We start from the raw sequence: 57,467 nt of genomic DNA, 5'->3' as shown, positions 1-57,467 counted from the left end.
TGGTCCACAAGCCAGCCGCCCAGATCAATCCTGATGCAGTCAACCAGCGCTTCGAACTGCTGCGTATGCTGCAGAGCCAGCACGATGCTCGAGAAGATCGGCAGGGGATGCGCCAGGCTGATCCCGTCGGCAAGCAGAGCCCGAAGCAGGCGGGTCATCGCCGCCAGCGAAAGCGGGTCGGGGTGAATTGCATCAATCAGGCCCGGCGACCGCTCCTTGACAGCGTCGAGCAACTCACGGACCTCCTCGGTGCCGAGCAGCGTTTCGGGACGGCGCAGCAGCAATTGATTGAGATGGGTTGCAATAACGGTTGCAGGATCCACGGTCAGGAAACCTTCGGCAATGGCAAGGTCGCGCTCGCCTGCATCTATCCACAAGGCAGGGCAGTCAAAGCTGGGGTCGCGGGTCGCCTCCCCCTCGAGGAGATGGCCATCGCGTACGTCGCCCACGTCTATTGCCAGGACACGGTCTGCCCGTATTGTCCCGCGTCCCTGTTCTACTCCGCCAAGCAGCACACGGTAGGCCGCAGCATCAAGCTCGGCAGAGTCCCGAACGCGAAACTGCGAGACAATGAAGCCAAATGCCTGCGACAGCTGCTTGCGCACGCCGGTGATGCGCGCGACCAGCGCCGCGCCTCGGTTGGCGTCGACGAGATGCACCAGGCCATAGCCAAGCTCGATAGTAACCAGCGTCTGGTCACTGACGTCCTGGATGGCGATCGCGTGCGGGGATGGTGCTTGTGCCGGTTCGGACACTTCGGCAGGGCGCAGGGCACGTTTGCGCAGCGCAAGCGTCACCCACAACGCAAGGGCAGCAGCAGGCAGGAATATGCTTTGCGGCATGGCGGGGATCATGCCGAGTGCGCCAAGCACCACGGCCACGGGCATCCAGCTGCGTGGATCGGCGAACTGACCCCCAATGTGCCCGGCCAGATCGCTTTTGTCGGCGACCCGCGTGACGATGACGGCAGCGGCTATGGAAAGCAGCAAAGCAGGCACCTGCGCCACCAGCGCATCGCCCACGGCCAGTGTGATGTATGTCTGCGCCGCCTCACCTGCACTCAGTCCATGGCTGATCATGCCAAGGCAGAACCCTGCAATGATGTTTACGCCAAGGATCAGCAGGGCGGCGATTGCGTCGCCTTTCACGAACTTGGAAGCGCCATCCATCGCGCCATAAAAATCAGCTTCGGTAGCGACCTCGGCCCGTTTTGCCTTGGCTTCTTCTGCTGTCATCAGTCCGGCAGCGATGTCGCTGTCGATGGCCATCTGCTTGCCCGGCAGAGCGTCGAGCGTAAACCGGGCGCTGACCTCGGAGACACGCCCTGCACCCTTGGTAATCACCACCATGTTGATGATAAGCAGGATAACGAAAACAAACAGCCCGACAGCAAAGTTGCCGGCGACAAGAAACTGCCCGAAGCTTTCGATGACCTGCCCGGCCGCTCCGCTGCCCTCATGGCCTTTCACCAGCACGATCCGCGTTGACGCCACATTGAGCGCAAGACGCAGAAGCGTTGCAAACAGGAGGACAGATGGAAACGAGGAAAAATCAAGCGGCCGACGCGCGTTCATCGCTGCCATCAATATCGCCACCGACAAGGCTATGTTGAGCACGAAGAACAGATCAAGCATCACCACCGGAATTGGCAGCACCATCAGGACAATCAGCGCCAGAATGCCGACCGGCAACGCCAGCGCGGCCGGTGACAGGCCAGCCAGGGGCGACACCGCGCTTTTGTCAGGCGTTGGCTGAGGCACGTTCATATGCCGAATGCCTGCAATTTAGCGTATGCGGTACGCACATGGCGCGGTCCGCCCTGCCCTGCGCCGCCGAGCGCAAACTGGCGGTGAAGCGTTTCGGCCATGGTGAGCGGTCTTGCAGGAGCAGCGCCGGTCGGCTGCGCTGCCGGCGAAAGACCATGGTTCTGTATGGAATAGCCCAAGGCCTGCGTGCCCGGCCCATAGCCGGCATGCTCCGCTGCCGCTGCGGCAAAGCGCAATGGCGCAGTCTGCAACGATCCTGCCGGTATTTGATCGCTTTCCATTGCCGTGCTCATCTTGTCGCGCAGCAGGGCCATGACTTCACCCAAGGATCGGCCATTGCCAGCTGGATGGAAGAAAATCCCCCGGTTGGCAGCAGCCGGCGCTGGCAGCAGCGACACTGCGGACTGGGTCGGATCCTGCGACATGGCAGTGAGAAAGCGGGTCGCCCCACCAGCCCCGAGAAAATGCGCCAGATAAAGTTCTGCCGCGTCCGGCTCCCTGCCCAGAACGGGCGAAAGCGCAGCTCGATTGTCGTTGGCCAATGCCCCTGCCAGCAAAGCGGAGGCTTGCGGATCGTGCCGCAACGCCATGATCTCGTTCCGCAGGACAGGATCGGATATGACATGACGTCCGTCGCGGTGCTCCACAGCCGCCGCTGCATGACCAAGGCCGAGCGCAGCGCCATGGCGGTCCAGTGTTGCAAGCCACGTGGTGTCGATGAATTGATACAGCCCTGCCGCGCTTGAACTGCGCGCCCGTGCGGCAGGATCAAGGCTTGATTCCAGCTTCGCCTGTGCCAGCAGGTAGTTGAAGTCTACCCCGGTGCGTTGCGCGGCATTGGCGATGGCCACCCGACTGCGATCAAGCGAGGACAGCCCGCGTGAGCTGATGTGCGATGGCTGCGCCGGCGTGGGTCGCGCCTGTCCATCAGGGGAAAGCGAATTGCTCAAGTGAAGATCCCGTTTTGCTACGGGAGGCATGAAGCAAGGACCGTGCCAAATCGCTTTTTCGTACGACGGCTTCCGGTCAGTCCGCTTCCTTTACATGGAAAATCTACGGGTAATCATTGCAAGTCACCCGGCGAGGGCTGGCAGTCGGGCATAATCGGTACGCGGCCGATATAATCCGGCAGCACCTGTCATGACTTCCAACCGTGCCGCGACATTGGCGGCAAGAATATTGCGTATCCGCCGATTGACCTCGTTGATCTGACGGGCGGATTGAACCAGGCCAACGCACTCCGCGTCCAGCTGATTGCTGGCGGCACCCAGCTCGTCAAGCCTAGTGCACAGATCCTGCTTCGATTGGGTCGCAGCGACCAGACCTTCAAGATCAAGAGCGGCAAGCGCTTGCCGCTCGTCGTGGAGAACGGCAATCATCTGCCGCAACCGATCGCAGAGCGAGGCGTTGCCTGTCAAATGCTCAGCTCCTGGTGTCACTCTGCATTGCCCAGCATCAGACGGGCGGCGATCATCGCATCGGCAATTTTGGCAGGAACAAGCGGGTAGGTGCCTTCGCGCAACGCGTCGCGGATCTGCTGAACCCGCTCCGCGTTGACTGGTGCTTGGGCAGACAGAAGTCCGGCAGTCGTTTCCACCCTGAGTCCGGGGTCGGCACGGGTCACAGCAGCGGTTGATTTGCTGTCCGGAACGCTGATCGCAGTGCCATCACGCCGGTCGATGGCACGGATCGGGGTAGCACCGGCTATGCCTGTTATATCCACACGTCCCATCACATTACTCCTCGCAGAACATTTACCTTTGTATTTCAGGACGACTGGCAGCGAAAATTGTTAAGCTTGAAAATCAGCCTGCCGGAATGATGGCTAGGCCCGGTTGCTCCACCATAGCCCGCACCGGCTCTTTTGCGCCCGTGGCACGCACACGGATCCAGTCACCCTTGGCGCCGGCGTCCATGGCCTCCCCCGTTTGGGTAACGGTAAAGCCGCGGCCATGGACGGCAACAGTAACCCTGTCTCCACGACCAATCAGCTTGGTGGTGGCGGCACTTGCCGCCTCGTCTGGCGTGATTGCGACAAAAATGCGCCAGCCTTGACTGTCGCCGCATTCCACCTTGACGGTATCGCGTGACGAGCCATGCCAGGCAAGGACAAGCTGTGTGCTGCACGGCTTCAACCTCAGCCGCCGGTCGACCTGCTGCCGCGCCCCTCCGGCATGCCCGATGCCTGCGCCGGTAAACTGCGCTACGGCAGCATCGACTTCGACAAGATCGGCATAGGGTCGGGTTTGCGCCTGAGCGATGCTGCTGCCCGCTGAAGCCAGCACAAGCGAACAGAAGATGGCGTATGTTGCAATGCTGTAGGTCATTTGCGCTCCGCTTGCCGATGGCCTGCCCATGTGCAGCCCGGTTCTGGAGCGTGAGCGATGCATGAACTGTGCCATTCAATCGCTGTTTGCAGTTCGCCCCTCTTGCGGGCGTTCGAAACTGGTGACGGCAACAATGCCGGACGGCGAGCCGGGTTCGAGCGATATCTTCATGTCGATGCCGTATTGCTCGGCTTCCTCTGCCAAAACAGCTGCGCGGCTGATAGCTGCTGCCAGTCCCGCACGAGGATACCGCACTACAAGGGTCAGCATCTCGCGATTGTCCGGATTGCGATCCTGCAACCAGCGGGTAAGCGCCCCCGAAGCGCCGTCATCGCGCCAGATCGCGGTCGCATTGCTCTGTGCGTGCGAGAAGGTTTGCTCCACCTTTGCAAGACCCCTCTCAGCGTTGTCTGCATCGATGGCGAGGGCGGCACTGGTCAGGATGAAGAGGATGAGCGCCAGATCCGCCAGAATGACCTGCCAAGCCAGCGGCTTGCCCGCCCGCACTGAAGTAAGGCGATGTGAGCGCTGGAGCGCAACCAGTCCGGCTGACCCTGCCGGGTTCATTTTTGTCGCTGTCATGCAACCACCTTGTCCACGGGCCGGCGTGTTGCCGCTTCTGGTGGCACAGTCTGCACAGGCGGGCACTCATCAGCCAGTTGTTCTGCCACCCAGGCAATCAGCCGCTCCCTTTTTTCCTCCTCCATCCAGCTTCGCCGTTCCAGCAGCCCCGCAATCGGCATGATGACAAGATGTGCTAGCAGCAAACCGTACAGCGTGGTTACCACCGCCATTGCCACCGAGCTCATCAACGCAGCGGGGGCAACCCCGTCCCCGGCAAGCTGCGACAGCGACAGGAGCGTTCCGGCAAGCCCGAAGATCGGCGCAAGATCGCCAGCCTGCTCCAGAAAATGTACTGCCTTTGCACTGCGCGCATCGCGCAGATCCTTGTGTCGGGCATGCACGTCGGCCAGCGCAGACACGGAGCGCCTGCGGATCAGCGCGCCCATTGCGTCACCCATTTCTGCATCGTCGAAGATTCCGGACGACGCACGATAGATGCCGTAACGGCGCAGATCGGATACGGCATGCGCAATCTGCGCGCGCGTTCCATCATAGCACAGGCCGGGCCGGCAAAGCGCCCACAGCGCACTCGCTACCGCGCGGATCTCACCTCGTCCGCTGCGCAGCATTGTTGCGAGAAATGTCCCTCCCGCCACGACCAGCGCGGCCGCCGGGTTGATCAACGCTGCTACATCCATTCGCCCGGCGCCTCCCTCTTGCCGCTTCAGAACGGCAGGTGGCAGTCATTTTTCAGCAGCGGCAGAATTTTGCCGCCAGCGGCGCGCATTTGCCGGACACCGTGACAGGACTCTCTATCGTGATGCCTCTGCCGAACTGGCACGGCTCTTGCTTACTGATCGTTGACGCGGATCGGCCCGCAATCATCACGGAAGATTTTTCTATGTCAGAAACCCTGTTCGGCATCCACGGCGCAGCGCTGGAATTGCGATCCCAGCGGCTCGGCATGCTGACTGCCAATATCGCCAATGCAGCTACGCCCGGTTACAAGGCGCGTGACGTCGACTTTGCCGCTGCACTTGCTGCACGTTCAAGCGGCGCCGATGCGAGCAGCGCGGTCGCAGGTGCCACCCGGTTCCGCATTCCGGTCATGCCCTCGCTCGACGGCAATACGGTGGAACTTGCCAATGAACAGATGGCGTTTGCACAAAACGCCGTCGCCTATTCGGCCACGCTGTCGTTTGTCGAAGGACGCGTCAACAGCATCACCCGCGCGCTGAAAGGTGAATGATCATGGCGCAAGACAGTCTTTCGCTGTTCGCCGTAGCGCAACGCGGCATGTCGGCCCAGCTCGTGCGCATGAACGCGGCTGCATCCAACCTTGCAAATGCCGGAGCGGTCGCAGGAACAGAAGCGGAAGCCTATCGCCCCTTGCGGCCCGTCTTTTCCGAACAGCTGGATCGAGCAAGCGGCCTTTCCACGGTGCGGGTCGATGGGGTGTACCGCTCCGATGCTGCGCCCGTCCGGCGTCATGATCCTGCTCACCCGCTCGCAGATGAGAACGGCGATGTGTGGGATAGCAGCGTCGATGAAACGGCCGAGATGGTCGAGATCATGGAAAGCAGCCGGCAATACCAGAACCTTGTCGAGGCAATGAACACCGCCAAGCAATTGATGCTCGAAACCATGAGGATGAAATGACTGTAACTTCTGCAACTCAGACCATTGCGGCCCGCAATGACCGGACCGCGCAAACAGCGTCAAATGCTGCATCTTCGACATTGGGCCAGAAGGATTTCCTGCGCCTGATGATGACGCAGCTGCAACAGCAGGATCCACTTGAACCCATGGATAACAAGGACATGCTTGCGCAGATGGCACAGTTTTCCAGCCTCGCCGGAGTCGCGGAAACGAACGACCGGCTCGCCGACATAACAGCTCGTCTCGATGCCCTCGCTGCCAGTCAGGCCGGATCGAAAACCATCTTGAACCACGGAGATTAAGCCATGTCCTTTTACACCTCGCTCAGTGGGCTGAAAAACGCCCAGACCGATCTTGGCACCATTGCGCACAATATCGCGAATGCAGAGACCAACGGCTTCAAGAAAAGCGATACGCAATTTGCCGATCTGGTGGCAGGCGGCAGTATGACCGACCCACGTCTCGTAAAAGGGATCGGCGCGACCGTCACATCCATCACACAGAACTTTGGCCTCGGCGCCATAGAGCAGACCAGCATCGCAACCGACCTTGCCATCAACGGCGATGGCTTCTTTGCCATGCGGAATGCGGAAAGCGGAAACACCAGCTACACACGCAACGGCAATCTCATGCTCGATGGCGCTGGTTTCCTGAACGATGGCTCCAACAATCGGCTGCAGATGTTTGCCACTGATGCTGCGGGTGTCATTACCAGCCCAGGCACCACCATCGACGCGCTGATCCCGCCACTTAACGGCGCAGGAGAGGAAATGGCCGGAGTTGCCATTGGCAAGGATGGACGCATCTCGGCGACCTACGCTGACGGATCGATCGAAATTGTCGGCCGCGTTGCTTTGGCAAGCTTTGTCGCGCCAACTGGTCTGCGCCAGCTTGGCTCGCAAAAATGGGAATCAACCGGCATTTCGGGCGCCGCCACGCTCGGTGCGCCGGGAGTGGGCCGGTATGGCGGGCTCTTGTCCGGTGCACTTGAACGCTCGAACGTCGATCTTGCCGAAGAGATGGTCAGCCTGATCACGGCGCAACGCAATTTTCAGGCCAACGCCAAGGCAATCGACACCGCTACCCAGCTTTCGCAAACCATCATCAATCTGAGATCCTGACGTGGATCGGATGATCTATACCGCGCTGACTGGAATGGATGCGGCAATGGTGCGGCAACGCACCATCGCTTCCAATCTCGCCAATGCGCAAACGCCCGGCTTTCGAGCCGAAACCTTTGCCGTGCAAACCCTCACGCTGAAAGGTCCCGCGCTGGAGACACGCGCCCAGTCACAGGGATCTGTACGCGGGGCGGACATGGCCGGCGGCAAGATCGTCAGTACCGGGCAGCCGCTCGACATCGCCCTTTCCGGCGAAGCGCTTCTCGCGCTGCAGGCCACCGACGGAAGCGAGGTTTATTCGCGCCGCGGTGACCTCACAGTCGGAGCCGGCGGCGTACTGGAAAATGGAGACAGACTGCCCGTCATGGGAATGGCCGGTCCCATCACGGTGCCGCCCAACCGCAGCATTACCATTGCCAGTGATGGTGCGATCATGTCCAGCGACCCGGCGGAGCCCCAGGCTCCGGCGCAGGAAATTGGCCGCATCAAACTGGCCAGTGCAGCCGGTAGCCGTATCGAAAAAGATCTCGACGGTTTTCTGCGCGTCGTTGGCGGTGGCGTCCTGCCTGCCGATCCGACAGCGCAGCTGACCACCGGAATGCTCGAACAATCGAACGTCGACAGCGCACAGGTGCTGGTGGACATGATCGAAGCACAACGCAGTTTCGATCGCCGTGCGAAACTGTTCACCACAGCGGGGGAACTGGATCAGGCCAGCGCCCGCCTCATGTCGCTGCGCTGATCGCAACCAATTACGTCGAAGGAGTTCATCATGCCTGTTTCTGCACTGCATGTCGCCCGCACCGGGCTTGAAGCACAAGACGCCCGCATGCGCGTCATTGCCAACAATCTTGCCAACATCGGCACCACCGGGTTCAAACGCGACCGGGCCAATTTCGCCACGCTTGCCTATCAGGACGCGCGGGTCGCAGGTCAGCGATCGACCAATGAAACGGCCTACGCAATCGGTCTAAATCTTGGCACCGGTGTGGCCGTTCAGGGTACGAGCCGGATCGAGACGCAGGGAACGCTTAACACTACGGGAAACGTCTTCGATCTGGCGCTGGACGGAAACGGCTATTTCGAGGTCGAAATGCCCGACGGCACCACCGCCTATACCCGTGCGGGCAATTTCACATTGTCGGCTGAAGGCCAGCTGGTCACCGCGCAGGGCTTTGCCGTTCAGCCCGCAATCCAGGTACCCGAAGGCGCGCAATCAATCACTGTTGCACCCGATGGTTCGGTATCTGCGGTGCTGGCCGGTGAAGCAGATCCGGTGGAGATCGGACAATTGACGGTCACAAGCTTTACCAACCCCGCCGGACTGCAAGCCATGGGTGACAACTTCCTGCGCGCGACAGGCGCCAGCGGTGACGCCGAACAAGGTGTTGCCGGCGAAAATGGGCGCGGCAACATCCGGCAGGGCATGCTGGAGGCGTCGAACGTGAATGTCGTGGAGGAGCTGGTTGAAATGATTGAGGCACAGCGGGCCTATGAAATCAATTCCAAGATGGTGAGCGCAGTGGACGAGATGCTCCGCAACGCGAACCAGACACTGTGATGGCCGGCGCGCGGCACCTTTGGCTGGCGGCAGCGGCGATGACGGTAGCGTCTTGCACAGCCACCGGTCCGCAGCCGGGCTTTCGCCCTGCCCTTCCTCCACCACCGCCGGCCTATGCTCCGCAGGATGGAGCGATCTTCCAGCCCGCCAACGGCTACGCTGGCCTGTATTCAGGCCTGCGCGCTCGACAAGTGGGCGATGTGTTGACCGTGATCCTTGTCGAAACCATCGACACCAGCAAAAGCGCAACTGCCCGCACAGACAGGCAGGGCAGTGTGTCAATCTCACCGCCAACTTCAGGTCCGCTAGACTTCCTTAACCCCGAAGCCCTTAAAGCAGCAGCAGAAGGGTCGTTCAGAGGTAGAGGCAATGCAGGTCAGCAATCCACCCTCACCGGGGCAATCGCAGTGACAATCGCGGAAGTAAGACCAAACGGCACGGCGCTGGTTACAGGAGAGCGGCAGATGGTCCTGAGCCAAGGGAGCGAATGGGTACAGTTTTCCGGCATCATACGGCTGGCTGACATCGATTTCGACAATCGCATACTCTCCACATCGGTTGCGGACGCACACATCGTCTACGCCGGCGAGGGAGCGATACAGCAGGCAAGCCGGCCCGGGTGGCTTTCGCGTTTCTTCGGTCTCGTCAGCCCATTTTGAAAGAAGATGCTCATGTTGCGCACCTTGTGCCTTGCCATTCTTGCCTGTGTGACTCTGATGCCTGCTCCCGCCATGGCCGAACGGTTGCGCGATCTGGGAGCATTTCAGGGGGTGCGTGCCAACCAGCTGACCGGCTACGGCGTTGTCGTCGGTCTGCCCGGAACAGGGGACAATAACCTTGAGTATCTGACCCAGGCGATGAGAGGAGTATCGGGACGTCTTGGCCTGCCCCTGCCGCCCGGCGTGGAGCCAGGGTTGAAAAACGCAGCGGCCGTCATCATCACCGCCGAACTGCCAGCCTTCGCCAAGCCTGGACAGCGTATCGACATCACCGTTTCGACGATCGGCAAGGCAAAGAGCCTGCGCGGCGGTGCTCTGGTGTTGTCTCCCCTTTATGGAGCGGACGGGCAGATCTATGCAATGGCGCAAGGCAGTCTTGCCGTCGGTGGCCTCGACGTATCGGGAAATGACGGCTCCAAGCTGACGGTAAACGTGCCAACTGTTGGTCGGATTGCCGACGGCGCGACGGTGGAACGCAATGTTGCTACCGGTTTCGCCAGTGAAGGGACCTTGCGGTTTAATCTTCACAACGCCGATTTTCTTACCGCTCGCCGTTTGCGCGATGCGATAAACCGCCGCTTCACAGGCTCCGCTTCGATCATCGACGGCGTGACCCTTGCGATTGCGATGCCTTATGGCGCTGATGCCCGGTCGATGATGATGGCTGAACTTGAAATGATCGAAGTGCAACCGGCCCAGACCGCCGCACGGGTGATCGTGAACAGCCGCACGGGCACGGTGGTCATCAACCAGGCCGTTCGGCTCTCGCCAGCAGCCATCAGTCACGGACGTCTGGTCGTCCGGATCGAGGAAGACCCGCTGATCGTGCAGCCGGCCCCGTTTGCCAACGGGCAGACTGCCCTCGAGCCGTCGAGCACATTATCGGCGGAGGAATATGGCGACCGGATTAATCTCATGGCTGGCGGTGCCTCGCTTTCAGAGGTTGTTGATGCGCTCAACACCCTGGGCGTGGGCGCTTCGGACCTCGTCGTCATCCTCGACGCCTTGAAGCAAGCAGGGGCCTTGCAAGCTGAAATGGTGATCCTGTGATCAGCCCGATCTTCCCTCTCGCCTCTCAGGTGGCGCCCGCCGAGATGGAGCAGACGCAATTGCGCAAGGCCGCACAGGCTTTCGAGGCGATCTTCGTACGCCAGATGCTCGCCTCCGCCCGCGCGGGCAGGCACGATGATGGAGGTTTGTTCGGTGGCCCTGGCCTGGAGCAGTTCGAAGCCATGCGCGATGAACATGTTGCCGATCTCGCATCGCAGACCGGCGCGTTCGGCCTTGCCCAGGCAATAGAAGCGCAACTGGCTGCACGAACGGAGACACGCTGATGCCCACAAATCTCATCCTGGTCGGCAAGAGCGGAGCCAGCGCAGCGCGATCCTCGCTTGAGATGACAGCGCAGAACATTGCCAATGCGGACAACCAATCCTACGTGCGGCGCACCACCGCTCTGGCCGAAGTGGTGTCCACCGGGGGCATCAACCTAAACAGCAGCACCGCCCTTGGCGGCGTTCGCATCGACCGGATCGTACGGGCCGATTCTCACTACCTCCAGGCAGAAGTCAGGCGGACCGCCGCTGCTCTCACGCGCTCCGACGCGGAGATAGGGGGCCTGCTCGCCGTTCAGGATGCGATCGAACAGGCAGGCATCTACCCCGCCATGGCGAGATTTGAAGCGAGCCTCGCGCAGCTTGCGTCCGATCCGCTCAGCCCATCGCTGAGAACGGCGGTTGTGGAACAGGCACGCACACTTGCACAAAGTTTTGGTCCAGCAGTGCAGTCCATGGACGGCACCCGGCAATATCTGCAAACCAGTGCATCCGAACGGGTCAGCACCTTCAACAACCTCGCCGGCGAAATGGCCCGCACCAATCTTGCCTTGTCCCGCACGACCACCGGCACGACCATGCAAGCGGCCCTGTTCGACCAACGCGACGCATTGCTGTCGCAGATGTCCGAAATTGCAGGCATCGTGGTTGCACATGACCCATTGGGCCGCGCCACGGTGCGGATCGGCGACAGCGCCGGTCCGGTAATCGTTACAGGGCGCGAGACAGAACCGCTCAGCATGGCAATCGCGCCAGATGGGACCTTGTCTTTCCTTGTTGCAGGGGGCGCTACATCCATCCAATCAGGCGCGCTGGCAGGAGAGGAGCGCGCGCTTGCCCGCATGGTGGACCTGCGCAGCAAGCTGGACGATGCGGCTGCCTCGCTCGTGTTCGTGACCAACGATGCGCAAGCTAACGGCTTGACGCCGGCGGGGATCCCCGGTCCGGCGCTGTTCTCGGGCACTGGCGCCCGGGATATTGCGCTGGCACTGACCGATGGTGCGCAGCTTGCCACCGCTCCTGCCGGAAGTGGCAGCAACAGCCGCAGCATCGTCAACCTTGAAGCGCTGCGAAGTGCCCTTGCCAGCACAACCCCGCCAGGCAGTGGTCCGGCCAGCCTGATGGACGGACTGCTGCTGGACCTGTCCAGCAATATAGCAGGGCGGACGATTACGCGTGAGGCGCTGCGTACCCTTGCAGATGGAGCACAAAGCGCCCTCACCGCGCAGACTGGTGTCGATCTTGATACCGAAGCTGCCAATCTGGTCCGGTTCGAACAGGCTTTTCAAGCGTCTGGCCGGGTCATTCAGGTGGCGGTCGACATATTCGACACCCTGCTGGAGATACGATAATCATGATCAGCACCGGAATTGGTACAGCGGCGTTCTACACGCGCTCCCTTCGGGAAATGACCGATCTGCGTCGCAGCACGGAGGCTTTGCAAACTCAGCTTGTGACAGGAGAGCGCCTCGCACGTTCTTCCGACGATCCAGTGGCGGCATCACGATTGCGTACCCTGGATCGCGCTGATCGTCTGGCGCAGATCGACGCAGCCAATGCTCGACGAGCATCCAGCGATCTGTCGCTTGCTGCTTCGGCATTGCAGAACCTGGCCGATGATTTTACTCGCGCCCGTGAGCTTGCCACCTGGGCAGCAAACGATCCACTGGCGCCGGAGCAGCGCGAAATTATCGGCAGGGAACTGCTTTCCATGGTCAGCAGTATGGTTGCCACTGCAAACGCCACGGACAGCAGCGGCAATGCGTTGTTCGGCGGCACTGCTACAGGGCCGGCCTACATTCTGGATGGTGCCGGTAACGCAAGCTATGCTGGCACACCGCAAAATGAAACTCTGGCGCTTGGTGACGGACAATCCGTTGCTCGCGGCATTACTGGCCCACAGTTCGCCGAGTTTGAACACGCCGGCGTAGCCACTGACATCTTTGTTCACGTAAAGATACTTGGTGACGCATTGCAGGGCGGCGCGGGCGGTGACATTGCCCGTGCAGCACTGGCCGGATTTGACGAAGGCATGGAATCGCTGACCCGTGCGCAGACGCTGACAGGAACGCGGCTTGCCTGGATCGAAACCGTGGAGGCCCGACAGGTGATCACGAGCGAAAGCCGCGCTTCCGAAGCTGCTGAAACCGGCGGGGTCGATCCCGCCGCCGCAGTCGTCAGGCTAAAGGCGCTGCTGGTTGTTCTTGAAGCCAGCCAGATCGGGTTCGCCCGCGTAGGTGAAACCAGTCTGTTCAACATCATCCGCTAATTGTTCCCTGGCTGTCTCCAAAAGTTACGCGTTCCTAAGCCCAAACGGGATTATTCAACATGCTTCCAGCTCTTGGCATTGTCATCCTCATGGTCATGGTTTTTGGCGGCTTTGCGCTGACAGGCGGCGCGTTGGGGCCTGTCATGCATGCCGTACCACATGAGATGCTGATCATCGGCGGGGCTGCCATTGGCGCGCTGGTGGCCGGTAATTCCATGCATGAACTCAAGGCATTGGGAAGCGGTCTCGTAAAGGTGTTCAAAGGCCCGAGTTACAGCAAGAAAGATCATGTCGATGTCATTGCGCTCACCGGCCGACTGATGCGCATGTTGAAGATGGAAGGTCCTGTTGCCTTAGAAGCGCATGTGGAAAACCCCGAACAATCGGCGATCTTTGTCGAATACCCCCGCCTCCTTGGTGACAAGGCACTGAAGAACCTGATCTGCGATACGCTGATGCTTAATGTCGTGTCGTCCGGTACGCTGGAGACGCATGCTGTCGAAGAAGTCATGGATAACGCCATTCGCACGCATTTCCATGACATGAACGAACCTGCGCATGCGCTGCAGAACCTGGCGGATGCACTCCCCGCGCTGGGTATCGTCGCCGCCGTCCTTGGCGTCGTGAAAACGATGGGGTCAATTGATCAGCCGCCCGAAATCCTTGGCGGAATGATCGGCTCTGCGCTGGTGGGGACATTTCTCGGCGTGTTGTTGGCCTATGGAATCGTGGGGCCGCTTGCCGGACGGTTGAAGCAGATCAACGCATATGACCAGCAGATCTTCCATTCGGTCAAGCAGGTCATGATCGCCAGTCTCCATGGCTGGCCACATGCCTTGGCAGTCGAGTCCGCCCGCTCCGGTCTGCCCGGATCCATGCGCCCTGCTCTGACGGACTTGCTCGACACGCTGAAGGCAGGCTGAAATGGCCAGCGTTGCCCTGTTGCCGCTCCCGCCCGAAAAACCGGAGCAGGAACCCCAGCCAGTTCGCCCCATCATCGTCAAGAAAGTCATCGTACAGGCCGCCGGCCATCATGGCGGAGCCTGGAAGGTTGCCTACGCCGATTTCGTCACGGCAATGATGGCGTTCTTCCTGTTGCTGTGGCTGTTGGGTGCCACCACGGAAAGGCAGAAGCGGGGACTTTCCGAATACTTTACTCCAACACTCGTAAAGATGCGCGAGCAGACCGCCGGATCCAACGGCCTGCTTGGCGGCAGCTCGATAACGGATGCCAACAGCTACCCCCACGCTGCGGGCCAGACCGGCTCGCGATCGCTGACCATACCACGTGATGCGACCGGTGGACCCGATGCGGCAACGGCTGCACGTCAAGAAGAAGTCACGGCCATGCGCCGCAGGATCGAAGAACGTCTGCAGGCCAACAAGCGCCTGCGGCCGCTGGTGCGGCAAGTGCGTGTCATGGAAACACCACAGGGCATCCGTATTGATCTGGTGGACGACGCCGATTTTTCCATGTTTGCGCTGGGAACCACGGTACTGACGCCGTCAGCGCGTGAACTGATGAAGGTAATCGCTACCACCATCGTGGATGATCCCGCCAAGCTCATCGTACGAGGCCATACCGACAGCTTGCCATGGAAGCCCGGATTGAGGATCAACAACTGGTCGCTGTCATCGGGCCGTGCGGAAGCAACCCGCCAGGAACTGCTGCGCGATGGCATTGCCGAACGCCGTTTTGTCCGCATCGAGGGTGTAGCCGATCGCGAATTGCTGATCCGCGACAATCCTGCCGATCCGCGCAACCGCCGCATTTCAATCCTGCTGTTGAAGTAACCCGGCTTCTCGCGGATCGGTTCTCGCAGTTCTGCTGCAATCTCGCTGCGAAAAGCCTGAAGCGCCCCTGTGTGCATCGGGTGAGCCATTGCCAGGGATCCCTCGTACTTCCCGGGCAATGGCGGCACAACGGGTCCAACGCTTTCCCAACCAACCAATCTGCGTTGCGGCTAGAACCGCCGGCGGTGATGCTGCGGGTCTACGATCGCCGCAAGTGAGGAACGACCGCGCCGGCTCTTTGCCGGTTTTGCATCCGCCGGTAAACTTCGTCCTCGAAATGCCGCAGACGCGAGAACTCAGCTGGCTTCATCCGGGTAACGAATAAGTGCAGTGTTGTACTGCTCTGACCCAGCAGAATAGCCGCCGGCTTTTTGAAGCTTTGCTGTTGCGGCACTGCCCCGATTACCGGGCTACTTGCCAGCGTTGATCGGGACCAAAGGTCATCTTGCCAACACGGCTTCAGCCCTCTTTCTCTTCAGAGTGCCGAACTTCATCCGTCGAACATGCACATGAGCAGGCTTATCAAGAGCCGCAGAAGCCGTCTTTTTCATGGAAAAACCCGGCGAACCGATGGGGCGGTTCGCCGGGCGCCCGAGCCGGTTTTCACCGGCCCGGTGGGAGAGGTCACGCGATTAACGCAGCAGCGACATCACGTTCTGCTGGCTCTGATTGGCCTGCGCCAGCATCGCCGTCGACGCCTGGCTCAGGATCTGCGCCTTGGCGAGTGCAGTCGTCTCCGCCGAATAATCGGTGTCCATGATCCGCGATTTTGCATCCGAAAGATTGGTCGAATTGCTGGTCAGGGCATTCACGGCCGATTCAAGCCGGTTCTGCGAGGCACCAAGCGTGGCACGGTTCGTCGACAGATTGGTAAGTTCGGTATCGATGGCCGTGATCGTCCCGCGCGCCGTAGCGGCATCCGTGGACACGTCGTAGGACGCAGCCGCACCACCGCTGGCTGCCAGACCGGTCAGGTCAGCCATGGTCATATCAACAGTGTCAGTTGCGTTTGCACCGGCCTGAACCGTGATTGTTGCTGTAGATGCGTCAAACAGCGCGGTGCCATTGAACTTGGTGTTGGTGATGACGCTGTCGATCTGTGCGGTCAACTGGTCGACTTCAGTCTGCATCGCTGCACGATCCGTGGCGGAGTAGGTGCCGGAGCCGCCCTGCACTGCCAGTTCGCGAACCCGCTGCAGCATGTTATTTACTTCGTCGAGCGCGCCTTCCGCAGTCTGCGCCAATGCAATACCGTCATTGGCGTTGCGGATGCCCTGGTTCATGCCACGCACCTGCGCCGTCATCGACGTGGCAATGGCCAGGCCTGCCGCATCGTCCTTGGCGCTGTTGACGCGCTTGCCGGTCGACAGGCGTTCCATTGCGGTGCTGAGCATCTTGTCGGCGGCATTGGAGGCGTTCGAAGCCTTGAGCGCGCTGATGTTGGAATTGATAACGGCCATGTTGATTTGCTCCCTTGTGTTACAAATACAGCGGGCAAACATTGCCGGTGCTGTCAGGGGAAAGATCGGCCCGATGTTCCGGCATTTAAGGACAAAATTTCGGTGGGGTGGCCGTTGAGCAGCATTTCACCTAGGTAATTACACGTAGGGTTAAATTTCTCCTTCCTTGTCCGTCAGGGCGCAAAAGCGCTGGTGAGACAAGGTTAACGGGGAATCACAAAATGCTGGTCGCGCGTCTTTGCAAACAAGCAGAAAAAATTCACGCGCCGCTGATCCGGCGGGTCGCCACTGTCGTAGAAGCAACGCCGGGCAGCGGCACTGTTGCCCTGTGTGACGTGAATGAAGAGCTGCCTTCCCGCCGCAGCAATGACCGGCTGGTTGTGTTTGCCCGTGCTGAAACGCCGTCGGTGCGCGTGACTGGCTGCCGGGGTGCTACCATCCATTATGATCACGCCGAAAGCGAGGCGGCGTTTGCTGCAGGCGTCGCCTGCGCTGCGGCGCCGGGTGCTTTTGTAAGCGCCGACCCTGGCAGCCTTGCCTTGCTGGCCTTGGCAGAACGGGTTGCCAAGGCGGGCATACCGGTGCTGATCGACGGGCCGACCGGCACCGGCAAGGAAGTGCTGTCACGGTTCATTCATGATCACAGCGAACGCAGCAATGGCCCGTTTGTCGCGGTCAACTGCGCCGCCATGCCAGAGGCCATGCTCGAAGCGCTGCTGTTCGGTCACCAGAAAGGCGCGTTCACTGGCGCTGCCAATGCAGCAGAGGGGCTGTTTCGCGCCGCCGACAAGGGCACGCTGCTCCTTGATGAAATTGCCGAGATGCCGCTTGCTTTACAGGCCAAGCTTTTGCGTGCCCTGCAGGAGGGAGAAATACTGCCGCTTGGTGCAACGCGCCCGGTCCGTGTTGATGTGCGTATCATCGCATGTGCCAACCGTGACCTGCCGACCGAAATCGCCGAGGGCCGTTTCAGAGAGGATCTGTTCTATCGTCTGAACGTCTTTCCGCTCAGCCTGCCTGCCTTGCGCGAGAGAGTGACGGACGTCGCTCCGCTGGCGTTTGCCATGGTGATGCGTCATGCCAGTTCCACCAGCAACGTTCCTTGGATCGATGCCGAAGCACTCCGCAAATTGCAGTCACACAACTGGCCGGGCAATGTCCGCGAGTTGGAAAACGTGATGCGGCGCGCCATGCTGCTCGCTGGCGATGCACCTGTCATTTTGCCGGAACACATCTGCTTTGACATGTCTGCACGGCCAATGGCCCGCCCCCTGCAAGCTGAAGCGCCCGAAGACATTTCACACCCGAGCATTGGCGGAGCAAAGCTGTCCAGCATCAAACGGTCGTCCGAAGCACGCGCCATCAGCGATGCGCTCGATGCGAACGATGGCAGTCGGATGGCGACCGCACGCCAGCTTGGCATATCGGAACGTACCTTGCGTTACCGCCTGGCAAGCATGCGTGATGCAGGCCTTAGCGTCGCAGGAGCAGGCAGATGAGCCCGATAGGTGCAAGCACAGGCGCGGGGCTTCAGCAGGTGATCGCCCTTCGGCAGCAGATCATCGACCGTTCGGACGCCCTGAAATCGCTGCGCGACCTGTCTGCGACAGTGCCAAGCGGCAACGTCAACCCGGCAGGCACGACAACCGGCTTTGCCAGCAGCCTCAAGGATGCAGTCAATGCGGTGAACGCATCGCAAAACCGCTCTTCCGCAATCACCGCGGCCTATGAGCGTGGCGAGGTAACGGATCTGGCGCAAGTGATGCTTGCTCGGCAGGAGTCCGGCATCGCCTTTGAAGCGACGATGCAGGTCAGAAACAAGCTGTTGTCCGCCTACCAGGACATCATGCGGATGGGTGTCTGATCCGTGGCTGAAAATGCGCTGGCGCTCGTGCCGCCCGGCTCTGGAAACACAAGTGCTTCCGGTTCCCGACTGTCCTTCCTGGGTCCGCTTACGGATCCGATGGCGGGGTCGGCCCGGGACCGCTGGTCGGCGTTTTTCTCGCAACCCGCTGTCAGGCGCAGCATGCCCGCCATCGCTGGTCTGGGCGCGGTCACTTTGGCTGCAGTGCTGTACATGGCGATGTCGACCGGACCGCAACGCGTGCTGTATGGCAACCTTGCCGATACAGAACGCGCCGCCGTGGTCGCAGCGCTGGAAACGGGCGGCATTGATTACAAGATCGACAACGCCACAGGCTCAATGTCCGTGGCCGAGGACGATCTTTACCGGGCGCGAATGCTGGTGGCGAGCGATGGCGCGCTTTCCTTGCCCGAAACCGGCGCCCAGATGCTCGACGCCATTCCTATCGGATCCAGCCGGACGCTGGAGGGAGAACGGCTGCGCAACATTCGCGAACGCGAACTGATGCTGACCATCGGCGAAATCGATGGGGTGGAAGCAGTACGCGTCCATCTGGCGCAGCCTGAACGCTCCGTTTTCGTGCGCGAGGACATTGCCCCTGGCGCGTCGGTGATGGTGCGAATGGCGCGCGGCCGCAGCCTCTCCGACGATCAGGTCACCGCAATCGTCAATCTTGTTGCCGGATCGGTCCCGGGGATGCAGCCCGGTGCTGTGCGGGTAGTCGATCAGCACGGGCGTTTGTTGTCCGCGAGCATCGGATCAGGTGATTCCCGCCTGGAGGTGCAGCGTCAATTTGAAGAAAAATTGCGGGCGCAGATCGCACAATTGCTGATTCCGATGCTGGGCGATGGCAATTTCACCAGCGAGGTGCAGGTGGAACTCGACATGGCCGAGGTCACTTCGGCGCGTGAAAGCTACGACAAGGAAGGCGCGCTGCGCAGCGAGAGCGAGACGCAGTCGCAGCAGGCAGGCGCGGGCGCCGCCGCAGGTGTGCCCGGCGTGCTCAGCAACACACCGCCTCCACCGACCGGCCTCGAGGCGGGAGCCCCGCAAGGCACGCAACCCGCCGCAAACGATCAGACCAGCGGCGAAAGCAGTGCTCGGCGCAATTACGAACTGGGTCGCGAAGTCGCCGTTTCCAGCACAGGTCCAGGCGGAGTAAAGCGTGTTTCGGTTGCCGTTGCACTGAGCAAGGATGCGCTTGCCAAGATCGCGCCGGCAAATGGCAAACAGATCGAGGCGCTGGTATCTTCTGCCGTAGGCGCTCAGCCTGCGCGGGGCGACGAGGTGACGGTAATTGTCGGCTCCTTCGATGCCGCTGCCATGGAGGAGCCTCCGTTTTACGAGACGCCCTGGTTTGCAACCATCCTGCGCAATGCAGTGGCACTGATCGCCGTAGTTCTGGCGCTGATCTTCGGCGTACGTCCGTTGATCGGCGCCCTCAGGCACAAGGATGATAAGATCGCAAACGCTTCGCCCCACAAAAACGCTGCGGACGCTGCCGCACCAGCTGGAACCATCGAGGCTGACGCAGGCGCTCTGGTCAGCCCGTCGTCAGGAGCTATGCTGCCGATTCCCGCCACTGACAGTGAAAATGCAATCGTCCTTCGTGAACAGGTTGCTCTTGCTCAACAACTCGCCGCGCAGCAACCTGACAGGGCAGTGGCCGCCCTGCGCCGGATGCTGGCAGCGCCGCAACCGTCTGCTGGAGACACTGCATGATCGCCTCCATGCCGGCACACGACGACGCTGACCAGGCGGCGATCATCATCATGCTGCTCAACGACCAGGATGCAGCGTCAATCCTGTCACGCCTTCAGCCAGAAGAACTTGAACGGCTCGGAAACCGGATGTGCGCCTTGGGCGATGTCGATGTGACCAGCATGTCGTCTGCAATTCACGGCTTTATCCGGCATGCCGAAAACCCGGACCTTCCGAGTACCGAGCGGCACGCGCATCTGACCAGAGTCATGACACGGGCGGTGGGCGAGGTAAAAGCGCAAAACATGATGCAGCGGATCGCTCCGCAGGCACAAAGCCGCACCATCGAAATTGCCCGCTGGCTTGCGCCACAAACGCTGGCTCCCTTGCTGGTTGATGAACATCCGCAGGCTATAGCCGTCTTGTTGCTGATGCTTGATCCTGAACCGGCGGCGCAGATGCTGGCGAACCTGCCGGCCGACAAACAGGCAGGCGTAGTGGAGCGGATTGCGCGCTTGGGTCCTGTATCAGGACACGCGGTGGCAATGCTGTCGGAGCTTCTTGAAAGACGGCTTGCGGAACGCTTCGGACAGGCCGCACTGACGATGGGCGGGATTCGTGAAGCAGCAGAGATCATCAACAAGGCCGCGCGTTCGGTGGAGCAGGTGGTAATGCCTGCCATCTCCAGGAAAGATCGTCTTCTTGCCGATGCGATCGAGGCCGAAATGTTTAAGTTCGAGCAGATCCTCGCCCTCGATGCCCAGGCCATGGGCCGGCTCTTGCGCGAGGTTGAAAACGAAGTCTTGGTCGACGCTTTGAAAGGTATCGGCGAGGACGAACACGGCGCCTTCTTCGCCGCCATGTCGACCCGCGCGGCAGATGGCGTCAGAGACGAAATGGAATTGCGTGGACGAATAAAGAAGGCTGATGTCGAAGCTGCGCAGCAGCGCATGATCCAGCATGCCCGCACTTTGGCTGAACAAGGCGAGATTGTCTTTGGATCTGGTGACGGCGATTATGTCTGACGGCGTTTTCCTGCCAGGGTATATGGTCGATATTCCGCAATTCGATCGGATGGTCGCAGATAGCAGCTTTGCGCCCGACCATCGTTATCATCATGACCGGCGTCAGAATGAGCCTGCCTGTAAACCTCAGGCAGAGCCATGTGCCTTGGATGATGCAGTTGCGAAAGCCTATGCAGCCGGAGTTGAGCGTGGTCGCAGCGACGCCATCGCAGAGGCCAAGTCAGTCCGGCATCATCACGCCAGCCTTGCATTGTCGTTCGAGCGCCTGGACGAAACCATGATTGGCGATCTGAGTCAGCGGCTACGCGAAACAGTGGCCATCCTGTGCAGTTCCGTCATGGGAAAAATCGCCACAGACGGTAACGAGATCATGCAACGTTGCGACGCCGCTGCGCGCCTGCTTGCCACAGCAGGCCAACCGACAGTTCTGCGCCTGCATCCCGAGGACATAGCCAGCCTGTCTCCCGACTTTACCGCCGAACACACCATTCTTGGCGATCCCACCATGGAACGTGGCAATCTGCTGGCTGAGAATGCAGATGGGGGGCTGTCGTGCGGGCCACAGGAGTGGGACCGCCGGCTTCGTGCAGCGATCGGCCTGTAACGCCATGTTGACGCGCATGCTCGCGGAACTTGAATCGCTGCAACAGGTGAACATTGCAAGCGGCGCGACGCGGTTCGGTCTGGTACGCGCCTGCGACGGCGGCATGGTCGAAGTGTCCGGCCTGCCCATACCCGTGGGTACCGTTTGCCGCATCGCCACACCACAAAGCGACACATCGCAGACTAGTTCTAGCGTTGCTGCCGAAACGGTCGGCTTTCGCGATGGTCACAGCTTGATGATGTTGCTGGGCGACTCCGTGCTGTTGCAACCCGGGGCACGGGTGCAGGCAGAAGGGGTGCCCGGGATGGTGCCGGTAGGCGAAGCATTCCTTGGCCGTGCCGTCGATGGCACCGGGCAGCCTATCGATGGCGGCCCTGCCATCAGGGCGCAGGCGTTCTGGCCCTTGGGCGGTAAGCGCGAAGGCGCGCTTGACCGTGCTTCGGTAGTCGAACCTTTCGATTGCGGCGTACGGTCCATCAACGCTCTTGCCACTCTGGGTGTTGGACAGCGCATGGGCATCGTGGCAGGCTCCGGTGTGGGAAAGTCGGTCCTGCTCGACATGATTGTCAATCACGCACAATCCGACATCATCATCGTCGCATTGATTGGAGAACGCGCGCGCGAAGTTTCCGATTTTGTCAGGCGGCACATGCAACAGGATCGGCGGGCACGCACCGCAATCATCGCGGTTCCTGCCGATCATGCATCAAACCTGCGGCTGCGCGGGGCGCAGGCGGCGATGGCGTTAGCAGAATACTTCCGCAGTAGGGGTCAGCAGGTCACGCTCATCATGGACAGCTTGACCCGGGTTGCCCATGCTGCACGCGAAATCGGCCTGCTGCTCGGAGAGCCTGGCGCGGCGCGCGGCTATCCGCCATCTGCTCTTGCGGCGATCACGCGGCTCGTGGAACGAGCTGGCAATGCGCGGCAGTCAGGCGGAGCAATCACCGGTCTGTTCACCGTCCTTGCCGACGGTGACAATCACGATGATCCGGTCGTAGACACTGCACGGGCCATTCTGGATGGGCATATCGTACTGTCGCGCGATCTGGCGCAGCGTGGGCAATATCCCGCTATCGACGTTCCCGCTTCGCTCAGCAGAGTGATGAGTGATGTCGCATCGCCTGAACATCTGGCGCACGCACGCGACTTTCGGGCAATGGTGGCGGACTACGAGGCAAATCGTGATCTGGTGCTGATGGGCGCATATCGCGAAGGCGTGGACCTCAGGATCGACCGTGCTTTGGCCATGCAAGACCCGATGCGATCATTCCTGATGCAAGATCATGATGCCGCCTGTTCGCTTGCCGGCAGTATTGCTGCCCTCGATCACCTTCTTGAAGCCTCGCCTGCTCCTGCCAGTGCCCGCTGAAGACAACCGACTGGCACGTTTGCGCCGTCTGGAACGTCTGCGTACCGCCGAACGGATCAATGCCGGCCGCATGGCAGCGGAGGCGCAATCAACCTACGCGCGTCTCCATGCCCTCGCCCGCCGCAGTGCTGACCTTGCAAGCGACTACACCGCGCCATCGAACGCCGTCGAGGGAGCAGCGCTGCAGCGGCTGCGACTGTTCCGCGCAGGACTGGATCAGCTCTCGCAGAAGGCTGCGGGCGAAAGCGCCATGGCACGTCAGCACGCGGACCGCCGCAATGACGAACTGGTCCAGGCGACCCGGCGGTTGGACAAGGCAGCAGAGCAAACCGGAGCAGCAGTCCGTGCAGCAGCATACGAAAAAAATGAGCAGGATGTGCCGTTATCGGCTGATTTGGCACGATCCTTGAATAGCAGGAGAAGAACACGGGGCAGCTGACACTCATCCTGCCGCGTCACTGAAAAGGACAGCAGCTTGATCACCAACCACCAGACTGCCGGAACCAGGACCAGCGGCACGACGGAAGTCAGAATGCTTGCGCCAGTGAACGCACGATCCGCACAGACTCCGGTGCATGCAAGTGATGCAGGCGCACGCGCAGAGTTCAAGGCATTGGTGTCCGCCGCAGTTGCCTCCATCGTGCAAACTCCTGCCGGCAAAGATAGCGTGCAGGCGGATGCTGTGGAGGATGGCGAGGCGGCAGAAACGGGCGGCAATTTGTTGCCGGAAGACAGGCAAACGGCGGCCACTCCTGCTGTTGCAGATCCGGCTGTGACAATGACGCCGGTGTTATCGTTTTCGTCATTTGGGCACGAAGCAGCTCCACAATCAGGCGCAGCCGGTGTCGACAGCGACGCAGCCTTGCCGCCTGCATTGATCCCGCCGCAATCCTTGGCAGATGGCACCAATCAGGCTCGGATCGGCATGCAGCAACCGCTGATCACGAGCGTTCAGCCTGGTGAGCCAAGCGCGTTACACGGCAAGAATCCAGATGGTGCAGCAGCTACGCAGGTTGGCTTTCCAGCTCCCTTTGTCACAGCCCCATCGGAGGGTGGAGCGCTGCCGAAAACTGATGCGGCGACTGGCACGCCGGCACTGCAACCGGATCTCAGAATGGCAGCACAAGCGACAGGCACGCTGGTCAGCGGCGATTTCAACGACGGAGCGGACAGTCCGCCGGTGCTGCGTGATACCGCGTCGGCTGCTGGTCTCTTGAAGGAGCCGTCTTATGTTGCACTCGCGGCCCGGGCGTTAGATGACAAAGCACAGTTAAAGCCCGCTGTCCTGGATGCAGCAGGCGAAGTCTTGATGCGAGACACGCGCTCGGACGCTTCTGCGCCTCTGCCGATATCCGGCCGGCCCGCCACAAATCTTGATGGCCCGCAGGAGTTTGGGGCATTGCTTGACAGGCTGACTCAGGCACGCGCCTCCGGACAACCGGGTACCGTGCGTCTGAATGTTCAGCACCAGGACTTTGGCCCGGTTTCGATCCGGCTGGAGGCAGGTTCAACTGCACAGGCATTGAACGTGACGCTTGCCAGCGCTGATGTGAACTTTGTCCCCGCCGTCCATGCAGCCATTGCAGAGCGCAGCCTTGCAGAACGCTTAGGCGCCGAACTCGCCCGGCAAGACAATGCCGCCAACCAGAGCAGCAGCAATCAGAACAGCGGACCTGGCGCAGGGCGGCAGCAGTTTGACGGGCTTTCGCATGGCGAAAACGGTCAGGGTCATCCGCCAGCGGGTAAGCAAACTGCACCTCATGGTGATCAGGACGGGCTACCCAAGCGCTCTGAAAATCTGGCGAGCGAAGAAAGTCTGAGCGTCGATACTCAACCCCTAACGCGCGACAGCCCGGCAGGCGCTGCAAAGCGCGGCATCTATATTTGATCAGTTCAAGCAACAGGAGACACACGCATGGCTGACCAGCCGACAAAGGACACAGCAGCAAAGGGCGGCAGGAAAAAGCTGCTGATCGGCGGCATCGCGCTGCTGGCGATTGGCGCCGGGTCGGCGTTTGGCGCTGTCAGGATGGGCTACGTTGGCAGCAAGGAAGGCGCCGAGATATCCGGCCCGCTGCTTGTCCGCAAAGGCGCTGTCGACCCTTACCCCGTCCCCACAAAACAGGAGGTTGAGTGGGTCGAGGGCGAAGGCGGCAGCAAATATCGCACCAGCTACTACAGTTTCGAAGAACCATTCACGGCCAATCTGAGAGATTCTGCGGCGCTCATCCAGGTGAGCCTTGCTGCATCGACCCAACGCGATGGCAGGGTTCTGATGTGGCTGGACAAGCATGAACTCGCCGCCCGGTCCGCAATCATTGCAGAGCTTGCGAACACCACCGAGGAGGATGCCTATTCGGTAGAGGGCAAGGGCCGCCTGCAGGAACGCCTCACCGCTGCCATTAATCAGGTGCTGGTGCGCACCGAAGGGTTTGGCGGGGTGGAAAATGTATATTTCCGCGGGTTCTTGATCCAGTGAAAAGCGATCATGCCTTTGTAGCCGAACGAGCGCTGGCGCGGCATTGTGCAGCGCTGGTGGGCAGCCAGCACAGCATGGAGGACGATCTGGTCGCCTGTGCCGAAGCGGGCACGATGATGGCGCGCCACCTGCGGCAACCCTTATGTGAACTGCTTGGTCGTGATCATCTGCGGCTTACATGTTCTGCAGCTGAAATCATCGCGGTGGCTGACCTTACCGATGGAATTGAACCTCTGGCGGCCAATTGCCTCGTGGGGCTGTTCGACGGTGGACCGGTGGTGCTCACCTCCATCGGAGGCAAGGCAGCGCTGGCACTGACCGATCGTACCTTTGGCGGCAACGGAGAAGCGCCGGATCCACTGCCCGATCAGTTCCCGCTCTCGGCCGATCTCACGCTCAATCGACTGGAAAAAGCGCTTTGCCTGGCCATGCGCCATGCACTTGGCGAGGGCCACGACCCGGTGGTTCGCCGCCGCGCGGAAGCAATCCGCAGGCTCAAACCATTTTCTGGCGTTACCGAATGCGCGCGCCTCGTTGTTTCTGTTGAAGAGGATGGACAGGATGCCTGGCATATCGTTGTCGCTATCGGCGTTCCCGACCTGCCAGTGCTGTTCGGCAATACGCTCCGTGCGCCGGCGCCCTCTGCCAAAAGTGCGCGAACGCCGTCGCTGAAGCCGTTTGCCAATGTGCCACTGCCGGTGGTCGCTGTGCTTGCTGAGGTGAAACTGCCGCTGGCACGCGTATCGCGGCTCGCGGTCGGCGACGTCATCCCGCTTTGCGTATCGCGCGCGGTGCCGCTGACAGTGAATGGCACGCAAATTGCTTGTGGCACGATCGGCACCCTGGATGATCGGGTCGCCGTGCAGATCACGCGCATCCCCTGATCACCCGGCTCTTGTCCGACTTTTTTGCCAAGGATTACATCATGACGAAGATTGCCGAAAACCGCCGCGGCCTTGACCTTTTGCGCAATGTCGATGTCTGCCTCTCGGTAGAGCTTGGACGTACATCCATGAAGCTCAAGGAGGTGCTTGCACTGGGCGAGGACAGCATTGTCCCGCTCGACCGGCTCACAGACGAGCTGCTCGATGTATATGTTAACGGACGCGCAGTCGCCAAGGGCGAAATCATCAATGAAGGCAAGCGGTTTTCCCTCCGCATAGTGGAACTGGCTGACGAAGATGACCATGAGCCGCGCGGACCCCATGAAGGTCAGGAAGAGCGCGCGCAGGATGCCGCCTGATGGGATGGTATCTCCTCAAGCTGCTGATCCTGCTGCCATTGCTGGGTGTGCTTATCTGGGGCAGCGTCTGGCTGACCCGGCGGGTTCAAGGACGGCTCAACACCGGCAATCGCCAGAAGACCGCCCGGCTGGTGGAAACCACCATGCTGGCTCCCGGCGTGCGGCTGGCGGTGATTGAATTTCGCGGACGCGAGATCCTCGTCGGCAGTACGCGCCATGGCCTTACGCGCCTTGCCGAAGCGGACGCACCGCAGACACGTGCATCGCTTGAACAGGTGGATCGCCATGCATAGTGCGCTAAAAACCTACGGCCGCTTGCTGGCAGTAATTTTGTTGCTGGCGGTGCCGCAAACCGCCTCTGCGCAGGATGCGATCACCGGCGCGCTCGATCGGGCCCTTGGTGCAGGCAGCGCGGCAGGCGAGGAAGCACCGCTGTCGCTATCGCTGCAACTGCTGCTCATCATGGGCCTGCTGACGATCCTGCCGGCGCTGGTTCTCATGATGACGAGCTTCACCAGGATCATCATCGTTCTCTCGATCCTGCGTCAGGCTTTGGGGTTGCAGCAATCGCCTCCCAACCAGGTGCTGATCGGACTTTCACTGTTCCTGTCGCTCTTCATCATGGCGCCCACCTTGTCAGCCGTGAATACCGCCGCGATCGAACCTTACGCTGCCGGAACGATCGAGGCTCAGCAGGCGATCGGTGCTGCGGGTGACCAATTCCACGCCTTCATGATCCGGCAGACGCGCAAAGCGGATCTAGGCATGTTTGCCGACATGGCCAATGCCGGCAAGTTTGCCAGCCCCGCTGACGTGCCGTTTTCCGTTCTGCTGCCCGCGTTCGTGACCAGCGAACTGAAAACCGCATTTCAGATCGGCTTCATGCTGTTCCTGCCCTTCCTGGTCATCGACCTTGTCGTGGCCAGTGTCCTGATGAGCCTTGGCATGATGATGCTTTCACCCACGATCGTGTCGCTCCCGTTCAAGCTGCTGCTGTTCGTGCTGGTCGATGGCTGGGCCTTGCTGATGGGTTCACTCGCGCTGAGCTTCACCTGACTGCATCAAGAAGGCATTTCGACAATGGATGAAAGCTCTGCCCTGCTGGCGCTTACCGACCGCATGCTTTGGGTAACGGCCCTGATCGCGGCGCCGATCCTGCTGGCTGCACTTGGCGTTGGCTTGATCATCGGCGTAATCCAGGCGGCAACCTCTGTGAATGAGCAGACGCTGACCTTTGTCCCGAAACTGGCGATGATTGCACTTGTGCTGGTCTTGCTGGGCGCATCGATGATGGGTTTGGTCGGCGATTTTGCCAAGGACATCTTCACTCAAATTGCCAATATCTCGCGGCTGTAGCGCAATGGCCCTTCCCAACTTCGGCTTTGGCATCATGGAGGCCGAACTGTGGCGCCTGATTTTCGTCATGGTGCGGATAGGCGCGGCTTTGCTTGCCGCGCCCCTGTTCGGCGCAGGCAGCGTGCCAGTGCAGGTGCGCATCGCGATGGCAGGAGCCATCAGTGTTTTCGTGCTGGTACATACGCCCATCGCCCTGCCTCAGGATCTGCTGTCATTTCCCACTTTGCTTTCCCTGCTGAGCGAGGCGGTAATGGGCTTTGCCTTTGGCTTCATCCTGCAGCTTACCTTTGCTGCACCAGTTTTGGCCGCAGAGCAGATCTCCGGCGCCATGGGCATGGCCATTGCGACTGCAGTAGACCCCAACACAGGCGGGCAATCGGGTGCGCTAGGTCAGTATTTCACCGTAGTTATCACGCTCGTGTTCCTCTCGCTGGGCGGGCATCTCCTGTGGCTGCGGCTGCTGATCGAGAGCTACCGGGTATTTCCGCCCGGCGCGCAATGGTTTGGTGCCGACCGGGCGTATCTGGTCGCCGGTTTTGCCGGGCAGATGCTGATCACGGCGGTAACGATTGCCTTGCCTGTCACGCTGGTCCTGCTGCTGGTGCAGATGGCGACCGGCGTTCTGTCCCGTTCGGCACCATCGCTCAACCTGTTCTCACTCGGGTTGCCCGCAGGAGTGCTGGCCGGAATTGCCGCGCTTATTTCCGCCATGCCTTTGCTCACCGATCAGTTCATCGTGCTGTCGCTGAACGGGATTGCGCAAACAGAAGCGATGCTGATGCCATGAGGCTGCTCACACTGTCCCTTGCCTTCGGCCCTGCACTGAAGTCATGCAGCCATGAGTGATGACGCCGGTGAGAAAAGTTTTGCCCCCACGGAAAAGCGCAAACGCGACGCCACACGCAAGGGCGACGTGCTGCGCTCCAAGGAACTGGGCACAGCCGCTGCGGTAATGATGGGAGCCATCTGGCTGCGCTACGCAGGGTCCTGGCTGATGGAGGGACTGGAAGCAACCGCACGCGCAGGGTTCTCCTTTGGCAGGCAGGACATCGAAAACTTCTCCCCGGGCACCATGCTGCTCGAGGTACTTATCGCTGTCCTGCCTCCGGTGCTTGCCTTGGGAGCAGTCATCATGGTGGTAACCGTCATCTCGCAGCTTGCCATCGGCGATGGACGGTTCCTTGCGACCAATATGGCGCCCAAGGCATCGCGCATCAATCCACTGTCCGGGCTGAAGCGGATGTTCGGCCCGACCGGTTGGATCGAACTTGGCAAAAGCGTGCTCAAGCTGGGGCTGCTGGGCGCAATCGTGTGGTTCTGGGCGCAAGATAATCTGTCCTCGGTGCTTGCGCTCGGCCGGGGAGATCTGTCGGCACAGCTGACCGTGGCGTGGAACAGCATCACGTCACTTCTCATCCTGCTGTCGGTCGGCCTTGCCGTCATTGCCTGCATCGATTTCCCGATTCAATGGATCCGCCGCACCGGACGCCTCAAAATGACTGAGCAGCAGGTTCGCGACGAAACCAAGGAAAGCGAAGGATCGCCTGAAAAACGTGCAGCGATCCGCAACCGGCAGCGGCAACTGGCAAGAGGCGGCGTGGCCAAGGCGATGCAGGAGGCACAATTTGTCCTCACCAACCCGACGCATTTTGCCGTCGCGCTGGCGTACGATCCGGAACGGGCAGGCGCGCCGATCGTGCTGGCCCGGGGACGGGGCGACAAGGCACTAGCCATGCGGGACATCGCCGCAGAGGCGCGGGTGCCGGTGCTGGAATATCCGGTGCTGGCACGATCACTTTATTTCACTACCCGGGAAAACCAGGTTATCCGTGAAGAGCTTTATGTCGCGGTCGCGGCAATCCTTGCGTTTGTCTATTCCCTCACGCGTGGCGAGCCGATCCGGCGCCCGATTGTGCAAGTGCCGCAATCCGTGCTGTACGACGCCGAAGGCCGCCTTACCCCGGCCGGCCGGGGTCGCAGCGGCTGACGACGACACGCTGAACGATGTTGTCGGGCAAAATGCTTCCCCCGGCCCTTAACCGCAGCGGCTGCTGGCCGTGCTTGTTATCATGAACGATGCTACCTCATCCATAGTCGGGCTGCTGGGCGGCGGCAGCGGGGTCGACATGACCAAGCTTGCCGGCGATCTTGCCGCCAACAGGTTTGCTGCCCGCATTGCGCAACTGGAACGCAAGGCAGAGGCGCTGGAGCTGAAGGTGTCGGCCGCAGCCACCCTTAAAAGCCAGCTTTTCCAGCTTTCCAGTGCGCTTGGTGACCGTATCCGCAGCGGCGACCTTGCTCCGCAGGCGACGGTGGGCAATGGTGCAGTGGCATCGGCGAGCGTCGCTGCCGGTGGCACTGCAAGCGGCACCTATTCGCTTGAAGTGCGAAAGCTTGCCACCGCGCAGACCCTGGCCACGGCCCCGTATTCATCAGCACTGGAACTGGTCGGCGAAGGCACGCTGACCATCCGCTTTGGCAGCACGGCCGGCGGCAGCTTCAATTCCGACAGCAGCCAATCACCCATCGGCATCGATGTTGGACCCGATGACACTCTGGAGGATGTCGCGCGCTCAATCAACGCGACGCGCAGCGGCGTCACTGCCTATGTCGCAAATACCGCCGAGGGAACCCAGCTCGTCATCAAAGGCACAGATGGCGAAATGAACGGTTTTCGCGTCGAGGCTTCCGGCTCCCCTGTCGCGCCTGCACCCGGCAACATCAATTATCTGGCCTGGGACCCGGCAACCGATGGCGGCGAACTGATGCAGTCTGCGACAGACGCGCAGTTCCTGTTCGACGGGCTGGAGATGACCAGCTCTGGCAATGTCATACGCGATCTGCCGGGCGGGCTGACGCTTACGCTGGCAGCGACCAACATCGGTGCGCCGACCAGAATTGGTTTTGGTCAGAAAGACGCGCAGATCGGCAAGGTCATGCAGGACCTGATCGCAGTGCTCAACGATGTCGCCGGTCAATTGCAGCAGACTGCAAATCCGTTGGGCGGAGAGTTGGGCAATGATGCAGGAGCCCGCGCGCTCAAGCGGCAATTGACAGGACTTGCCAGTCAGATCGTGATGCCTGGTGCAGCGCCCGGCGACCCGCGCACGCTTGGTGATCTGGGCCTATCGATAAACCGCGATGGAACCTTCCGGCTCGACCAGGCCCGGCTCGACAAGACGTTGAACGACCACCCGCAGGCTACCGCCGCGATGTTTACGACAGGGCTCTACGGGGTTTTCGCCACCGTAGACAGCCTTTCCCGCTCGGCCGGTGCAACGACCAACCCCGGCTCGATCGGCGGTTCCATTACACGCTACACCAGCCAGCGAGCCAGGATCGACGAACAGCTGTCGAACATTGCCGAGGAACAGGGTCGGCTGCGTGAACAGATGGTAAAGAATTTCAGCTGGGCCGATCGGCGCGTTTCCCAGTCGCAGTCTACGCTGTCATTCCTCCAGAGCCAGATCGACAGCTGGAACGCAGGCCGTGACTGACATGCTGATGCGGCTGAGCCCGGCCCAGGCCTACCGCCGCGTGGAGCTGGACGCCTTCATCATGGGCGCCGCCGCAGCCGACCTCACCGCCATCTGCTTTGACGAGGCGATCGGCGCAATCCGCCGCGCGATATTCGCGCATGATCGCGCCAGTCCCGATCTGCGTGACCGCTCGCTGCTCACCGCCATCAATTCAATCGACGCCCTGCGCCTTGGCGTCGATCGCAACCATGCGCTCGCCCATGCCCTGCTTACCATTTACCATGGAGCCGGCATGCTGGTACGTTCATCCATGCGGCAGTTCGATGCTGGCAATCTGCAGCAGGCTGCCACTGATCTGTCGGAGATCCGCAGCATTGTGGCCAGCCCACGACCGGCGGACAATACCTCCAGTTCTGCCACGGCCCTCGCCTAAGCTGCAGACCCGCTCCCGCACAATCGGGCAAATGCGGGTCCATCGATCAGCAGCCCTGTCCATTCCATGTCACCGCTTGCCGGAACAAACCTGTCAAGCAGGATGTCGCGAACCGCCGTGGGTCTTCGCAGGAGTGATAACAGCCCCGCAGCCAGACCTTGTTCGCGCTTGATATCCAGCACTTCGCGGTGAGCAAGCTTCCCCGCGGTCAGCGCAATGTGCCGCCGCATGATCCGGCGTTGCGCCGGGGCGAGCGTCAGCCGGCGCATCAACGCCCGTTCACGGTCGAGCAGATTACGCAGATCATGCGCGGCATGCTGACTGCTGAGCGAATTCGTTCGGCGCAGCGCAGCATAGCCACAGCCTTCCGCCAAGTGGAAGATGGCACCGCGTCCAAGGGCCTCGGCAAGAAACAGGAAATCCTCGCCCAGACGGCAATTGTCTTTGTAGCGCAATGACAAGCGCTCGATCATCTCACGCCGCAGCACCGGTTTGAGAAAGCCGAGCTCGCCACGCGCATGGTTGCGCCTTGAAATATTGCCGGCAACAAACCGCTCAAAGTCGAGGAAGCAATGGCGCTTCTCGCTGTCGTGGACATGGTGTTCCCCAGCCGATCCGCGGGTGTCGCCCAACTCAGTCACGAACAGAATATTGTCTGCCCAGATGTCCCAAGGATCATCGCAGCCAATTCCGGCAAAACGGTTCGGCAAGAAGCAGTCGTCTGCATCCAGAATGGCGATAAGAGGTGCCGTGCTGGCCGCGATGGCGACATTGCGGGCGGCCGCCGGGCCGCCGTTTACCAGCTGACGCAGCAACAAAAATCGTTCATCACCAGCCGCAGCCTGAACTGCAATCGCACAGGTCTGGTCCTGTGACGCATCGTCCACGACGATCACCTGCGCGACCTCTGCTTGAGAAAGCGCGCTTTTTACCGCCCTGCCGATCGTATCCGCTGCGTTATACGCGGCGATGATGGTAGTGATAAAGCCGTCGTGATGCATGGCTGTCGTCAAAGCACTCCCGATCTATCTGGCGCAAGCCTGTGCAGGAGCAGGCATTCCGATCTTTTGGCAAGACTGTGCCGCTGCATGGCGCAAGGCATTGCGCCTGCGCCATTCTCCCGGCAAGGGGCTTATAGAACGGGCGGCAATCGGCAAAGGGCAATAGTGGATGAAAATTGCCTATCTCGTGCACAATCTCAACGATCCTGCGGTGGAGCGCCGCTGCCGAATGCTGACTGCAGGCGGCGCGCAGGTGCGGCTGGCCGGATTTTGCCGCGATGCGCAGCTTCGCGCCGCCATTGCAGCCTATCACCCGCTGCTGCTTGGCTCGTCCGCCGATGCGGCTTTCGTGCAACGTGCGGCGGCCACCGTGCATAACGCGCTGTTTTCGCGGCGATTGTCCGCTTTTTTTGCCGATGCCGATGTGTTGATTGCGCGCAACCTTGAACAATTGGCGATCGCACGTGCAATCGTTGGCAAGCGGCCACTGGTTTATGAGTGCCTCGACATCCACCGCTCGCTCACAGGAACGGGGCGAATGGCAAAACTCGTGCGCTGGACAGAGGCAATGCTGCTGCCGCGGGTCAATCTGCTGATTACCTCATCGCCTGCTTTTTTGCGGGAACATTTCGAAAACCGGCCGCTGCAAGCGCGAAGCCTGCTGGTTGAAAACAAGCTGCTGGTCACAGGCAGCGCAGTTCCGCCCCGTCCCGACCATTCCCGATTGCCGCCGCACCCGCTACGGATCGGCTGGTTCGGCATGTTACGCTGCAAACAGACACTTTCGTTCCTTCAGGATCTCGTCACCCGTGCCGATGGCCGGATCGAGGTTCTGGTCAGCGGCAAACCTTCGCCTGCCGAATTGCCGGACCTGGCCCAGAGGATCGCGGCGACACCGCACATGCATTATGCCGGCCCTTACACTTATGACGAGCTTCCTGCCCTTTACGCTCAGTGTCATTTTGCGTGGACAATCGACTGGTTTGAAGAGGGCTTGAACAGCAGCTGGCTGCTGCCGAACCGAATGTACGAAGCGCTGGCATTTGGCACCGTGCCCATCGCCCTGGCGCGCATAGAGGTAGGCAGATGGTTGCAACATCATGACGCTGGCCTGCTGGTGGACACACCGGAACAATTGATCGACCGGCTGCTGCAGATGCCTGATGCGGAACTTGCAGACTTGCTGCAAAAGGCTGCCGCAGTGCCGCGCGAGGCGCTGATCGCCGATGAAGCAGACTGCAGGCAGCTTGCGCAGGACATTGAAAGTCTGGTCAAATGAACATCCTTGCTGTTATCCCCTGCCTCAACGAAGCGGATCATCTGGGTCCGCTGATCGACCAGATGCTGGCCGATCCGGCCATCGGCCTGCTGGTGGTGGCCGACGGGGGCAGTGACGATGGCAGCCGCGCCATTGTGAGCGCGCGCATGGCTGACAATCCGCGACTTGCTCTGCTCGACAATGCAGACCGTATCCAGAGTGCAGGGATCAACCGCGCGGTGGCACGCTACGGTACCGGCTTTGCCTGGTTCTTGAGGATCGATGCGCATTGCATCTACCCTGACGATTATGCCGGCATTCTGGTCGCGTCCGCGGCACGGCATGATGCAACTGCAGTGGTCGTGCCGATGCTGACGCACGCACGGGCCGGATTTCAATGCGCAGTCGCGGCGGCACAAAACAGCATCCTTGGCACCGGCGGATCGCCGCATCGGCATGTGGATCGCGGCCGCTTTGTCGATCATGGCCATCATGCGCTGATCGATCTTGCCATGTTCCGCAAGCTGGGCGGATATTGCGAAGCGATGCCTTGCAACGAGGATGCAGAACTCGACCATCGGCAGGCCAGGGCCGGCGGACGCATCTGGCTGGAGCCTGCTGCGGCGATCTGCTATTTCCCGCGTCGGACGCCGCAGGCGTTATGGCGGCAATATCTGAACTACGGTATCGGCCGCGCCCGCAATCTGCGCCGGCATGGTGAAATGCCACGGTTGCGCCAGTTGCTGCCGGTGGCGGTGCCGCTGGCGGTCGCGGCAGTACCGCTCGCGCTTGTTCACTGGATCTTTGCAGTGCCTGCCGCGCTGTGGATCGGGGCATGTCTTGCAGGTGGCTTTGTTGTCGGCGCACGGGCAGGAGGCGGCTGGGCACTGGGCGCGGGGGCAGCTGCCGCAATCATGCACCTTGCATGGGGCAGCGGCTTCATCCGGGAGATGGCAGGGCGCAGAACACCGGTTCCGCCGCGTTACGGACTTGATCCTGCCTGAACTATATGGTGCAGCCGAACATGCGATAGGCATGGACAAGAGCTTTTGCCCCCGCCTATCATGATGAACTGTGGCCGCCGCGAACAACGTCCCGCTTCAGCGACATTTCGTGACGGGAAAGCAGAAACGGTTTAGAGGAGCAGAGATTGGCTGATGCAAGGATCGCGCTGGTAACAGGTGCAAGTCGCGGCGCCGGAGCAGGCATTGCTCGTGGGCTGGGTGAAAAAGGCATGACGGTTTATGTAACCGGCCGCACCACGAAACCCGGCAGCGCCAAGGGTTGGGACGGATCTGTTCTGCCGGGCACAGTTGCCCAGACAGCACAGGCGGTAACCGATGCCGGCGGCAAGGGTGTGCCTGTCGTGTGCGATCATGCCGATGACGAGCAGGTTGCCCGGTTGTTCGAGCAGATTGCAGATGAGCAGGGCCGGCTCGATATTCTGGTCAACAATGCCGCTGCGATCCATCACCAGCTGATCGAGAAGAAGCCGTTCTGGGAAAAGGATCTGGGCGCCGCCGATATCCTCGATGTGGGTCTGCGCTCGGCCTATGTCGCCAGCTGGCATGCAGCCAGGATGATGGTGCCACAGGGTTCCGGCATGATCGCCTTTGGCTCTTCGTTCGGGGCAAGCTGCTACATGCACGGTGCTGCCTATGGTGCGCAAAAGGCAGGTCTGGACAAATTTGCGCATGATATGGAGCATGATCTGCGCGACACGGGCGTACGAACCGTCTCGATCTGGATGGGTCCGCTTGTGACCGAACGCTCGCAGATCGCGCAGAAGATCAACCCGGAGCAGTATCAAAGCTTCATCGACACGGCAGAAAACCCCGAGTTCACCGGCCATGTAATCTACGCTCTGGCCACCCGGGCCGAAGGTGCGGAGTTGTCCGGTCAAACCTTGATCGCAGCGGAAATCGCGAGCCAGCTTGGTATCACCGACAGAGGCAAGGAACGACCATCCTACCGGGACATGCTGGGCAGCCCAAATCAGCCAAACCCGGCGGCAGTCTACTGAACGTGGCAGTCTACTGAAAAGCCTCCGGGCCGGACCTGCGGACGAGAGGCTCGCGGCCTTCCAGGTGCTGTGCAGGGCGTCATCAAAGGCAAGGCGCAGGCATCTGAACCCTTCTTGATGGACAGCCCTGGCTGATGCATGAATTCGAACGAACAGGGGATTATCTGGCATGAGCAAGTCCGACCCGATTTTCAACACTTTGACAGCTCCTGGCACCCCCTTTGCCATCGGGGTGCAGGATGGCATGCGCAGGTTCGTCAATGCTGCACCCAACCTCAACGCGTTCATCGAAACCGCGCGGCGGCATGGCGACAAGACTTTCATCGTCGAGGGTGATCGCCGCATAAGCTTTGCCGAGCTGTTCACGCTGCGCGATGCCCTGGTTGCCCGGATGGGAATGCAGAACGGGAATCGCGTGGCGATTTGCATGAGCAACCGGGCCGAGTGGCTGATCGCGTTTGTCGCGGTGATCCGGGCGGGCGGCATCGCTGCACTGGTGAACAGTCGCGGTGCTCCTGCCGAACTGCGCGAGGCGATTGAAAGCGTGACCCCCACGCTGGTGCTCGCCGATGAGCGTCGGGCACAGCTGCTCAAGGAGAGCGGTTACAAGGGCGCGATCCTCAAGGCGCAGGATTTCCCCGAAACAGGCGCGGCGCCGGCCGAGCAGCCAAGTGCCGGTGCTAACGATCCGTGCACCATCCTGTTTACATCGGGCACGACAGGCAAGGTCAAAGGCGCGGTCCTGTCGCACGCAAATGTGGTGCAGGGCCTGATGAGCGTGCAATTGTCAGGGCTGATGGTGCTGCACGGCATGGCGCAGCAGTACAACATGACCATCGACGAATTGCTGGCAATGGTGCCGCAGCAAGGATCCTTGCTGGTATCACCCCTGTTCCACATTTCCGGACTTGGCGCAGCGTTCCTGAGCCCGCTTGTGGCAGGATCCAAAGTGGTGCTGATGCCGCGCTGGGATGGCCAGGAGGCAGCACAGCTCATCGAGCGCGAGCAGGTAACCCTGTTTTCCGGTGTTCCAACGATGTTCTGGGACGTATTGCATGCAGCAGCTGAAACCGGCGCCGATCTAAGCAGTCTTCGCAACATCGCTTCGGGCGGGCAGGCGTTGCCGGTCAATATCCTCGATGAACTTCGCGAAGCGTGCCCACAGGCGATTCTGGGGACCGGCTACGGCATGACGGAAACCTCCGGCAGCGTTTCCATGGCGGTCGGTGCTGACTTCATTCGCAAGCGTTCCTCGGCAGGGCGCGTGCTGGCGATCGTGGATATGCGGGTCGAAGACGCTGAAGGCAATGTCCTGCCTCCAGGAGAGCCGGGGGAGCTTGTGGTACACGGTCCGGTGGTCATGCAGGGCTACTGGGAAAACCCGGAGGAAACCGCAAAGTGCATTGGTGGGGATGGCTGGTTGCGCACCGGCGACATCGGCATCATCGATGATGAAGGATACGTCTTCATTGTCGACCGCAAGAAGGACATGGTCATTTCGGGCGGCGAAAACATTTTCTGCGCCGAGGTGGAGCGGGTAATCGGCCACATGGCAGGGGTGGCCGAATGCGCGACGTTCGGCGTGCCTGATGAACGCATGGGAGAAGCGCTGGTGGCGATCGTGCGCACCGACGAACCGGTGTCGGCAGAGCAGATCAGCAGCGCCGTCGGCCAGGAGCTTGCCAAATACAAGATCCCGACTGCGATCCGCTTCATTGACGAACCCCTCCCCCGCAATCCCGTTGGAAAAATTGACAAGATCGCTTTGCGCAAGCTTTGGCCGCAGCTTTGCAGCGAGCAGGCTGGCAGCTGAACATCATTCTCAGGCCATGCAAAGCGGCCGCATAATCGACCCGGATCTTGAGCGACGCAGATGATTTTCCGGTCAGATTGAGCGTTGGTTTGGGCTGAACACACATGTTGGCGCAAAAACTGTGCGCGGGATGGCTTTGGCAATGACGGGCAAATGGCCGGTCGGTATCGGTTAAGCGAAGCCGGCGCCTGATATCGTGAGGCCGGAGCCAAGGGAGTGGTGGACCAACGACGTTTTCATCCATGCCGACAAGGTTTTCGCGGCAGTTTGCAAGCTGTCCGGTCAGTGCGTTACCAATCTACCTTGCCGCCGGTCTGCGCGACGCAATGCCAGTCCTCTTCAGGCTTCATCCACGCAATAACGTATGACCGGTCGCTCTTAGCATCTGTCGGCGGGTAAATCAGCGGAAGATGAGCGCTCGCGCAAACGGGCGCTCGTGTCAGCGCACTCGACACCATGGGCGATTGTCATTCTGCAACGCATCCCAACGCAGTGGCGCAGAAGCCACACTGCCAGCGGCTAAAAACCGTTTTCCATCGGTGCAATCGCGGCAGCATTGCGAAATAACGAAGAAATATGTTAGCAACGCACCACTACAAGATAGATCAAATCAGGGACCTGGCGTGAAGGCTATCGATGTTACGCATGGTGCTGTGTTGAAAGCAGCGCTGGTGATACCGGCGGCAGTGTTCCTGCTTGGCGCAATCGAACCGACAGGCCCTGCTCTGCCGCGACCCGATCAACCGTTTGATGGCAAGATCGCCGTTGCCCAACAGGATGCGACGCCAGCATTCTCCAGCCCGGTTCGTGCTCCTTCCGGAGCGCCCAACATCCTGCTTGTGCTTACCGATGATGTGGGATTCGGGGCGGCAAGCACTTTTGGCGGGCCTGTTCCCACTCCCAATCTTGACCGGCTTGCGACGCGTGGATTGCTGTACAACCGCTTTCACACGACCGCCATGTGCTCACCAACCCGTGCAGCCTTGCTGACGGGCCGCAATCATCATGCCGTCGGCAATGGCACCGTCGCCAATCTGACCACTGGCTACCCCGGCTATATCTCCCGGATACCCAGAAGCGCTGCGACCGTGGCGCAGATCCTGCGCTATTCAGGCTATAACACTGCCATGCTTGGCAAGCATCACAATGCGCCGGAAGACGAAGTCTCGCCTGCTGGTCCTTTTGACCTGTGGCCAACCGGGCTCGGTTTTGATCACTTTTTCGGGTTCATGGGCGCGGAAACGAACCAGTTTACGCCGGCGCTGTATCGCGGCACGCAGTCTGTCCCGACGATCGAGGATGGGGTCCTCGACAAGGCGCTTGCCGATGAAGCGATCCGCTGGATCCACGCGCAGCAGGCCGCAGACCCGGACAAGCCGTTCTTCCTCTATTATTCGACCGGTTCGGCCCATGCCCCATTACAGGCTCCCGCAGAGTGGATAGCGCGGTTCAGCGGGCAGTTCGATGAGGGGTGGGACGCGGTTCGCGGTGCCACGGTGAAGCGCCAGATCGCCGTCGGCCTCATCCCGGCCGACACGACGCCGACCACGCGGCCAGAGGAAATCGCCGCCTGGGACGATCTGGACCCCGCAAGCCGGAAAATCACTGCGCGGATGATGGAAGTCTATGCCGCCATGCTTTCCTACCAGGATGCGCAGATCGGCCGCGTCCTTGATGAACTCGAACGCATGGGAGAGTTCGACAATACGCTCGTCATGTTCATAGAAGGCGACAATGGCGCCGCTGCCGAAGCGGGTCCGCTGGGCGGCACCAACCCCATGGCGCGCTTTGCCAATGGCATGGAGGAAGGCGAGCGCGAATTGCTGGAACAGCTCGACGCGTTTGGCGGTCCGCTGACTGCCGGCAATTACGCCAATGGCTGGGCGTGGGCAACCAGCGCGCCGTTCCCGCTGGTAAAACGCCACGCCTCCCATCTTGGCGGCATGCGCAACGGGATGGTGGTCTCCTGGCCTGCCCGCATTCCGCAGCGCGGCTTGCGTCAGCAATTCACCCATGTGACCGATATCATGCCCACGATCCTTGAGGCGGCAGGTATCGCAGCACCCAGCGCGGTAGATGGCGTCACGCAGCAACCGATTGACGGTATCAGCCTTGCCTACAGCTTTGCCGATCCGGATGCTCCCGAACGGCATACCACCCAGTATTTTGAGATGCTGGGCAATCGCGCAATCTACCACAACGGATGGTGGGCGAACACTGTCCCTGGCCTTTCCCCATGGAGCAGCGCAAAAGTAACGCAGCCCGACGCGACGAAGTTCGCCTGGGAACTTTACGATCTGCGTCAGGATTTCGCCCAGAGCAGAAACCTGGCGCAGCAGCAGCCCGAGCGGCTACGCGAAATGCAGGCCCTGTTTGACCGGGAGGCGCAGGCAAATCTGGTGTACCCGCTCGACGCGAGGCTGGACATGACCCGGTTCGCAGCAGCAGCGGCACAGCGCCCCGTTCGGGATCGCTACACATATTGGGGCGCTGGCATATCCATTCCCGCGGTAAGAGCAGCGCCGATGCTCAACCGTTCGTTCAGCCTGACTGCCACGCTGGACCTGCCGCAGCAGCCGGCGCAAGGCACGATAGCTGCATTGGGCAGCAGGTTTGGCGGATGGAGCTTCCACATGGTCGATGGCGTTCCGGCCGCGACCATGGCCGCCAGTCAATTGCCGGGCGACCAGTTCACGGTGCAGGCAGACCAGCCTCTGCCATCAGGCGAGGCTGTGCTGGAATACAGGTTCACCTATGACGGCGGCGCCAATGGCGGAGGCGAACTGTCCATTATCGCCGATGGCAAACAGATCGGCCAAGGCAGGATCAGACGGACCCTGTCGAAGCTTCCGGAACAGACAGATACATTCGACATCGGGTTCGACGCTGATACGCCGGTGATTACCGGACCTGGAGGTGGCCGTTTCACCGCCGGGATTTCGCGCGTGGATGTGGTGCCCACACCGCGCCGCTGAAGCACGTGATCTGGCCGCTTGCGCCCGTCGGCGCGGGTGAACAGATCGGCATCAATGACAAGCAATCCGCCTGTGCCCACAATTGGCAAGGCGGCGACGATCAATGCAAAGCAATGACAAACCTGTATAGGCAGGCATCAAGGAAATGAATATGCTGAAGAACACGCGATCGATTACCCGCCTTCTTCTTTGCGCAAGCTGTACGCTGCCGTTTGCGGCACCTGCCTATGCGCAGGCGCAAATGACGGAACCGGATTTCGCTGAGGCAGAGCAGGACGCAATCGCAGAACCGGCTGCAGGCGGCAACGTCATCCTCGTGACCGCCAACAAGCGGAGCGAGAATCTGCAGGACGTACCGGTCGCCATTTCAGTAATCGGCCAGGAGCAGCTTGAGCTTACAGGCTTTTCCGACGTGAAGGATCTGAGTGCGCTGGCTCCCAACGTCACCGTCTCCGAAGGAACGACTATTCCTACCTCGACGATCGTCGCCATCCGCGGCATCGCGTCGGGTTCGGATGAACAATTAACACTCGATCAGGGCGTTGCGGTCTATCTGGATGGTGTTTATCTTGCTCGTAGCGCCGCAACTGCCGTCCCGGCACACGACATCGAGGCGGTCGAAGTCCTGCGCGGTCCGCAAGGCACGCTGTTCGGCCGCAATTCGACCGGTGGTGCCATCAGCTTTCGGTTGCGTCGCCCGACCAACGATTTCGGGGTCGATGCAGAAGCAGGCTACGGCAATCAGGATTCGCGTGAGGCGCTCCTGCGCGTCAACAGCGGCAATCTGATCGACGATAATCTGCGCGTTTCGGTTACCTACCTGCACCGTCAGAACGACGGCTATGTCGACAATCTGCTGACCCCGGGTGACAACAAGGATCCGGGCTTCAACAATGTCGACAGCATCCGCGCCGCTTTGGAAGCGGATCTGGGCACGACCGGATCGGTTTACTACTCGTTCGACTATGCTGACTTCGAAGGCTTGGCGCCTGCGGCCCAGACCGTGGTTGCCAGCGAAAGGATCAGGGGCTTTCTTGCAAACTCGTCCACGGTTGCAGGCTGTGATCTCGATATTGAGTTCAAGAGGAAAGACGCATTGTGTCTGGACGATGCATTGCCCAGCGATTCCCAGCTTTACGGTCATGTGCTCAAGCTCGAGAACGATTTTGGCGGCGTGGTCGTGCGCAGCACCACCGGCTGGCGCAGCTGGCGCAGCGATATTCCCAAGAATGATTTCGATGGGTTCGGACCGATCACCGGACCAGGCTTCAGCCAGGCAAGCCTGTTCAATGGCCTGCCTGCCGAACTGATCGCTCCGCTGGTGGGTGCTGCCAACGCGCCTTTCGTGTCCGCAGCAGACGTGCCGCTTGTCACCACCTCGCTGTTCGAGACCAACAATAACCGCAAGCAGAACCAGATCAGCCAGGAACTGGAACTTGTTTCTGATACCAGTGGCCGGTTCAACTGGGTGGTCGGCGCATTCTACTTCTACGAAGACAGCCGGGAATCAAATCCCCAACAGGCAGGCTTCGTGATCGACGTTGACCAGACGTTGCGGAACATTCCCAACATTGGCGCGGCTCTGGCGGACGCCCTGCCGGAAGAAACGCGTTACCGGATCCTGACCATCCCCTCGCAGCTTGATTACCGCACGACGGCGGAATCCTATGCAGTTTATGGACAGGGGCAGTATCGCTTCGGAGCGGAAGAGAACCTCGGGCTCACGATCGGGTTGCGCTACACCCGCGACAGGAAAACCATCAATCAGCAGACGCCGTTCGTCAACATCGACAAGGCGTCGTTCAGCGAGCCGACCGGCCATGTCACGGTCGACTATCGGGTTTCAGACGGCATCAACGCCTATGCCAAGGCAGCGCGCGGCTACCGTTCTGGTGGCTTCAACGTCCGTACGCAGCAACCCGCATTCGAACCTGAAATACTGTGGTCCTATGAAGCGGGTCTGAAAACCGAGTTCTGGGACCGTCGCGCACGTGTGAACCTTGCCGGTTTCTACGCCGAATATTCGGATCAGCAGGTCAACCAGCCCGTTTCCAACCCTACTGGTGGCGGGTTCGGGCAAACAGTCGTGAATGCCGGCTCGACTGAATATATCGGAGTCGAGGCGGACTTTTTCCTGGAGCCGATCGACAATCTGGTATTTTCAGGATCGGCCGGTTACGTCCATCGTGAATACAAGGAGTTCCCGCTGCGGCTGCCCAGTGGCGAAGTTATCGACATATCGGATCAGGTGCTCGCCAAAACGAACACGCCCGACACGACGATCAATGCGGCCGTGCAGTACCGGCACAACTTTGGCGATGACATGTTCCTGCTGGGCCGGGTCGGTGCCACATATGAAGGGGACCATGTTTTCTTCACCGTGCCGCTCACCTCTCCGTTTACCCGCGACCTGGAAAGCGACGCTTATACCCTGGTCAATGCACAGATCCGCCTGGGCGATATCCCGCTGGCACGTGGTGCGCGCGGCTTCGTGCAGGTCTGGGGGCAGAACCTGTTCGACAAGGAATATGAATCCCGCGCTATTGATTTTGGCGCGCTTGGCTATGGATCGTTTCTTCACGGTCGGCCGCGCACCTATGGGATAACGGCCGGTGTCAGTTTCTGATTGATGAACGGGCCGGCACGTCAGCGGGGAAACAGAATGATGAAGAACACCCGATTTGCAGATGGGTTTCATTGCCATTCTGATCGCCTGTTTCCTGCTGCCGGCCCGATCAGCCTCAGCACAACAGAGCGCGTCACCTTCGGGTGCTGGCCCAACCAGCACCCGAAGGGACACCAAATGTAGTGTTGGTGCTGCTTGATGACGTCGGCTTTGGCGCTGGGTCCACTTTTCGGGGCGCGGCCAATACGCCCGCGCTCGATGCGGTGGCCAGGAAGAGGCTGAAATACAGTGGGCTTCAAACAACTGCGATCTGTTCACCGACGCGCGCATCTTTGCTGACCGGGCACAATCCCCACGCCACCGGTATTGGCGCGGTGGCCAATTCCAGCGATGCGCGCCCAGGCAACACAGGGATACACAACCCGCAGACCGCTTCTGTTGCCAAGATCCTGAAGAACAACGGATACAGCACCGCAGCGTTCGGCAAACGGCATCAGATCGCATATTGGCAAACCTCGCAAAGCGGGCCGTTTAATCGCTGACCGACTTATGAAGCGTTCGAAAAGTTCTACGGCTTCATCGGTGGGAAACCGACCAGTTCGAAGCACCGCCGTTCGAAGGAACTTCTCCTGTAATCCGGCCGCCAGGTAGTTCCTGTCATCTTACCGAGGATCTTGCCACGCAGGCAATTCGTTGGATGCGTGAGCAGCAGTCGCTCACGCCGGACAAGCCGTGCTTCCTGTATTTCGCTACCGGCGCGATCCATGCTCCGCTGCAAATGCCGGCGTGGGAAACGCTGGCATCCGATCAGCAACGGCTGTCGACGACGCGCCCAAGGTTGCGCGGATCGACACGATCAACGAGCCCGACGCTTACGCGCATGTCAATGCGGCGTGGGCATGGGGGACCAACTCACCATTCGAATGGGCAAAACTGTGGCTTCGCATCTTGGCGGAACGCGCAATCCCCTGGTCGTGACCTGGCCGCGCGACATCGAGGCACAAGGTGGGCTGAGGACGCAGTTAAGTCACGTCATCGATATCGCCCCCCACTCTGCTCGAAGCGGCAGGCATTGCTCCAACCAGCACAGTCGATGGTGTGGAGCACACGTCCGATGGACGGCACCAGCCTTGTCTACAGCTTTGGTGATCCCGGTGCCCCGAACGTCACGACAGGCAGTATTTCGAGGTATTCGGGCACCGCGCCATCTACCACAAAGGCTGGATGCCGTCCGCGTTCCACTAGCGTGCACCTTGGGGACCGGCAGTGGTGCTCGACACGCAGCCGATTGCGGAAGACAGATGGGAGCTTTACAATCTTGCGGAGGATTTCTCACAAGCCGAGAACCTGGCTGCTGAATTTCCACAGAAGCTGGCGGAAATGAAAGCGCTGTTCATGTCCGTTGCGGCTAACAACCAGATCTTGCCCCTGTCGGGCCAGGTTACCGGCGGATCCGGGCTTCCCAAGCTGCACCAGGAACGCACCCGTCAAACCTACTACCCCGGCACCACCGCCGTTCCTGAATCGGCACTGCCAAGAATGACGAACGGCTCCTGGTCGCTGCTGGCGATGGTGGATACACAGCCTGGGTCAAAAGGAGTGGTTGCAACAAATGGCGGCAGTTCGGCAGGCTGGTCGCTGTATCTGGACGACAATCGCACTCCGGTGTTCACATACAGGCTGTTCGATCTGAAAACGATAGCGCTGGTCGGCAAAGAGCCGCTCGCACCCGACCGTAATCTCTTGCAGGTAGATTTTGAATATCATCGCGGTAGTTATGCCAAGGACGGTACATTGTCGCTGCTGGTCAACGGAGACGCCGTTGGCACCGACCGCCTGCCAGCAACCCCGCCTGCGTTCTTTTTCATTAACGAGACCTTTGATGTCGGTGTCGATCTTGGATCGGCAGCCGGCGACCACCCGGCAGACGCCCCACTCGGCTATCCCTTTACTGAGGGCGCCGACGGGCTCTACGACATGGTCGGAAATGTCTGGGAGGTGACAGCAGATTTCTACAGCCCTGGCCATGACCCAGCCGACCCGAACAACCCGCGGGGGCCAGCGCGGGATGCAGCGTATGACCCCATGAACCCCGGCCTTGTCTCACGCACGATGAAGCGCGGCAGCTATCTGTGCGCTCCCAATTACTGTCAGCGCTACAGGCCGGCTGCCCGCCAGGGACGAGATACCAATCTGGGCGCGAGCAATGTGGGTTTCCGGCTGGTCTATGACGCCTTGCCGCCGTCACCAGGAGCTGATTGACGACAGTACCGAGGCATGGGACGCCTGGTTCAATGCCTTGCCTAGAGATCTGCTGTCTTGGTGTGAGCGGAACCCTGATTGGATTGCAAACGGAGAGACGCCGGGCCTCTTGCTCTGTTTTTTTGCGAAAAAGTTACAACAGGCGGCCGAGTGACGAAAACACGTGCTGGACCTTCTTGAGCTGATCGTTTCACGGTGGACTGTTGCACCAAGATTTGCTCGTGATTTACACACGCGCGGGACCGCCAGGTTCACAAGCGGTTTTCTGCGGCTTTCTCAGGAAAGTGGAGCGGGTAGCGGGAATCGAACCCGCATAGCCAGCTTGGAAGGCTGGAGCTTTACCACTAAGCTATACCCGCCCATGGTCGTGTCATGTCGCTTGCCATCATAGCAGGGGTCACGTCAATATCGCTGCTTCGTTTTTATGCGTAAAAACATTCGGGGCACATCTCCGGCTGTGCATACTACCGATCAAATGTGGTGCGAACACCAATCCAGAGCGTGCGCGGTGTGCCAAGGTCAATCGAACCTTGTTGATTGCGCGTGATAATCTCTTCGTCGAGCAAATTTTCACCGCGTATCAGCAGCCGGGTCTGATCGGTAACGGCGAAGCTTGCGAAGGCGTCGAGAGTCGTAGCGGCCGCCAGTTCATTGCTGTTGATATCGTCTTCGTAGCGTCGCCCTTCGTGCCGCACAGTCACAGACAGGTCCACGCCTGCATGAGGCGTGATGCCGGCGGTGGCGCTGACCGCGAACTTCGGCACTTGCGCAGGACGCAAACCGTTCAGATCGGCCGCGTCGCCGGACGCTTCATTCTGCGCGTCCAGATAAGCAGCGGACAAAGAGGCAAAGCCATGTGTCCATCGTACGTTGCCGTCCAACTCCACCCCGCGTGATGAAATGGCTTCGATGTTGCGGCGACGGCGCAGGTTGTCGCCAATGGTCACGTTCGAAATGGCGTTCTTCAAGCGATTGTCAAAGGCTGTCAGCGAAATCGCTGCCCTGCCGGTGCGGTAATCCAGCCCGGTCTCGTAGCCGAACAGGCGCTCGTTTTCCAAAGCGGCGTTCGCCTGCGTGACGACGGGAAACACAACGTAAGGGCGATAAAGTTCATTCAAGGTCGGCAGTCGCAACCCGGAATATACTGCTCCGCGCAACGAGATGCGCGAGGAAACATTGTAAAGCACACCGCCTCGCAGCGATTCTTCCCAGCCGCTGCGGCTGGCAAACCGATCAGCGATCGTTGTCATCCCGGAACCGTCCTGTTCCCGAAAGAACCCATCGGCGATTACGAAGTGGTCCAGCCTCGCGCTGCCGGTGAGTACGACATCTCCTATCCGCCAATCGTCCTGCACATAAAAGCCGGCGTCGGTGTTGCGGCCACCAGCCCGGCGCATCGCAGTCAGCTGTTGTGTAAACGCGCTGTAAGCCTCCTCCCGCAGTTCACCGTCCGCAATTCGCAGATCCGCTCCAAATCGCAAAGTGTGCGCCGTACCGGTTGGAGGGCGCAGTTCCAGCTTGCCGCCCAGCCCCAACGCCGGCGTCGCACGCTGATCCAGGACTTTCACAAAGCGGGTCGAGCTGATCACGACATTGGAAAAGTCTCGCAGCTGTACATACCCCAGGGCATCGAACTGCCAATTGGACCCGCCGGTGAGCCTGAGGCTGAGATCCTGACCGGAAGAAGTGCTGTCCGCCCCATCGAAGCGCAGCGTACGTCGATCATCGAAAGCTGCGGCACGGACCTGCAACTCGGCTGCTTCGTTAACAGGAGCGACCCCGCGAACGGCCAGTGACCAGCTGCCATATGCCGCCTTGGCGCTCGCTGGCACGCGTTGCGCCACAGGTGTTGTGAAAAACCCAGGCCCGCGGTCCCAGCGACCCGACACCACAGCAAAGCCACTGCCCAGCTCGGGCGCCATGCTGATCGAGGCTTCGGTTCCGCCACGCTCGTTCACAAAAGCGCTGCCGTTTACCAGGTCGAGCATCGCTGCGCCCGCACTCTCCATCGCGATCGTACCGGCCACTGCGCCAGCACCGAACGCGCCTGAACCGCCGCCTCTTGTCACCACGATCCGCGCCAGCCTTTCAGGCGGCAGAGCAGCATAAGGTATGTAGCCAAAGAACGGATTGGCCTGCGGTATGCCATCGACAAGCACCAGACTGCGACTGCTTGCATTGCCGCCCAGCCCGCGCAAAGCTGCGCCCTGGGCCGACGGATTGGCAGCCCGGCTGTCGGAACGGCGGAACTGCTGAAAACCGGCTACGCCTTGCAGGACATCCTCGATCCGTCCCGATGCCGCGCGCAGGAGAGCATCGCGATCAATCTCCACGGCGCCGTAGGCAGGCTCCCCCGGCGTCGGCTCCAGCCCCTCTCCTGTCACCACGATCGGTCGGTTCTGCGTCGGCTCCTCGCGCACGACATCTGTCCGCAGCGGCTCCGCCGTCTGTGAACAAGCGGGCAGCGCTGCGCCGCTCAGGACCACCCCGGCGGCGCCGAAAAGCGCACGACGTTGCCTGTTGCTGAAAGAGATCACTGTCATGACTGCTGCCGATGAAGCAGATTGTGTCTGCTCGCAATCCCCGGAAGATCAGCCGTCGCTGATGCAATAGTCGATTGGCCGGAAGCTCCCGCCATTGCTGTCATAGGCCGAACAGGCCGTCAGTCCCACAATTAGATCCATCCTTGCGCGCAGTTTCAGGCAGTCTCCTGCCTTGCTGACCGGCGGCAATACGCGCAGGCCGCCGGTGTTGCCGTCGACTGAAACGTTCATGAAGCAATTGAACGCGATGGGAATGTCATCCTCGCTGATACCATAGGGCGCGAGTGCTTCTGCCAGATTGCCAAAGCAGCCGCGGTGGACCGGTTTGTCTGGATAGAAGTGCTCGAAAGTCGCTACGCTACAGGGCGTCAGCAGGAAATCGTGCAGCCCAACCGTGTCATGCACAATCTCGAACATGACTCTTGATCGATTGGAGTAAAGGCTGTGCCCCGTGGTCAGCCGAATGGTCTCGGCATAGTCAAGCGTGCGACCTGAAGACAGAACCTCTCGAACGTCATGAGCGTTATAGGCAAGCAGATCGGAGACCTGCTGTCCTTCGGGATCGATAACCGTAAGAAGCTGCCCGTCATGAAGCTTGAATGCGGCGCCGCTGCGCGGAGCAATGCGTGTCGGCTCACCCGCCTTGCCTGCGTCTGTCATTTCGAAGCTGCGCCTGCCGAAGCATCGCCGTTTTGCCTCGACGATGATCTGGGGTCCTGAAAGGGGCATCGCCAGTCCTCGTCGACGATCCGCCCGGAATATTGCCGCGCCTCACTGGTTTCCCCATGCCGGGAAAGCATCGGGTTCACATCGCCTGCCAATGCGATATCGCGCTTCAGGATGGTGTCGCGCATCGTCTCATATTTGCCTCGCTCACGCAGTAGCTCGAATTGGTCGTGCAGGTTAAAGACGAGCACCGGGTGATGGAAACGGCGAGCAGGGCGACTGGCGTGGGGGTGAAGCCCGACCACAAAAAATGCTTGGCCGCCAAAGCTTAGTGAAAAATGCGGGTCGTCGGGATCGGCGCTCACCGACGTGTCATGCCCTTGCCCACGCCAGGCATCCTTGTCACTTAGCGACTGGATCCGCTGCCACAAAGCTTCCTCGAAACTCTCTTCCGACATGGGATCTGTATCGCGAAAAATGACCGCCAATGAACGGAATTCTGGCGCCTCCACCTGCTCAAGATCCTTCGTGTAATCCCACGCCCATTCCAGCAGGGCATCGTGGATGCGAAGATCGTCCCACCCGCTAAGCAGCGAATTGGCTACCATCATCTTGAGGTTACCACGCGCCAATGCCGACTTTGCGCCAACACAGGGAAAGGACTGGTCCCGGACGAATTGTTCAAACTGGTCCGCCAGCACGGCGTCGTCATCTGCGCCGGCCCGGAGCTGCATTGTCACTTTTTTCATACCGGAAAGGTACGCGTCTGCGCCTGATAAGTTCCAGAAATGTCGCCGTTCCGGTCCCGCCAGCATTCCGGCTCAGGCAGGGCGATTACCCCAGCCTGAGCCTGCTTTGCCGGGACGTTTTGATCAATGCTTCTGGTTACGCCAGACGTTCTGATACGCCAGATAGGCAAGAATGGATGCGATGATGAGGAACAGGACCACTGGCCAGCCAGCCTGATGGCGTTTGGCAAGCGTCGGTTCGGCAGCCCAAGTCAGGAAAGCAGCCACGTCGCGTGACATGCTGGCCACCGTGGAACTGCTGCCATCATCGAAGGTCACCTGTCCGTCACTCGTGAGTGGCGGGGCCATGGCAATGTTCAGATTCGGGAAATACGGGTTGTAATGCAAACCGTTGGGCGTCTTCGCATCGGGGAATTGCGCCAGCAGAGCAGCAGGCTGATCCTGATATCCGGTAATCAGCGAATAGACATAATTGGAACCGTCATGTCGAGCCTTGGTAATCAGCGAAAGATCAGGCGGGACCGCGTTGTTATTCGCCGCACGCGCGGCAATGTCGTTGGGATAGGGGGATGGAAAGTAATCGGTTGCCAAGCCCGGACGCGAAGCTGCCTCACCCGTGTTCGGGTCAACACCCGGCACCTGCCAGGTCGCGGCCTCGGCCTTGACCTGCGCTTCGGAATAGCCAAGCTGCGCAAGATCGCGAAACGCCACATGCCGAAGCGCATGGCAGGCCGCGCAGACTTCCTTGTAGACCTTGTATCCACGTTGCAATTGCTGAACGTCAAAGGTTCCGAACACCCCGGCGCTGGGCAGCTTGGCATCGCGCGGGTGTTCATAGAACACATGCTCCGCGGTCGTTTCATGTTCCTCGGTGGCCCAGGTGTAGAGCCCCACACCAAACGACCAGAGGAGGATCACGCCGAAAAACAGGCCGACGAGGATTGCGATGAAGCGAGCCATTGAACGCGTCTTTCTTTTGTCTCTTGCGGCTCAAGCGCCGGCTGGGCGGTAGAGGCCCGCATCATCAGGACCCGGGCGGCTATCGGTCGGCCGTTCACCGGTCGTCGACAGCGGAACCGCATCATCGGCACCCGTCCTGTGGTTCAGGACAGCGTCAGTGATTGAGTGGGGGAGCGGTTTGGGCTTCTCGATGATTGATACGATCGGAAGGACGATGAGGAAATGGGCGAAGTAGTACAACGCCGCAATCTGGCTGAGCATGACGTATGGCTCTTCAGCCGGCGCGCCACCGCAGTAGAACAGCACTCCCATGGTCGGAATGAGACCGAACCAGAAGAACTTGCGGAACAGCGGGCGATAAAGACCTGAACGCACTGGTGACTTGTCCAGCCAGGGAAGGAAGAACCAGACCAGAATTGCCGCAAACATCGCGATCACACCCATCAGTTTGGCAGGCAGGAACAGGAAATCCTGCGTGAAGGCGCGCAAGATCGCGTAAAATGGCCAGAAGTACCATTCGGGCACAATATGCGCAGGTGTGGAGAGCGGGTTGGCTGGGATGTAATTGTCAGGATGGCCAAGATAATTGGGCAGGAAGAACACAAAGGATGTGTAAAGCACCAGGAATACTGCCAGGCCGAAGCCGTCCTTCGCCGTATAATACGGGTGGAAAGGAATAGTATCGCTTTCGTCCTTGATTTCGACACCCGTCGGGTTCGAAGATCCAGGGATGTGCAGCGCCCAGATGTGGAGAATGACCACACCTGCGATAATGAACGGCATCATGAAGTGCAGCGAGAAGAACCGGTTGAGCGCCGCATTGTCAGGCGCAAAACCACCCAGCAACCAGATCTGCAGCGGTTCACCCACCAACGGAATGGCGCTGAACAGGCCGGTAATTACCTTGGCGCCCCAGAACGACATCTGCCCCCAGGGCAGCACATAGCCCATGAACGCCGTTGCCATCATCAGAAGAAAGATCACGACACCCAGCAGCCAGATCATTTCGCGCGGCGCTTTGTAGGAACTGAAGAACAGCCCGCGAAAGATGTGAATGTAGATGACGACAAAGAAGAACGATGCGCCATTGGCATGAGCGTAGCGCAGCATCCAGCCCCAGTTCACGTCCCGCATGATGTGTTCAACCGAGTCGAACGCCACCAGCGCGTTGGGCGCATAGTGCATCGCCAAGACAACACCGGTAATGATCTGAAGCACCAGGCAGAAGCCGGCGAGAACGCCAAAGTTCCAGAAATAGTTGAGGTTGCGTGGCACCGGATATCCGGCACCGACAGCATTGTAGACCAGCCTTGGAAGCGGCAGTTTTTCATCGATCCAGCGTGTAAAGCCACTCTTGGGTTGATACTGCTGTGCCCACGGAAAGCTCATGATCTGTTACTTTCAGCCAATCTGAACGGTGGTGTCGGAGGTGAATTCATATTCCGGCACCAGCAGGTTTGTCGGTGCAGGGCCTTTGCGGATACGCGCCGCAGTATCATAGTGGGAGCCATGGCAGGGACAGAAATACCCGCCAAACTCGCCTTTGTTCTCACCCTCGCCTGCGCCGAGCGGAACGCAGCCCAGATGGGTGCAAACGCCCATGGTGATAAGCCAGTTTTCCTTGCCCTCCTTGGTGCGTTCGGCAAGCGTCTGCGGATCACGCAGCGAGGATACATCCACTGCCGCGGCTTCGGCAATCTCGGCCGGGAGCAGATTGCGGACAAAGACCGGCTGCTTGCGGAACACTGCCTTGACCGACTGGCCTGGCTGGATAGCGGAGATGTCGAGCTCTGTCGTCGATTCGGCAAGAACGTCTGCGGAAGGCGCCATCTGACTGATCAACGGGAACAGAACCGCGATGCCACCGATACCGGCAAAGCTGACGGCTGCAATCTCGATGAAATCACGACGTCGCACGCCCGTTTGCGTGTCGTCCTGGACCGCTTCGGGATGTTCAACAATCGCGTCTGTCATGCCTCGCCGTGCCTTGCGCTAACCGTCCGGCGAAACTGGCCGAACCGAATGAAACGAAATGTGCAGAGGATCCGCTATGGAACCTCATACAGAACACGGCCGGATCGGCGCACCGCCAATTTTCCAAACCTTGCTGTGGCGCGTCATAGACTTGAGGACAGGATTTTCCAACAAGGTTTTTACGCAAAGGTGCCGCCTGCATTTTCCTCTGGCGAGAACCCCGCACCTGGAGGCCATTGCGGTGAACCAAAACCGAGCACCTTGAACAAGCGCCCCATGCCCTGTCGATCCCTTGCATCGACAAGCCGTTCGAGCCCCGAAAACACGCTCTTGGCCTGCCCCGGGTTCGCAGCCGCAAGGGCATGTGCACGTTCCTTGATCCCGAGCCGGTTGAGAAACACGCCCTGTTGGACCGTTCCGTAGAGCACACAGCCAGCATCCTGCGCGACATTGGCAAGACTGGCAAAATCGACATGGGCGGTAAGATCGGCGTTGCCTGGATCGAAGAAGGGATCAACCATGCGATGATTGCGTACTGCCTGAAGCGTGGAACCGATGCGCGTCTGCACGTAGCCATAATCCACGGTCAGCATTGCGCCGCCTTGCCGCGCGATTGCCATGGCAACATCCTGCATGATCGCAGCAGCGGCAGGCACGGTTTCGATAATGGTGCCGACCGGCGCGTCGGTCTGGACTGACGCCAATGCTGCGTCCATCGGCTGCTCGCCCTCGACAGGAATGAACCGCTCTTCTTCCAGAGCGACCATGCGTTCGCGCCATCCGTCCTGTGTGCGGACCAGTTGCCGGACGGCAAGCGCATCGAAAAATTCATTGGCAATGATCAGCAGTGGCAGATTGTCAGGCAGCGTGGCTGTGCTGTCGTGGAAGATTGCGTCCGGCACGGCTTGTGTCTGCAATTTACGTAATTGCGGCGATCCCTCGATAAAATGGACTTCGGGAGCAAGATGCGCAGTGCGGATGACGCGGAGCGCGTCGCGGGCCAGTGTCCCGCGCCCCGGCCCCAGCTCCACATAAGCAAAGCGCGGGATGGCAGTTGCGCCTGCGGTCCGAAGCACCAGATCCGCAACCCACCCACCAAGCATTTCACCAAACAGCTGGCTGATTTCGGGTGCGGTAATGAAGTCACCGGCCCTGCCCAGCGGATCGCGGGTGGCATAGTAATGCGCATTGGCGTGCGCCATGTACTGAGCGACGGAAATTGGTCCGGAGGTCCGGATCAGCCGACGCAGCAAATCGGCGAGGGTGCCCTCCCTTGCGCTCACGCGGACCGCGCCGGCTCCTGCGCCGATGCCCGTGCCGATGCTTGGCCGAGCGCAGGCCTTTGCAAGGCGCGCCAGATCAGGAACACGCCCGCCAGGATCAACGGGATCGTCAGCCATTGCCCCATGGACAACCCGGTCCGCATGGCAAATTCAGTCAGCTGTGGGTCGGGCTGACGGAAGAACTCGACCAGGAAGCGAGCCAGCGCAATGCCGGCGGTGAACGTGCCCACCAACAGACCGGGCCGCCAGCGCGCCCGCGTCAGCCAGAACAGCGAGAGCATGACGATGATCATCAGCAATCCTTCCAGGCCTGCTTCGTAAAGCTGGCTTGGATGGCGCGGCAGCGGCCCGGCACGCGGGAATACCATCGCCCAGGGCACTTCGGCGGTGCGCCCCCACAGTTCGCCGTTGACGAAATTGGCTAGCCGCCCGAACATCATGCCGAACGCCACATTGACAGAAATGTAGTCGCACACGCGCAGGAACGCGAGGCCGCCACGCCTGCTGACCCAGGCGATCGCCAGCAGCACACCGATGACGCCGCCATGGAAGCTCATCCCGCCTTCCCAAAGCTTGAACAGATCGGTGCTGGTCCACAGGTCAGGTTCGTAAAAGGTTGCATAACCGATGCGGCCGCCAAGGATTATGCCAAGCGTGCACCAGAAGAACAGATCTTCTGCATGACGCTGCGCCATCGGGGCGCCGGGCGCCTTGAGCATCCGGGTCAGATGCCAGTAACCAAGAACAATGCCCGCAAGATAGGCAAGCGAATACCATCGCAACTGGAAAAAGCCGAGGTCAATGCTTGGTTTGAGGCCGAGATCCGCCCAATAAAGCGGCGCCGTGTCGCCAGCAACGGCCAAGATAGTCATCAAAGACAAAGACTTCTCCCCTCGATCGGACTTGATCCGATGCAGCACGCGGCGCTTCTGGCACAGGCCGCACGCCGATGATAGGGAGGAACGCCAATTGACAATCAAGCGGTCGATCTCGGGCACAAGCATCAGAGGCGGCGCCACGCGAATGATCCACGTTGCTCATCGTGCTGCTGAACCCCATATTACAAGGGTGGCAGCGCGACGTTTGCCGCAATGAGAAGGAGCGGCCTTGCTACACGACAAGATCCCCGATCAGCGTGGCATCATTGATCGCCGCCGAGTCGCAGCCGATCTTGATCGCGCAATGATGCAGGACGGTTCGGCACCTGGGCAGGACCCAGGGGCAGAGCACAGGCAGGCTGGCGTCGAGGTGCTGCGCAAGGCACTTCGAGAGGGGCGGCAGGAAATCGGGCGGCGGCTGGAAGCGGAGCCGTCTGCCGGCCACAAGAGCGCTGCTGCACAAGCGTTTCTCGTGGACCAGTTGATCCGGATTATCTATGATCATCTGACAATGCGTCTTGATCCAGAGGCGAAAGACGCAGGCCCCGAGCAGTTGGCGATCATGGCAGTGGGTGGATACGGGCGCGGGGAAATGGCGCCGCGGTCCGATGTCGATCTTGCTTTTCTCACCGCGGAACAGCGCAGCGTACAGGCCGCGCCGCTTGTCGAGGCAATGCTTTACTATCTGTGGGACCTTGGTCTCAAGATTGGCCATTCCAGCCGGTCACTCGATGAGATGATCGCGCTTGCCAGACAGGATCTTACCATCCGCACCGCTCTTCTTGAAGGGCGCTTCGTCTGGGGCAGCAGGGAACTGTTCGACCATGCCCAAAAGCGATTCTGGAAAGAAGTGGTCAGCGGCTCTGAGCGCGCTTTTGTTGAACAGAAGCTGGAAGAGCGCGAGCAGCGCCACCGTCGGATGGGCGACAGCCGGTACGTGGTGGAGCCGAACGTCAAGGAGGGAAAGGGCGGACTACGCGACCTTCACACCTTGTACTGGATCGGGAAATACGTTCACAAGGTGCGACATTCCGCTGATCTGGTCGAGGCCGGCCTGCTGACCCGCAGCGAATATCGCTCGTTCAGGCGCGCAGAAGATTTCTTCTGGGCGGTGCGCTGCCATCTTCATACCATGACCGACCGCGCAGAAGACCGTCTCACGTTCGATGTGCAGCCGGAAATTGCCGCACGTATGAACTTTGCCGATCGACCGGGAAAAAGCGCCGTCGAACGATTCATGCAATATTACTTCCTTCAGGCAAAACGGGTCGGCAGCCTGACAGGGGTATTCCTCGCGCAGCTTGAAGAACAGTTTACAAGATCACGGACCGCAAGGCTGGTTTCGCGCATCACCACGCGCAGGCGGATTGTTTCCGGTTTTGTCATCGCCGATGGCCGCATTACCGTTCCATCCGAGGATTTCTTCAGGCAGGACCCTGTAAGGCTGATCGAGATATTCGCCGTCGCCAATCGTGAAGGAGTGGATATCCACCCCGACAGTCTGCGCATTGCCGGTCGCGATGCCGGGCTGATCACCGGCAAGCTGCGGCGGGACCAGCGAGCCAACGCCCTGTTTCTCGACCTTCTGTCCAGCCGTGACAATCCCGAGGCTGCCTTGCGCCGGATGAACGAAGCGGGGGTGCTGGGCCGCATCATGCCCGAGTTCGGCCGTGTCGTGGCACAGATGCAGTTCGACATGTATCATCATTACACCGTGGATGAGCATACCATTCGGGCCATTGGCCGGCTTGCCAGCATCGAGCATGGCGATCTGGCCGAGGTGCATCCGCTTTCGACCAGGATCATGCCCCGGCTGCGTCATCGCCGCGTGCTGTTCGTGGCCGTTTTACTCCATGATATTGCCAAGGGACGCGGCGGCGATCACTCGGTGCTGGGAGCGGAGATCGCCGCGACGGTCGGGCCGCGGCTCGGCCTTGATGAAGAGGAAACGGAACTGGCATCATGGCTGGTGCGGCGCCACCTCCTGATGAGCTCCACCGCGTTCAAACGTGACTTGTCCGACCCCAAGACGATAAGCGATTTTGTCGCCGAAGTGCAGTCGCTGGAACGTTTGCGGCAACTTCTTGTCCTTACCGTGGTGGACATTGGCGCGGTCGGTCCCGGCGTCTGGAACAGCTGGAAAGGACAGCTGCTCAGCGACCTGTTTACTGCTGCGGAGGAGCAATTGCGTCTTGGCTACATGGCCAAGGGGCGCAACCAGGTGATCAAGGGAAGGAAGGCAGCGGTGGGCAGGCTGCTGGATCGCGACAGCGAATTGGTCCGAACGGTCGGCGCTACGATGACCGCGGCGTACTGGATTGCCGAA

General features: G+C 60.3%; 58 protein-coding genes and 1 tRNA gene (2 of these 59 cut by a window edge). 41 read left to right on the top strand and 18 right to left on the bottom strand.

The features are described 5' to 3' along the window. The 7 genes from RM533_RS00790 to RM533_RS00760 form a co-directional block, all read right to left on the bottom strand. Nucleotides 1-1,766 carry the 5' portion of a flagellar biosynthesis protein FlhA gene (locus RM533_RS00790; protein ID WP_432264999.1) on the bottom strand. It extends 382 nt beyond the left edge of the window, so only the first 1,766 of its 2,148 coding nucleotides appear in the window; the start codon lies at nt 1,764-1,766; the stop codon falls past the left edge of the window. Continuing rightward, a complete protein-coding gene (locus tag RM533_RS00785; protein WP_311339280.1) occupies nt 1,763-2,716 on the bottom strand; it encodes a lytic transglycosylase domain-containing protein in 954 nt (317 codons plus the stop codon). The genes RM533_RS00790 and RM533_RS00785 overlap by 4 nt, the downstream gene beginning before the upstream one ends. Nucleotides 2,717-2,839: 123 nt before the next feature. Then, nucleotides 2,840-3,184 (bottom strand): flagellar protein FlgN, encoded by a 345-nt coding sequence (locus tag RM533_RS00780; RefSeq protein WP_311339279.1) that lies wholly within the window; start codon nt 3,182-3,184, stop codon nt 2,840-2,842. A gap of 17 nt (nt 3,185-3,201) precedes the next feature. After that, nucleotides 3,202-3,498 carry a flagellar biosynthesis anti-sigma factor FlgM gene (locus RM533_RS00775; RefSeq protein ID WP_311339278.1) on the bottom strand — a complete coding sequence of 99 codons (297 nt, stop codon included), beginning with the start codon at nt 3,496-3,498 and terminating at the stop codon, nt 3,202-3,204. 73 nt (nt 3,499-3,571) lie between these two features. Further along, nucleotides 3,572-4,093: a flagella basal body P-ring formation protein FlgA gene (locus RM533_RS00770; protein WP_311339277.1), complete on the bottom strand. Its 522-nt coding sequence runs from the start codon at nt 4,091-4,093 to the stop codon at nt 3,572-3,574. Between the two features lie 75 nt (nt 4,094-4,168). Further along, entirely contained in the window at nt 4,169-4,675 is a 507-nt protein-coding gene (locus RM533_RS00765) for a hypothetical protein (RefSeq protein ID WP_311339276.1), read from the bottom strand. After that, nucleotides 4,672-5,355, bottom strand: a complete 684-nt coding sequence (locus tag RM533_RS00760) for a MotA/TolQ/ExbB proton channel family protein (protein WP_311339275.1) — start codon at nt 5,353-5,355, stop codon at nt 4,672-4,674. Before RM533_RS00760 ends, RM533_RS00765 begins: the two co-directional genes overlap by 4 nt. A gap of 203 nt (nt 5,356-5,558) precedes the next feature. Between RM533_RS00760 and flgB the strand changes: the two genes are divergently transcribed. Genes flgB through RM533_RS00695 form a run of 13 tightly spaced genes read left to right on the top strand, consistent with a single transcriptional unit; the run spans nt 5,559 to nt 15,114 of the window. After that, complete coding sequence (gene flgB / locus RM533_RS00755; RefSeq protein WP_311339684.1) at nt 5,559-5,906, top strand: flagellar basal body rod protein FlgB; 348 nt, start codon at nt 5,559-5,561, stop codon at nt 5,904-5,906. Nucleotides 5,907-5,908: 2 nt separating this feature from the next. Continuing rightward, nucleotides 5,909-6,316, top strand: a complete 408-nt coding sequence (gene flgC / locus RM533_RS00750; RefSeq protein WP_311339274.1) for a flagellar basal body rod protein FlgC — start codon at nt 5,909-5,911, stop codon at nt 6,314-6,316. Continuing rightward, on the top strand, nt 6,313-6,618 hold the full coding sequence (locus tag RM533_RS00745) for a flagellar hook assembly protein FlgD (protein ID WP_311339273.1): 306 nt from the start codon (nt 6,313-6,315) through the stop codon (nt 6,616-6,618). The genes flgC and RM533_RS00745 overlap by 4 nt, the downstream gene beginning before the upstream one ends. Before the next feature lie 3 nt (nt 6,619-6,621). After that, nucleotides 6,622-7,437: a flagellar hook-basal body complex protein gene (locus tag RM533_RS00740; protein ID WP_311339272.1), complete on the top strand. Its 816-nt coding sequence runs from the start codon at nt 6,622-6,624 to the stop codon at nt 7,435-7,437. A gap of 10 nt (nt 7,438-7,447) precedes the next feature. Further along, nucleotides 7,448-8,179, top strand: coding sequence for a flagellar basal body rod protein FlgF (locus tag RM533_RS00735; protein ID WP_311339683.1), 732 nt, complete (start codon nt 7,448-7,450; stop codon nt 8,177-8,179). A 30-nt stretch (nt 8,180-8,209) separates the two neighbouring features. Next, nucleotides 8,210-8,998 carry a flagellar basal-body rod protein FlgG gene (flgG, locus tag RM533_RS00730; protein WP_311339271.1) on the top strand — a complete coding sequence of 263 codons (789 nt, stop codon included), beginning with the start codon at nt 8,210-8,212 and terminating at the stop codon, nt 8,996-8,998. Nucleotides 8,999-9,036: 38 nt separating this feature from the next. Beyond that, the gene (locus tag RM533_RS00725; RefSeq protein WP_311339270.1) at nt 9,037-9,657 is read left to right on the top strand and encodes a flagellar basal body L-ring protein FlgH; all 621 of its coding nucleotides are present in this window, start codon (nt 9,037-9,039) and stop codon (nt 9,655-9,657) included. A gap of 12 nt (nt 9,658-9,669) precedes the next feature. Beyond that, a complete protein-coding gene (locus RM533_RS00720) occupies nt 9,670-10,767 on the top strand; it encodes a flagellar basal body P-ring protein FlgI (protein ID WP_432264998.1) in 1,098 nt (365 codons plus the stop codon). Further along, nucleotides 10,764-11,051 carry a rod-binding protein gene (locus RM533_RS00715; protein ID WP_311339269.1) on the top strand — a complete coding sequence of 96 codons (288 nt, stop codon included), beginning with the start codon at nt 10,764-10,766 and terminating at the stop codon, nt 11,049-11,051. Before RM533_RS00720 ends, RM533_RS00715 begins: the two co-directional genes overlap by 4 nt. Beyond that, nucleotides 11,051-12,403: a flagellar hook-associated protein FlgK gene (gene flgK, locus RM533_RS00710; protein WP_311339268.1), complete on the top strand. Its 1,353-nt coding sequence runs from the start codon at nt 11,051-11,053 to the stop codon at nt 12,401-12,403. Before RM533_RS00715 ends, flgK begins: the two co-directional genes overlap by 1 nt. A gap of 2 nt (nt 12,404-12,405) precedes the next feature. Beyond that, nucleotides 12,406-13,320, top strand: a complete 915-nt coding sequence (locus RM533_RS00705; RefSeq protein ID WP_311339267.1) for a flagellin N-terminal helical domain-containing protein — start codon at nt 12,406-12,408, stop codon at nt 13,318-13,320. A gap of 59 nt (nt 13,321-13,379) precedes the next feature. Continuing rightward, a complete protein-coding gene (gene motA / locus RM533_RS00700) occupies nt 13,380-14,243 on the top strand; it encodes a flagellar motor stator protein MotA (protein WP_311339266.1) in 864 nt (287 codons plus the stop codon). Between the two features lies 1 nt (nt 14,244). After that, a complete protein-coding gene (locus tag RM533_RS00695) occupies nt 14,245-15,114 on the top strand; it encodes a flagellar motor protein MotB (RefSeq protein WP_311339265.1) in 870 nt (289 codons plus the stop codon). Between the two features lie 632 nt (nt 15,115-15,746). Here RM533_RS00695 and RM533_RS00690 read toward each other — a convergent pair. Further along, complete coding sequence (locus RM533_RS00690) at nt 15,747-16,574, bottom strand: flagellin N-terminal helical domain-containing protein (protein ID WP_311339264.1); 828 nt, start codon at nt 16,572-16,574, stop codon at nt 15,747-15,749. A gap of 221 nt (nt 16,575-16,795) precedes the next feature. Between RM533_RS00690 and RM533_RS00685 the strand changes: the two genes are divergently transcribed. The 18 genes from RM533_RS00685 (at nt 16,796) to RM533_RS00600 (ending at nt 32,130) form a co-directional block, all read left to right on the top strand. Then, nucleotides 16,796-18,073, top strand: coding sequence for a sigma-54 interaction domain-containing protein (locus tag RM533_RS00685; RefSeq protein WP_311339263.1), 1,278 nt, complete (start codon nt 16,796-16,798; stop codon nt 18,071-18,073). Then, nucleotides 18,070-18,438 carry a flagellar hook-basal body complex protein FliE gene (gene fliE / locus RM533_RS00680; RefSeq protein WP_311339262.1) on the top strand — a complete coding sequence of 123 codons (369 nt, stop codon included), beginning with the start codon at nt 18,070-18,072 and terminating at the stop codon, nt 18,436-18,438. The genes RM533_RS00685 and fliE overlap by 4 nt, the downstream gene beginning before the upstream one ends. Before the next feature lie 99 nt (nt 18,439-18,537). Beyond that, nucleotides 18,538-20,160: a flagellar basal-body MS-ring/collar protein FliF gene (fliF, locus tag RM533_RS00675; RefSeq protein ID WP_311339261.1), complete on the top strand. Its 1,623-nt coding sequence runs from the start codon at nt 18,538-18,540 to the stop codon at nt 20,158-20,160. Next, nucleotides 20,157-21,164 (top strand): flagellar motor switch protein FliG, encoded by a 1,008-nt coding sequence (gene fliG / locus RM533_RS00670; protein WP_311339260.1) that lies wholly within the window; start codon nt 20,157-20,159, stop codon nt 21,162-21,164. The genes fliF and fliG overlap by 4 nt, the downstream gene beginning before the upstream one ends. Continuing rightward, complete coding sequence (locus tag RM533_RS00665; protein ID WP_311339259.1) at nt 21,157-21,768, top strand: FliH/SctL family protein; 612 nt, start codon at nt 21,157-21,159, stop codon at nt 21,766-21,768. Before fliG ends, RM533_RS00665 begins: the two co-directional genes overlap by 8 nt. Nucleotides 21,769-21,772: 4 nt before the next feature. Continuing rightward, on the top strand, nt 21,773-23,140 hold the full coding sequence (locus RM533_RS00660) for a FliI/YscN family ATPase (RefSeq protein ID WP_432264997.1): 1,368 nt from the start codon (nt 21,773-21,775) through the stop codon (nt 23,138-23,140). Continuing rightward, nucleotides 23,106-23,579: a hypothetical protein gene (locus RM533_RS00655; protein WP_311339257.1), complete on the top strand. Its 474-nt coding sequence runs from the start codon at nt 23,106-23,108 to the stop codon at nt 23,577-23,579. Before RM533_RS00660 ends, RM533_RS00655 begins: the two co-directional genes overlap by 35 nt. A 36-nt stretch (nt 23,580-23,615) precedes the next feature. Continuing rightward, nucleotides 23,616-25,028, top strand: a complete 1,413-nt coding sequence (locus RM533_RS00650) for a hypothetical protein (RefSeq protein ID WP_311339256.1) — start codon at nt 23,616-23,618, stop codon at nt 25,026-25,028. Nucleotides 25,029-25,055: 27 nt separating this feature from the next. Further along, nucleotides 25,056-25,619, top strand: a complete 564-nt coding sequence (locus tag RM533_RS00645) for a flagellar basal body-associated FliL family protein (protein ID WP_311339255.1) — start codon at nt 25,056-25,058, stop codon at nt 25,617-25,619. Then, nucleotides 25,616-26,503, top strand: coding sequence for a FliM/FliN family flagellar motor C-terminal domain-containing protein (locus RM533_RS00640; protein WP_311339254.1), 888 nt, complete (start codon nt 25,616-25,618; stop codon nt 26,501-26,503). The genes RM533_RS00645 and RM533_RS00640 overlap by 4 nt, the downstream gene beginning before the upstream one ends. A 41-nt stretch (nt 26,504-26,544) precedes the next feature. Then, on the top strand, nt 26,545-26,862 hold the full coding sequence (locus RM533_RS00635; protein WP_311339253.1) for a FliM/FliN family flagellar motor switch protein: 318 nt from the start codon (nt 26,545-26,547) through the stop codon (nt 26,860-26,862). Further along, a complete protein-coding gene (locus RM533_RS00630) occupies nt 26,862-27,155 on the top strand; it encodes a flagellar biosynthetic protein FliO (RefSeq protein ID WP_311339252.1) in 294 nt (97 codons plus the stop codon). Before RM533_RS00635 ends, RM533_RS00630 begins: the two co-directional genes overlap by 1 nt. Further along, the gene (gene fliP / locus RM533_RS00625) at nt 27,148-27,918 is read left to right on the top strand and encodes a flagellar type III secretion system pore protein FliP (protein WP_432265010.1); all 771 of its coding nucleotides are present in this window, start codon (nt 27,148-27,150) and stop codon (nt 27,916-27,918) included. Before RM533_RS00630 ends, fliP begins: the two co-directional genes overlap by 8 nt. A 24-nt stretch (nt 27,919-27,942) precedes the next feature. Further along, nucleotides 27,943-28,218: a flagellar biosynthetic protein FliQ gene (locus RM533_RS00620; protein ID WP_311339250.1), complete on the top strand. Its 276-nt coding sequence runs from the start codon at nt 27,943-27,945 to the stop codon at nt 28,216-28,218. Nucleotides 28,219-28,222: 4 nt separating this feature from the next. Beyond that, entirely contained in the window at nt 28,223-29,005 is a 783-nt protein-coding gene (locus tag RM533_RS00615; protein WP_311339249.1) for a flagellar biosynthetic protein FliR, read from the top strand. 51 nt (nt 29,006-29,056) lie between these two features. Then, on the top strand, nt 29,057-30,205 hold the full coding sequence (locus RM533_RS00610) for an EscU/YscU/HrcU family type III secretion system export apparatus switch protein (protein WP_311339248.1): 1,149 nt from the start codon (nt 29,057-29,059) through the stop codon (nt 30,203-30,205). Nucleotides 30,206-30,287: 82 nt separating this feature from the next. Next, nucleotides 30,288-31,715, top strand: a complete 1,428-nt coding sequence (gene fliD / locus RM533_RS00605) for a flagellar filament capping protein FliD (protein ID WP_311339247.1) — start codon at nt 30,288-30,290, stop codon at nt 31,713-31,715. Between the two features lies 1 nt (nt 31,716). Next, nucleotides 31,717-32,130, top strand: coding sequence for a flagellar protein FliS (locus RM533_RS00600; protein WP_311339681.1), 414 nt, complete (start codon nt 31,717-31,719; stop codon nt 32,128-32,130). Here the strand turns inward: RM533_RS00600 and RM533_RS00595 are convergent. Next, entirely contained in the window at nt 32,127-33,131 is a 1,005-nt protein-coding gene (locus tag RM533_RS00595; RefSeq protein WP_311339246.1) for a glycosyltransferase family 2 protein, read from the bottom strand. The two genes, RM533_RS00600 and RM533_RS00595, sit on opposite strands and share 4 nt — an antisense overlap. A 169-nt stretch (nt 33,132-33,300) precedes the next feature. Between RM533_RS00595 and RM533_RS00590 the strand changes: the two genes are divergently transcribed. From RM533_RS00590 to RM533_RS00550, 9 genes are all read left to right on the top strand, one after another. Beyond that, nucleotides 33,301-34,410 (top strand): glycosyltransferase, encoded by a 1,110-nt coding sequence (locus tag RM533_RS00590; RefSeq protein WP_311339245.1) that lies wholly within the window; start codon nt 33,301-33,303, stop codon nt 34,408-34,410. Continuing rightward, on the top strand, nt 34,407-35,393 hold the full coding sequence (locus RM533_RS00585; RefSeq protein WP_311339244.1) for a glycosyltransferase family 2 protein: 987 nt from the start codon (nt 34,407-34,409) through the stop codon (nt 35,391-35,393). The genes RM533_RS00590 and RM533_RS00585 overlap by 4 nt, the downstream gene beginning before the upstream one ends. A gap of 146 nt (nt 35,394-35,539) precedes the next feature. Continuing rightward, nucleotides 35,540-36,412: an SDR family NAD(P)-dependent oxidoreductase gene (locus RM533_RS00580; RefSeq protein ID WP_311339243.1), complete on the top strand. Its 873-nt coding sequence runs from the start codon at nt 35,540-35,542 to the stop codon at nt 36,410-36,412. Between the two features lie 169 nt (nt 36,413-36,581). Continuing rightward, nucleotides 36,582-38,225, top strand: a complete 1,644-nt coding sequence (locus RM533_RS00575) for a class I adenylate-forming enzyme family protein (protein ID WP_311339242.1) — start codon at nt 36,582-36,584, stop codon at nt 38,223-38,225. Nucleotides 38,226-38,848: 623 nt separating this feature from the next. Further along, the gene (locus RM533_RS00570; RefSeq protein WP_311339241.1) at nt 38,849-41,200 is read left to right on the top strand and encodes an arylsulfatase; all 2,352 of its coding nucleotides are present in this window, start codon (nt 38,849-38,851) and stop codon (nt 41,198-41,200) included. Nucleotides 41,201-41,351: 151 nt separating this feature from the next. After that, nucleotides 41,352-43,826 carry a TonB-dependent receptor gene (locus RM533_RS00565; RefSeq protein ID WP_311339240.1) on the top strand — a complete coding sequence of 825 codons (2,475 nt, stop codon included), beginning with the start codon at nt 41,352-41,354 and terminating at the stop codon, nt 43,824-43,826. A gap of 182 nt (nt 43,827-44,008) precedes the next feature. Further along, entirely contained in the window at nt 44,009-44,368 is a 360-nt protein-coding gene (locus RM533_RS00560) for a sulfatase-like hydrolase/transferase (RefSeq protein ID WP_311339239.1), read from the top strand. Between the two features lie 244 nt (nt 44,369-44,612). Further along, on the top strand, nt 44,613-44,804 hold the full coding sequence (locus RM533_RS00555; RefSeq protein ID WP_311339238.1) for a hypothetical protein: 192 nt from the start codon (nt 44,613-44,615) through the stop codon (nt 44,802-44,804). 291 nt (nt 44,805-45,095) lie between these two features. Further along, nucleotides 45,096-46,088, top strand: coding sequence for a formylglycine-generating enzyme family protein (locus tag RM533_RS00550; RefSeq protein WP_311339237.1), 993 nt, complete (start codon nt 45,096-45,098; stop codon nt 46,086-46,088). A 285-nt stretch (nt 46,089-46,373) separates the two neighbouring features. Here the strand turns inward: RM533_RS00550 and RM533_RS00545 are convergent. The 9 genes from RM533_RS00545 to lgt all read right to left on the bottom strand — a co-directional run bounded on the left by RM533_RS00545 (nt 46,374) and on the right by lgt (nt 55,135). Further along, a tRNA-Gly gene (locus tag RM533_RS00545) sits at nt 46,374-46,447 on the bottom strand. A gap of 105 nt (nt 46,448-46,552) precedes the next feature. Beyond that, complete coding sequence (locus tag RM533_RS00540; protein WP_311339236.1) at nt 46,553-48,631, bottom strand: TonB-dependent receptor; 2,079 nt, start codon at nt 48,629-48,631, stop codon at nt 46,553-46,555. A 48-nt stretch (nt 48,632-48,679) separates the two neighbouring features. Next, nucleotides 48,680-49,291, bottom strand: a complete 612-nt coding sequence (locus RM533_RS00535) for a DUF1989 domain-containing protein (RefSeq protein ID WP_311339235.1) — start codon at nt 49,289-49,291, stop codon at nt 48,680-48,682. After that, nucleotides 49,288-50,031 (bottom strand): guanitoxin biosynthesis heme-dependent pre-guanitoxin N-hydroxylase GntA, encoded by a 744-nt coding sequence (gene gntA / locus RM533_RS00530; RefSeq protein ID WP_311339680.1) that lies wholly within the window; start codon nt 50,029-50,031, stop codon nt 49,288-49,290. Before gntA ends, RM533_RS00535 begins: the two co-directional genes overlap by 4 nt. 138 nt (nt 50,032-50,169) lie before the next feature. Beyond that, nucleotides 50,170-51,006 (bottom strand): cytochrome c1, encoded by an 837-nt coding sequence (locus RM533_RS00525; protein WP_311339234.1) that lies wholly within the window; start codon nt 51,004-51,006, stop codon nt 50,170-50,172. Between the two features lie 30 nt (nt 51,007-51,036). After that, a complete protein-coding gene (locus tag RM533_RS00520; RefSeq protein ID WP_311339233.1) occupies nt 51,037-52,395 on the bottom strand; it encodes a cytochrome b in 1,359 nt (452 codons plus the stop codon). Between the two features lie 12 nt (nt 52,396-52,407). Then, on the bottom strand, nt 52,408-52,980 hold the full coding sequence (gene petA / locus RM533_RS00515; protein ID WP_311339232.1) for a ubiquinol-cytochrome c reductase iron-sulfur subunit: 573 nt from the start codon (nt 52,978-52,980) through the stop codon (nt 52,408-52,410). A 179-nt stretch (nt 52,981-53,159) separates the two neighbouring features. Further along, nucleotides 53,160-54,263: a class I SAM-dependent methyltransferase gene (locus RM533_RS00510; RefSeq protein WP_432265009.1), complete on the bottom strand. Its 1,104-nt coding sequence runs from the start codon at nt 54,261-54,263 to the stop codon at nt 53,160-53,162. After that, on the bottom strand, nt 54,260-55,135 hold the full coding sequence (gene lgt / locus RM533_RS00505) for a prolipoprotein diacylglyceryl transferase (protein WP_311339231.1): 876 nt from the start codon (nt 55,133-55,135) through the stop codon (nt 54,260-54,262). The genes RM533_RS00510 and lgt overlap by 4 nt, the downstream gene beginning before the upstream one ends. A gap of 235 nt (nt 55,136-55,370) precedes the next feature. On the opposite strand from lgt, the gene RM533_RS00500 reads away from it, so the two are divergent. Further along, a protein-coding gene (locus RM533_RS00500) for a [protein-PII] uridylyltransferase (RefSeq protein ID WP_311339230.1) crosses the window boundary here: on the top strand, nt 55,371-57,467 show its 5' portion. Its footprint extends 711 nt past the window's final position; the window shows 2,097 of its 2,808 coding nt (coding positions 1-2,097); the start codon lies at nt 55,371-55,373; its stop codon lies beyond the right edge, outside the window.

Source organism: Croceicoccus esteveae, assembly GCF_031846435.1.
Lineage (GTDB): Bacteria > Pseudomonadota > Alphaproteobacteria > Sphingomonadales > Sphingomonadaceae > Croceicoccus > Croceicoccus esteveae.
Note: the sequence above shows the minus strand (reverse complement) of the source record. Positions and strands in the feature narration are given on the sequence as shown.

Bases quoted from the DNA above. Each gene is read 5' to 3' on its own strand.
- RM533_RS00770 (WP_311339277.1), bottom strand. From the start codon at position 4,093: ATGACCTACAGCATTGCAACATACGCCATCTTCTGTTCGCTTGTGCTG.
- RM533_RS00760 (WP_311339275.1), bottom strand. From the start codon at position 5,355: ATGGATGTAGCAGCGTTGATCAACCCGGCGGCCGCGCTGGTCGTGGCG.
- RM533_RS00725 (WP_311339270.1), top strand. From the start codon at position 9,037: ATGACGGTAGCGTCTTGCACAGCCACCGGTCCGCAGCCGGGCTTTCGC.
- RM533_RS00645 (WP_311339255.1), top strand. From the start codon at position 25,056: ATGGCTGACCAGCCGACAAAGGACACAGCAGCAAAGGGCGGCAGGAAA.
- RM533_RS00575 (WP_311339242.1), top strand. From the start codon at position 36,582: ATGAGCAAGTCCGACCCGATTTTCAACACTTTGACAGCTCCTGGCACC.
- RM533_RS00565 (WP_311339240.1), top strand. From the start codon at position 41,352: ATGCTGAAGAACACGCGATCGATTACCCGCCTTCTTCTTTGCGCAAGC.
- RM533_RS00740 (WP_311339272.1), top strand. From the start codon at position 6,622: ATGTCCTTTTACACCTCGCTCAGTGGGCTGAAAAACGCCCAGACCGAT.
- petA (WP_311339232.1), bottom strand. From the start codon at position 52,980: ATGACAGACGCGATTGTTGAACATCCCGAAGCGGTCCAGGACGACACG.
- motA (WP_311339266.1), top strand. From the start codon at position 13,380: ATGCTTCCAGCTCTTGGCATTGTCATCCTCATGGTCATGGTTTTTGGC.
- RM533_RS00620 (WP_311339250.1), top strand. From the start codon at position 27,943: ATGGATGAAAGCTCTGCCCTGCTGGCGCTTACCGACCGCATGCTTTGG.
- RM533_RS00695 (WP_311339265.1), top strand. From the start codon at position 14,245: ATGGCCAGCGTTGCCCTGTTGCCGCTCCCGCCCGAAAAACCGGAGCAG.
- fliD (WP_311339247.1), top strand. From the start codon at position 30,288: ATGAACGATGCTACCTCATCCATAGTCGGGCTGCTGGGCGGCGGCAGC.
- RM533_RS00600 (WP_311339681.1), top strand. From the start codon at position 31,717: ATGCTGATGCGGCTGAGCCCGGCCCAGGCCTACCGCCGCGTGGAGCTG.
- RM533_RS00615 (WP_311339249.1), top strand. From the start codon at position 28,223: ATGGCCCTTCCCAACTTCGGCTTTGGCATCATGGAGGCCGAACTGTGG.
- RM533_RS00595 (WP_311339246.1), bottom strand. From the start codon at position 33,131: ATGCATCACGACGGCTTTATCACTACCATCATCGCCGCGTATAACGCA.
- RM533_RS00525 (WP_311339234.1), bottom strand. From the start codon at position 51,006: ATGGCTCGCTTCATCGCAATCCTCGTCGGCCTGTTTTTCGGCGTGATC.
- flgG (WP_311339271.1), top strand. From the start codon at position 8,210: ATGCCTGTTTCTGCACTGCATGTCGCCCGCACCGGGCTTGAAGCACAA.
- RM533_RS00685 (WP_311339263.1), top strand. From the start codon at position 16,796: ATGCTGGTCGCGCGTCTTTGCAAACAAGCAGAAAAAATTCACGCGCCG.
- lgt (WP_311339231.1), bottom strand. From the start codon at position 55,135: ATGACTATCTTGGCCGTTGCTGGCGACACGGCGCCGCTTTATTGGGCG.
- RM533_RS00665 (WP_311339259.1), top strand. From the start codon at position 21,157: ATGTCTGACGGCGTTTTCCTGCCAGGGTATATGGTCGATATTCCGCAA.
- RM533_RS00610 (WP_311339248.1), top strand. From the start codon at position 29,057: ATGAGTGATGACGCCGGTGAGAAAAGTTTTGCCCCCACGGAAAAGCGC.
- flgK (WP_311339268.1), top strand. From the start codon at position 11,051: ATGCCCACAAATCTCATCCTGGTCGGCAAGAGCGGAGCCAGCGCAGCG.
- flgB (WP_311339684.1), top strand. From the start codon at position 5,559: ATGTCAGAAACCCTGTTCGGCATCCACGGCGCAGCGCTGGAATTGCGA.
- RM533_RS00660 (WP_432264997.1), top strand. From the start codon at position 21,773: ATGTTGACGCGCATGCTCGCGGAACTTGAATCGCTGCAACAGGTGAAC.
- fliP (WP_432265010.1), top strand. From the start codon at position 27,148: ATGCATAGTGCGCTAAAAACCTACGGCCGCTTGCTGGCAGTAATTTTG.
- RM533_RS00765 (WP_311339276.1), bottom strand. From the start codon at position 4,675: ATGACAGCGACAAAAATGAACCCGGCAGGGTCAGCCGGACTGGTTGCG.
- RM533_RS00735 (WP_311339683.1), top strand. From the start codon at position 7,448: ATGATCTATACCGCGCTGACTGGAATGGATGCGGCAATGGTGCGGCAA.
- RM533_RS00775 (WP_311339278.1), bottom strand. From the start codon at position 3,498: ATGGGACGTGTGGATATAACAGGCATAGCCGGTGCTACCCCGATCCGT.
- RM533_RS00690 (WP_311339264.1), bottom strand. From the start codon at position 16,574: ATGGCCGTTATCAATTCCAACATCAGCGCGCTCAAGGCTTCGAACGCC.
- flgC (WP_311339274.1), top strand. From the start codon at position 5,909: ATGGCGCAAGACAGTCTTTCGCTGTTCGCCGTAGCGCAACGCGGCATG.
- RM533_RS00705 (WP_311339267.1), top strand. From the start codon at position 12,406: ATGATCAGCACCGGAATTGGTACAGCGGCGTTCTACACGCGCTCCCTT.
- gntA (WP_311339680.1), bottom strand. From the start codon at position 50,031: ATGCAGCTCCGGGCCGGCGCAGATGACGACGCCGTGCTGGCGGACCAG.
- RM533_RS00720 (WP_432264998.1), top strand. From the start codon at position 9,670: ATGTTGCGCACCTTGTGCCTTGCCATTCTTGCCTGTGTGACTCTGATG.
- RM533_RS00540 (WP_311339236.1), bottom strand. From the start codon at position 48,631: ATGACAGTGATCTCTTTCAGCAACAGGCAACGTCGTGCGCTTTTCGGC.
- RM533_RS00590 (WP_311339245.1), top strand. From the start codon at position 33,301: ATGAAAATTGCCTATCTCGTGCACAATCTCAACGATCCTGCGGTGGAG.
- RM533_RS00745 (WP_311339273.1), top strand. From the start codon at position 6,313: ATGACTGTAACTTCTGCAACTCAGACCATTGCGGCCCGCAATGACCGG.
- RM533_RS00520 (WP_311339233.1), bottom strand. From the start codon at position 52,395: ATGAGCTTTCCGTGGGCACAGCAGTATCAACCCAAGAGTGGCTTTACA.
- RM533_RS00635 (WP_311339253.1), top strand. From the start codon at position 26,545: ATGACGAAGATTGCCGAAAACCGCCGCGGCCTTGACCTTTTGCGCAAT.
- fliE (WP_311339262.1), top strand. From the start codon at position 18,070: ATGAGCCCGATAGGTGCAAGCACAGGCGCGGGGCTTCAGCAGGTGATC.
- RM533_RS00630 (WP_311339252.1), top strand. From the start codon at position 26,862: ATGGGATGGTATCTCCTCAAGCTGCTGATCCTGCTGCCATTGCTGGGT.
- fliF (WP_311339261.1), top strand. From the start codon at position 18,538: ATGGCGGGGTCGGCCCGGGACCGCTGGTCGGCGTTTTTCTCGCAACCC.
- RM533_RS00585 (WP_311339244.1), top strand. From the start codon at position 34,407: ATGAACATCCTTGCTGTTATCCCCTGCCTCAACGAAGCGGATCATCTG.
- RM533_RS00535 (WP_311339235.1), bottom strand. From the start codon at position 49,291: ATGACAGACGCAGGCAAGGCGGGTGAGCCGACACGCATTGCTCCGCGC.
- fliG (WP_311339260.1), top strand. From the start codon at position 20,157: ATGATCGCCTCCATGCCGGCACACGACGACGCTGACCAGGCGGCGATC.